At 54.3% G+C, this 56786-nt stretch carries 53 protein-coding genes, 1 tRNA gene and 1 pseudogene (1 of these 55 running past the window's edge); 40 read left to right on the top strand and 15 right to left on the bottom strand.

Annotated elements, in window-relative coordinates:
- The 3 genes in view from ACCC84_RS20700 to ACCC84_RS20690 are tightly spaced (at most 40 nt apart) and all read right to left on the bottom strand, a layout consistent with a single transcriptional unit that may run on beyond the window.
- Positions 1-1048: the 5' portion of an AtzE family amidohydrolase gene (locus tag ACCC84_RS20700; RefSeq protein ID WP_004955009.1), read on the bottom strand. Its footprint begins 353 nt before the window's first position; only the first 1048 of its 1401 coding nucleotides appear in the window; it begins with the start codon at positions 1046-1048; its stop codon lies off the left edge, out of view.
- A complete protein-coding gene (gene hpxX / locus ACCC84_RS20695) occupies positions 1045-1248 on the bottom strand; it encodes an oxalurate catabolism protein HpxX (RefSeq protein ID WP_198773415.1) in 204 nt (67 codons plus the stop codon). The genes ACCC84_RS20700 and hpxX overlap by 4 nt, the downstream gene beginning before the upstream one ends.
- 40 nt (positions 1249-1288) lie before the next feature.
- Positions 1289-2875, bottom strand: coding sequence for a gamma-glutamyltransferase family protein (locus tag ACCC84_RS20690; RefSeq protein WP_004955005.1), 1587 nt, complete (start codon positions 2873-2875; stop codon positions 1289-1291).
- A 153-nt stretch (positions 2876-3028) separates the two neighbouring features.
- Here ACCC84_RS20690 and ACCC84_RS20685 point away from each other — a divergent pair, with 153 nt between their 5' ends.
- From ACCC84_RS20685 to ACCC84_RS20640, 10 genes are all read left to right on the top strand, one after another.
- Positions 3029-3868, top strand: a complete 840-nt coding sequence (locus ACCC84_RS20685; RefSeq protein ID WP_004955001.1) for a MurR/RpiR family transcriptional regulator — start codon at positions 3029-3031, stop codon at positions 3866-3868.
- A gap of 216 nt (positions 3869-4084) precedes the next feature.
- On the top strand, positions 4085-4876 hold the full coding sequence (locus tag ACCC84_RS20680) for a transporter substrate-binding domain-containing protein (protein WP_371902222.1): 792 nt from the start codon (positions 4085-4087) through the stop codon (positions 4874-4876).
- 12 nt (positions 4877-4888) lie between these two features.
- On the top strand, positions 4889-5554 hold the full coding sequence (locus ACCC84_RS20675) for an amino acid ABC transporter permease (protein ID WP_004954994.1): 666 nt from the start codon (positions 4889-4891) through the stop codon (positions 5552-5554).
- Complete coding sequence (locus ACCC84_RS20670) at positions 5554-6210, top strand: amino acid ABC transporter permease (RefSeq protein ID WP_004954989.1); 657 nt, start codon at positions 5554-5556, stop codon at positions 6208-6210. The genes ACCC84_RS20675 and ACCC84_RS20670 overlap by 1 nt, the downstream gene beginning before the upstream one ends.
- Complete coding sequence (locus tag ACCC84_RS20665; protein WP_198773412.1) at positions 6191-6934, top strand: amino acid ABC transporter ATP-binding protein; 744 nt, start codon at positions 6191-6193, stop codon at positions 6932-6934. Before ACCC84_RS20670 ends, ACCC84_RS20665 begins: the two co-directional genes overlap by 20 nt.
- Positions 6935-6980: 46 nt before the next feature.
- Positions 6981-8222, top strand: coding sequence for a pyridoxal-phosphate-dependent aminotransferase family protein (locus tag ACCC84_RS20660; RefSeq protein ID WP_004954984.1), 1242 nt, complete (start codon positions 6981-6983; stop codon positions 8220-8222).
- Complete coding sequence (gene hpxK, locus ACCC84_RS20655; protein WP_004954982.1) at positions 8222-9481, top strand: allantoate amidohydrolase; 1260 nt, start codon at positions 8222-8224, stop codon at positions 9479-9481. The genes ACCC84_RS20660 and hpxK overlap by 1 nt, the downstream gene beginning before the upstream one ends.
- Positions 9478-9978, top strand: a complete 501-nt coding sequence (gene uraD / locus ACCC84_RS20650) for a 2-oxo-4-hydroxy-4-carboxy-5-ureidoimidazoline decarboxylase (protein WP_273872251.1) — start codon at positions 9478-9480, stop codon at positions 9976-9978. The genes hpxK and uraD overlap by 4 nt, the downstream gene beginning before the upstream one ends.
- Positions 9971-10306, top strand: a complete 336-nt coding sequence (uraH, locus tag ACCC84_RS20645; RefSeq protein ID WP_198773409.1) for a hydroxyisourate hydrolase — start codon at positions 9971-9973, stop codon at positions 10304-10306. The genes uraD and uraH overlap by 8 nt, the downstream gene beginning before the upstream one ends.
- A gap of 61 nt (positions 10307-10367) precedes the next feature.
- Complete coding sequence (locus ACCC84_RS20640) at positions 10368-11720, top strand: nucleobase:cation symporter-2 family protein (RefSeq protein ID WP_004954978.1); 1353 nt, start codon at positions 10368-10370, stop codon at positions 11718-11720.
- A 20-nt stretch (positions 11721-11740) separates the two neighbouring features.
- On the opposite strand, the gene ACCC84_RS20635 is transcribed toward ACCC84_RS20640, so the two are convergent.
- On the bottom strand, positions 11741-12514 hold the full coding sequence (locus tag ACCC84_RS20635; protein ID WP_273872252.1) for an amidohydrolase: 774 nt from the start codon (positions 12512-12514) through the stop codon (positions 11741-11743).
- Positions 12502-13662 carry a pyridoxal phosphate-dependent aminotransferase gene (locus ACCC84_RS20630; RefSeq protein ID WP_371902221.1) on the bottom strand — a complete coding sequence of 387 codons (1161 nt, stop codon included), beginning with the start codon at positions 13660-13662 and terminating at the stop codon, positions 12502-12504. The genes ACCC84_RS20635 and ACCC84_RS20630 overlap by 13 nt, the downstream gene beginning before the upstream one ends.
- 125 nt (positions 13663-13787) lie before the next feature.
- Here ACCC84_RS20630 and ACCC84_RS20625 point away from each other — a divergent pair, with 125 nt between their 5' ends.
- From ACCC84_RS20625 to ACCC84_RS20615, 3 genes are read left to right on the top strand one after another with little or no spacing between them, the layout of a single operon-like run.
- Positions 13788-14402 carry a methylthioribulose 1-phosphate dehydratase gene (locus ACCC84_RS20625; protein ID WP_198773406.1) on the top strand — a complete coding sequence of 205 codons (615 nt, stop codon included), beginning with the start codon at positions 13788-13790 and terminating at the stop codon, positions 14400-14402.
- The gene (gene mtnC / locus ACCC84_RS20620; RefSeq protein WP_273872254.1) at positions 14399-15088 is read left to right on the top strand and encodes an acireductone synthase; all 690 of its coding nucleotides are present in this window, start codon (positions 14399-14401) and stop codon (positions 15086-15088) included. Before ACCC84_RS20625 ends, mtnC begins: the two co-directional genes overlap by 4 nt.
- Positions 15085-15627, top strand: coding sequence for a 1,2-dihydroxy-3-keto-5-methylthiopentene dioxygenase (locus tag ACCC84_RS20615; protein ID WP_004954965.1), 543 nt, complete (start codon positions 15085-15087; stop codon positions 15625-15627). The genes mtnC and ACCC84_RS20615 overlap by 4 nt, the downstream gene beginning before the upstream one ends.
- Positions 15628-15716: 89 nt before the next feature.
- Here ACCC84_RS20615 and mtnA read toward each other — a convergent pair whose 3' ends face one another.
- A complete protein-coding gene (gene mtnA, locus ACCC84_RS20610) occupies positions 15717-16745 on the bottom strand; it encodes an S-methyl-5-thioribose-1-phosphate isomerase (protein WP_004954962.1) in 1029 nt (342 codons plus the stop codon).
- Between the two features lie 270 nt (positions 16746-17015).
- Between mtnA and mtnK the strand changes: the two genes are divergently transcribed.
- Positions 17016-18215 carry an S-methyl-5-thioribose kinase gene (gene mtnK / locus ACCC84_RS20605; RefSeq protein ID WP_039991092.1) on the top strand — a complete coding sequence of 400 codons (1200 nt, stop codon included), beginning with the start codon at positions 17016-17018 and terminating at the stop codon, positions 18213-18215.
- Between the two features lie 62 nt (positions 18216-18277).
- Here mtnK and fadE read toward each other — a convergent pair whose 3' ends face one another.
- Positions 18278-20734, bottom strand: coding sequence for an acyl-CoA dehydrogenase FadE (gene fadE / locus ACCC84_RS20600; protein WP_273872256.1), 2457 nt, complete (start codon positions 20732-20734; stop codon positions 18278-18280).
- Between the two features lie 246 nt (positions 20735-20980).
- On the opposite strand from fadE, the gene lpcA reads away from it, so the two are divergent.
- Both lpcA and ACCC84_RS20590 read left to right on the top strand, forming a co-directional pair.
- Positions 20981-21562, top strand: a complete 582-nt coding sequence (gene lpcA, locus ACCC84_RS20595) for a D-sedoheptulose 7-phosphate isomerase (RefSeq protein ID WP_004954955.1) — start codon at positions 20981-20983, stop codon at positions 21560-21562.
- Positions 21563-21660: 98 nt separating this feature from the next.
- Positions 21661-22431: a class II glutamine amidotransferase gene (locus tag ACCC84_RS20590; RefSeq protein WP_004954953.1), complete on the top strand. Its 771-nt coding sequence runs from the start codon at positions 21661-21663 to the stop codon at positions 22429-22431.
- Here ACCC84_RS20590 and dpaA read toward each other — a convergent pair.
- Positions 22399-23175, bottom strand: coding sequence for a peptidoglycan meso-diaminopimelic acid protein amidase (gene dpaA, locus ACCC84_RS20585; protein ID WP_004954951.1), 777 nt, complete (start codon positions 23173-23175; stop codon positions 22399-22401). The genes ACCC84_RS20590 and dpaA overlap by 33 nt on opposite strands.
- Before the next feature lie 559 nt (positions 23176-23734).
- Here dpaA and ACCC84_RS20580 point away from each other — a divergent pair.
- The 8 genes from ACCC84_RS20580 to nqrM are packed head-to-tail and all read left to right on the top strand — an operon-like array spanning position 23735 to position 30856.
- Complete coding sequence (locus ACCC84_RS20580) at positions 23735-25084, top strand: Na(+)-translocating NADH-quinone reductase subunit A (RefSeq protein WP_004954949.1); 1350 nt, start codon at positions 23735-23737, stop codon at positions 25082-25084.
- Positions 25085-25087: 3 nt separating this feature from the next.
- The gene (locus ACCC84_RS20575; RefSeq protein ID WP_004954947.1) at positions 25088-26329 is read left to right on the top strand and encodes an NADH:ubiquinone reductase (Na(+)-transporting) subunit B; all 1242 of its coding nucleotides are present in this window, start codon (positions 25088-25090) and stop codon (positions 26327-26329) included.
- Entirely contained in the window at positions 26319-27113 is a 795-nt protein-coding gene (locus tag ACCC84_RS20570; protein WP_004954945.1) for a Na(+)-translocating NADH-quinone reductase subunit C, read from the top strand. Before ACCC84_RS20575 ends, ACCC84_RS20570 begins: the two co-directional genes overlap by 11 nt.
- A complete protein-coding gene (locus tag ACCC84_RS20565; protein ID WP_004954944.1) occupies positions 27106-27735 on the top strand; it encodes an NADH:ubiquinone reductase (Na(+)-transporting) subunit D in 630 nt (209 codons plus the stop codon). Before ACCC84_RS20570 ends, ACCC84_RS20565 begins: the two co-directional genes overlap by 8 nt.
- 6 nt (positions 27736-27741) lie before the next feature.
- Entirely contained in the window at positions 27742-28338 is a 597-nt protein-coding gene (gene nqrE, locus ACCC84_RS20560; RefSeq protein ID WP_004954940.1) for an NADH:ubiquinone reductase (Na(+)-transporting) subunit E, read from the top strand.
- 27 nt (positions 28339-28365) lie between these two features.
- Positions 28366-29589: an NADH:ubiquinone reductase (Na(+)-transporting) subunit F gene (gene nqrF, locus ACCC84_RS20555; RefSeq protein ID WP_004954937.1), complete on the top strand. Its 1224-nt coding sequence runs from the start codon at positions 28366-28368 to the stop codon at positions 29587-29589.
- Entirely contained in the window at positions 29590-30621 is a 1032-nt protein-coding gene (locus ACCC84_RS20550) for an FAD:protein FMN transferase (RefSeq protein WP_198773403.1), read from the top strand.
- Between the two features lie 7 nt (positions 30622-30628).
- Positions 30629-30856, top strand: a complete 228-nt coding sequence (gene nqrM, locus ACCC84_RS20545; RefSeq protein ID WP_004954934.1) for a (Na+)-NQR maturation NqrM — start codon at positions 30629-30631, stop codon at positions 30854-30856.
- A 35-nt stretch (positions 30857-30891) separates the two neighbouring features.
- On the opposite strand, the gene ACCC84_RS20540 is transcribed toward nqrM, so the two are convergent.
- Positions 30892-31788, bottom strand: a complete 897-nt coding sequence (locus ACCC84_RS20540; RefSeq protein WP_004954930.1) for a glycerophosphodiester phosphodiesterase family protein — start codon at positions 31786-31788, stop codon at positions 30892-30894.
- A gap of 194 nt (positions 31789-31982) precedes the next feature.
- Between ACCC84_RS20540 and dinB the strand changes: the two genes are divergently transcribed.
- Positions 31983-33047, top strand: coding sequence for a DNA polymerase IV (gene dinB / locus ACCC84_RS20535; protein ID WP_004954926.1), 1065 nt, complete (start codon positions 31983-31985; stop codon positions 33045-33047).
- Between the two features lie 83 nt (positions 33048-33130).
- Here dinB and pepD read toward each other — a convergent pair whose 3' ends face one another.
- Entirely contained in the window at positions 33131-34591 is a 1461-nt protein-coding gene (gene pepD, locus ACCC84_RS20530) for a beta-Ala-His dipeptidase (RefSeq protein ID WP_088499876.1), read from the bottom strand.
- 336 nt (positions 34592-34927) lie between these two features.
- On the opposite strand from pepD, the gene gpt reads away from it, so the two are divergent.
- The 9 genes from gpt (at position 34928) to ACCC84_RS20485 (ending at position 43045) form a co-directional block, all read left to right on the top strand.
- Entirely contained in the window at positions 34928-35386 is a 459-nt protein-coding gene (gene gpt, locus ACCC84_RS20525; protein WP_004954923.1) for a xanthine phosphoribosyltransferase, read from the top strand.
- A gap of 250 nt (positions 35387-35636) precedes the next feature.
- Positions 35637-36884: an esterase FrsA gene (gene frsA, locus ACCC84_RS20520; RefSeq protein ID WP_004954919.1), complete on the top strand. Its 1248-nt coding sequence runs from the start codon at positions 35637-35639 to the stop codon at positions 36882-36884.
- 60 nt (positions 36885-36944) lie between these two features.
- Positions 36945-37346 carry a sigma factor-binding protein Crl gene (gene crl / locus ACCC84_RS20515; protein ID WP_039991088.1) on the top strand — a complete coding sequence of 134 codons (402 nt, stop codon included), beginning with the start codon at positions 36945-36947 and terminating at the stop codon, positions 37344-37346.
- Between the two features lie 110 nt (positions 37347-37456).
- Positions 37457-38560, top strand: a complete 1104-nt coding sequence (proB, locus tag ACCC84_RS20510; protein ID WP_198773402.1) for a glutamate 5-kinase — start codon at positions 37457-37459, stop codon at positions 38558-38560.
- A gap of 9 nt (positions 38561-38569) precedes the next feature.
- Positions 38570-39823, top strand: a complete 1254-nt coding sequence (gene proA / locus ACCC84_RS20505; protein ID WP_371902219.1) for a glutamate-5-semialdehyde dehydrogenase — start codon at positions 38570-38572, stop codon at positions 39821-39823.
- 191 nt (positions 39824-40014) lie between these two features.
- Positions 40015-40090: transfer RNA gene (locus tag ACCC84_RS20500), tRNA-Thr, on the top strand.
- A gap of 163 nt (positions 40091-40253) precedes the next feature.
- Positions 40254-41492 (top strand): tyrosine-type recombinase/integrase, encoded by a 1239-nt coding sequence (locus tag ACCC84_RS20495; RefSeq protein WP_371902218.1) that lies wholly within the window; start codon positions 40254-40256, stop codon positions 41490-41492.
- Between the two features lie 442 nt (positions 41493-41934).
- Entirely contained in the window at positions 41935-42633 is a 699-nt protein-coding gene (locus ACCC84_RS20490) for an HNH endonuclease signature motif containing protein (protein WP_060571112.1), read from the top strand.
- 1 nt (position 42634) lies between these two features.
- Entirely contained in the window at positions 42635-43045 is a 411-nt protein-coding gene (locus tag ACCC84_RS20485) for a hypothetical protein (protein WP_004129411.1), read from the top strand.
- Positions 43046-43530: 485 nt separating this feature from the next.
- On the opposite strand, the gene ACCC84_RS20480 is transcribed toward ACCC84_RS20485, so the two are convergent.
- The 3 genes from ACCC84_RS20480 to ACCC84_RS20470 all read right to left on the bottom strand — a co-directional run bounded on the left by ACCC84_RS20480 (position 43531) and on the right by ACCC84_RS20470 (position 47408).
- Positions 43531-44448: a restriction endonuclease gene (locus ACCC84_RS20480; protein ID WP_060571148.1), complete on the bottom strand. Its 918-nt coding sequence runs from the start codon at positions 44446-44448 to the stop codon at positions 43531-43533.
- Between the two features lie 585 nt (positions 44449-45033).
- The gene (locus ACCC84_RS20475) at positions 45034-46320 is read right to left on the bottom strand and encodes a hypothetical protein (RefSeq protein ID WP_273868772.1); all 1287 of its coding nucleotides are present in this window, start codon (positions 46318-46320) and stop codon (positions 45034-45036) included.
- A gap of 2 nt (positions 46321-46322) precedes the next feature.
- Positions 46323-47408, bottom strand: a complete 1086-nt coding sequence (locus ACCC84_RS20470) for a nucleoid-associated protein (protein WP_273868773.1) — start codon at positions 47406-47408, stop codon at positions 46323-46325.
- Positions 47409-47754: 346 nt separating this feature from the next.
- On the opposite strand from ACCC84_RS20470, the gene arsR reads away from it, so the two are divergent.
- From arsR to ACCC84_RS20440, 6 genes and pseudogenes are all read left to right on the top strand, one after another.
- Entirely contained in the window at positions 47755-48102 is a 348-nt protein-coding gene (gene arsR, locus ACCC84_RS20465) for an As(III)-sensing metalloregulatory transcriptional repressor ArsR (RefSeq protein ID WP_273868775.1), read from the top strand.
- 47 nt (positions 48103-48149) lie between these two features.
- Positions 48150-48512, top strand: coding sequence for an arsenite efflux transporter metallochaperone ArsD (gene arsD, locus ACCC84_RS20460; protein ID WP_273868776.1), 363 nt, complete (start codon positions 48150-48152; stop codon positions 48510-48512).
- A 17-nt stretch (positions 48513-48529) separates the two neighbouring features.
- Complete coding sequence (gene arsA, locus ACCC84_RS20455) at positions 48530-50281, top strand: arsenite efflux transporter ATPase subunit ArsA (protein ID WP_273868778.1); 1752 nt, start codon at positions 48530-48532, stop codon at positions 50279-50281.
- 48 nt (positions 50282-50329) lie between these two features.
- Positions 50330-51618 (top strand): annotated as a pseudogene (arsB, locus tag ACCC84_RS20450) (arsenite efflux transporter membrane subunit ArsB).
- A 12-nt stretch (positions 51619-51630) separates the two neighbouring features.
- Positions 51631-52056: a glutaredoxin-dependent arsenate reductase gene (gene arsC / locus ACCC84_RS20445; RefSeq protein ID WP_273868780.1), complete on the top strand. Its 426-nt coding sequence runs from the start codon at positions 51631-51633 to the stop codon at positions 52054-52056.
- Between the two features lie 218 nt (positions 52057-52274).
- Positions 52275-53312, top strand: a complete 1038-nt coding sequence (locus tag ACCC84_RS20440) for a S66 family peptidase (RefSeq protein WP_371902217.1) — start codon at positions 52275-52277, stop codon at positions 53310-53312.
- Positions 53313-53715: 403 nt separating this feature from the next.
- Here the strand turns inward: ACCC84_RS20440 and ACCC84_RS20435 are convergent, their stop codons facing one another.
- On the bottom strand, positions 53716-54768 hold the full coding sequence (locus ACCC84_RS20435; RefSeq protein WP_259118642.1) for a hypothetical protein: 1053 nt from the start codon (positions 54766-54768) through the stop codon (positions 53716-53718).
- Between the two features lie 141 nt (positions 54769-54909).
- Entirely contained in the window at positions 54910-56280 is a 1371-nt protein-coding gene (locus tag ACCC84_RS20430) for an FRG domain-containing protein (protein WP_273868792.1), read from the bottom strand.
- Positions 56281-56786 lie beyond the last annotated feature (506 nt).

The following is a 56786-nucleotide window of genomic DNA, read 5'->3' as shown; positions in this document are numbered from 1 at the left end:
CATACCAGGCGGACGGCAGCATGGCACCGGCCAACAGGCGTTCGCGCGAGTTGGGTTCGAAGCGTGTCGGTTCACTGCGCAGATACGGTAAATAGTGGTTGCCACCTTCAGCCGCACTGATGATAAAGGCCGCCGAACGCGCCAGCTCCGCCTGTGGCAGGGTGATTTCCTCCGTGGCTTCCAGCGCTTGCGCCACGTGGCGCACCGCCGTTTTGGCGTCCTCATCGCACCACTGCTGGAAGTAACCGCCGAGCACCGCGCAGCGTAACCCCTGCTGGCCGCGCGGCAGCAGAGACTCGGTCAGCGTCAGTGGTTTTTCGGCCTGAAAACGATCGTTGACATCGGTGCCTTGCATCGCGTCGTAAACCGCCGCCAGATCGCGCACCCGGCGGGCGAACGGACCAATATGGTCCAGGCTGGCGACGAACGGTTGGCTACCGCTGCGCGACAGACGGCCAAAGGTCGGTTTCAGCCCATAAATGCCGCACAGCGACGCCGGAACGCGGATCGATCCGTTAGTGTCGCTGCCCAGAGAAAAACTCACCAGTCCGGCGGCGACCGCCGCTGCCGAACCGCCGGAAGAACCACCGGCGATGCGCGATCTGTCATGCGGGTTGCGGGTGGCGCCGTAGTGGCTGTTTTCGGTGGTGAAACCGTAGGCGTAAGCGTCCATGTTCAGCATGCCGGACAGCAGTGCGCCGCGATCGGCCAGGCGGCTGATGGCCCAGGCGTCGTGCCGGGCTGGGGCGCGATCGCTAAACAGGCTGGCGCCGGCCAGCGTGGTTTCACCGGCGACGTCGAACAGGTTTTTTACCGCGTAGGGGATAGCCGCCAGGCTCGGCAACGGCTGGCGGTTGGCGCGAGCGCGATCGAGCCTTTCGGCCTCGCTCAGCATGCGTTCAGCGGTCACCTGGGTGTAGGCGTTTAGCGCCGGGTTGTGAGCCTCGATGCCTTCCAGCGTCTGCTGGGCAATTTCTCGTGCGGAAATCGCACCTTGCTGTAGTGCGGTGCGGATCTCGGCGATCGACCATTGGCTTAACGAATTCATGCGCGATACACCCCGGCGATTTCTACACGTTGATCGAGCGGCAACGCCATCAGCGGTTGCGCCATGGCGGCAATGCGCTGGAACTGGGTCAGCAGTTCCTGACGGCGCGCCTCGTCCAGTTCCAGCGCCAGCACCGCTTCCATCTGGCGGATATAGGCTGCCCAGTCGGCAGCAGGCAGTATATTGTTTGGGCTACTCATTAAAAACGCCTCATTGTGGTTCAGCCATGATGGCCAGGGATTAAAAGCCGGCGGCGCTGCCGTTACTGCGCGGATCGAACGCGCCTTCCAGCATGCCATTGGTATGGCGCACGATGGCGCCAGCGTGGCCAACCGCCTCGCTGAAGTCCGGTAACAGTTCCACCTGATGCCCGCGTTGGCGCAGGTAGTCGATGGTCTCTGCGCCAAACCGGCTTTCCAGCTTCAATGAGTCGGAACTGTCGCCCCAGGTGCGACCAAGCAGCCAGCGCGGCGCGCTGATCGCCTGCTGTAAGGGAAGTCCCTGAACCACATGGCGAATAAACACCGCCGCCTGTGTTTGCGGCTGGCCGTCGCCGCCCATGGCGCCGTAGACCAGCGTACGGCCGTCGTAAAGACGTGCGGCGGCCGGGTTAAGAGTATGGAACGGCTGCTTGCCCGGCGCCAGCGCCAGCAAATGTCCGGCGTCGAGGCTGAAGGACGCGCCGCGGTTTTGCCACAGTACACCGCTGTTGGGCAGTACCACGCCACTGCCGAATTCATGATAAATACTCTGGATAAAGGAAACCGCCAGCCCACTGCTGTCCATGACTCCCATCCACACGGTATCGCCAGGCCCTTTGCCGTTGCCCCAGTCGGCGGCACGCTCGCCATCGATCTGCCGTGCCAGAAGATCGAGACGATCGGCTTCCAGCAGCGCCTGCGGATCCTGCGTCATATGAGCCGGATCGGTGATGTGACGATCCCGCAAGCCGAACGCCAGCTTGGTGGCCTCAACAATGGCGTGTACCGTTGCACCCTCGCTCTGCCTGGCCAGCGGCAGGCGGTCGGCCAGGCCAAGGATCGCCAGTGATACCAGACCCTGGGTCGGCGGCGTCAGGTTGAACACCTCTCCCTGTTGATGCGCCAGGCGCAACGGCGTACGGCGGCGTGGCCGGTAAGTGGCCAGATCCTGTGCGGTGAGCGGCATGCCCAACAGCGCCATGTCGGCGGCCATGCGCTGGGCCAGCTCGCCGCGATAAAAACTGTCCAGACCCTGTTCGGCAAGGGTGATCAAGGTTTCCGCCAGCTTCGGTTGGCAGAAGCGCTGCCCACAACGCGGGATCTCGCCGCGCGGCAGGAAAATCTGCGCGAAATGCTCAAGGTCGGCCAATTCATGGCGCTTGCTGCGGGTGGCGGCTTCCTGCGAGGCGGTAACCGGGATGCCGTCTGCCGCATAGCGGATGGCATCGGCCAACAGACTGGATAGCGGCAGCGGTTTGCCACCCAACTCGGCGGCATACGCCAGCGCTTCCTGCCAGCCGCCGACCGTGCCGGCGACGGTCAATGCCGCCTTTGGCCCGCGATGCGGGATCCGTTGTTCTCCGGCATACAGCGCCAGCGTGGCCAGCGAGCCGGCGGCACCGCTGGCGTCGATGGCCAGTGGATCGCCCTGTGGCGGCACGATTAGCCAGAAGCCATCGCCCCCCAGACCGTTCATATGCGGATACACCACCGCAATGGCGGCGGCCGCAGCCACCATCGCCTCGATGGCATTGCCGCCTTTACGCAGGATCGCCAAGGCGCTTTCGCTGGCGAGGTGATGCGGCGTGACGGCCATCCCCAGTGGTGCGCTGTTACTGTTAATCATCTTATGGCCCTTTTTATGCTTTCCCTGACTGGGTTAAGCAAGAGCCGTTCCAGATTTACGCGGTTGGCGGTGGGCGCAATGATTTTGCGATGCAGCAGGGGAAATATGCTAGGCTCCGCTGAAACAAAGGTTACAGCGTGGGGCTAGGCAGAAATGAAGCAGATTGATGAGCGCTTGCGTAGCGAATATCCGCAGTTGACGCCGCAGGAGCAGCGGGTGGCGGATTTTATCATCGACCATTTTGATGACCTGATCAGTTATAACAGTGCTGAACTTGCCAGGTTGAGCGGCGTGTCCAAGGCTACCGTCAGCCGGTTGTTCAAGCGGCTGGGATACGCCAGCTACCGGGCGATGCGCGACGAATTGCGCACCCTGCGGCAAAGCGGGTTGCCGCTCACCGATAATCGCGATGCGGTGCAGGGCAATACGCTATTGGCGCGCCATTACAAACAGGAAATGGCCAATCTGACCGCCTGGGTCAATCAGCTCGACGCGTCACAGTTCGGCGCGGTGATCGCCGCGTTGGCGCAGGCAAAACGCGTGGTGTTGATGGGGTGGCGCAACGGCTACCCGGTGGCGATGCACCTGCGTCAGCAACTGTTGCAGGTGCGGCGCGATGTGCTGTTGCTGCCGCAGCCGGGGCAAACGCTGGCGGAGGAGCTGGTGGACGTCAGCCCGCAGGATGTGGCGATCGTGGTGGCGTTTCGCCGTCGTCCGCGCCAGTTACGGGCAGTGCTGACGCAATTGCAGCGTCGCCAGGTGCCGACGCTGCTGATATGCGAACCGCAGGCGCAGGCGCTGCTGCCGTTGGCCAGTTGGCATTTGGCCGCGCCGTTGGACAGCGTATCGGCGTTTGACAACTACGCCAGCGCCATGAGTCTGGCCAATCTGCTGAGCAATGCCCTGCTGCATGAAATGCTGGCGCAAGGGCGCCAGCGCATCCATCAGATTGCCGATCTGTACGACGATCTTGACGAACTGGAACAGCGCTGAGTCAGCGCTGTTTTGGTGCTAACGCACTTTTTTGGTGCGCATCTTGCCATGGAAGGCGTTTTTCCCTTCGCTGATTAACGGCAAAATAACGCCTGATTTACCGTAAATTACTCCCTCTTTCATCCCGACGCTGGCGAGCGTTCTCATTGGCACATTAGTTGCAATGTTTGAATCAAAGAATCTTTTGTTTCATCATTTCACCATCGGGGATAATCTATGAGCATCAAGAGAATTTGGGTCACCGCATTGGGCGCCATCGTACTGATGGCTCAGGCCGGCGTGGTACAGGCCGATCAACTGCAAGACATCCAGCAGCGCGGCGTGTTGCGGGTTGCCGTGCCGCAGGATTTTCCACCGTTTGGTTCGGTTGGCACCGATTTGCAGCCGCAGGGTTATGACATCGATATGGCGCAGTATCTGGCCGACAAGATGAAACTAAAGTTGCAGCTGGTGCCGGTAACCAGCGCCAATCGGGTGCCGTATCTGCAAACCAACAAAGTGGATCTGGTGATCTCTAGCCTGGGCAAAAATCCGCAGCGTGAAAAGGCCATCGCTTTCAGCCGAGCTTATGCGCCGTTCTTCCTTGGCGTATTCGGCCCGCAAGCCGAGGCGCTGAAAGATCCCGCCGCGCTGGACGGCAAAACCATCGGCGTCACCCGTGGCGCGGTAGAAGATATGGTGCTGAGCGACAGCGCACCGAAAGGCGCGCAAATCAAACGCTATGAAGACAACAACACCACGCTGTCGGCCTATTTGTCTGGGCAGGTGCAGTTTGTGGCCACCGGTAATCTGGTGGTGAGCGCCATCGCTCGGCAAAATCCGGCCAAGGCGCCGGTGGCCAAATTCATGCTGAAGGATTCACCGTGTTATGTCGGACTGCGGCTGGGGGAACCGGCGCTGAAGGCGAAGGTGGATGCGCTGATCGAACAGGCGTTGCAGGATCAGACGCTGAACGGCCTGTCGGAAAAATGGCTGAAAGCGCCACTGCCGGCCAACCTTGGCGCGTGACGGGAGTCTCCCATGACCTATCAGCTGAACTTTCCCGCCCTGTGGCCGTTTATGCCCGAGCTGTTGGCCGGGTTGCTGACCACCATTGAGCTGACGGCGTTGGCAACGCTGATGGGCGTGTCGCTGGGCATTGTCGGTGCGGCGATCCGCAGCGGCCGGCCAAGCCTGACAAGCCGGATATGGGGGCTGTATGTCGAGCTGGTGCGCAATACGCCATTTGTGGTGCAGCTGTTCTTTATCGTCTTCGGTTTGCCGAGTCTCGGCTGGAAACTGACCGCAGGCCAGGCGGCGTTGCTGGCGATGGTGATCAATCTGGGCGCCTACAGCACCGAAATCATTCGTGCCGGCATCCAGGTGACGCCGAAAGGCCAGTGGGAAGCCGGACGGGTGCTGGGCTTCAGCCGCAGCCAGACCTTCTTGCGTATCGTGTTGCCACCGTCGCTGCAACGCATTTATCCGGCGCTGGTCAGCCAGTGCATTATCGTGATGTTGGGCTCATCGGTGGTGTCGCAGGTGTCGTTTGAAGAACTGACCTTTGCCGCCAACCTGATTCAGTCGCGCACCTTTCTCAGTTTTGAGGTGTATTTGGTGACCACGCTATTTTATCTGCTGTTGTCGGTGCTGATGCGCCAGTTGCTGCTGGCCGCCGGGCGACGCTTGTTAGGGAGTCAGGGCTGATGCTGACGTTTACCGATTGGGATATCGTACGCAACCTGTTGTTGGCGGCGCGCTGGACGCTGCTGCTGTCGCTGACGGCATTTTTTGGCGGCACGCTGGTGACGCTGCCGTTGTTGCTGCTGCGGTTGAGTAAACGCCGTTGGGCGCTGCGCCTGGTACGCGCCTATGCCGAGCTGTTTCAGGGAACGCCGCTGCTGATGCAATTGTTCCTGGCGTTCTTCGGACTGGCGCTGTTTGGCATTGACGTCAGTCCATGGGCCGCCGCCGCGCTGGCGCTGACCCTGTTTACCAGCGCCTTTCTGGTGGATATCTGGTCCGGCAGCATTGCGGCGTTGCCAAAAGGGCAGTGGGAGGCCGCACGCTGTCTCGGGTTGGGCTTTGGCCAGACGCTGCTGCGGGTGATCGTACCGCAGGCGGTGCGCATCGCCATTGCGCCGACCGTCGGGTTTTCGGTACAGGTGATCAAGGGCACCGCGCTGGCATCAATCATCGGCTTCGTCGAACTGACCAAGGCCGGCACCATGCTCAATAACGTCACCTATCAACCGTTCAAGGTGTTTGGCCTGGTTGCGTTGGGCTATTTCCTGATGTGTTACCCGCTGTCGCGCTACAGTCATTATCTGGAGAAGAAATTCCATGCCGCTCATCACCATTAATCAGGTTCAAAAATATTACGGCCAAAACCATGTGCTGAAGGGCGTGGATCTGGATATCGATATGGGCGAGGTGATTTCGATCATTGGTCGTAGCGGTTCCGGTAAAAGTACGCTGCTGCGCTGTATCAACGGGCTGGAAGGCTATCAGGACGGCAGCATCAAGCTCGGCGGCATGACCATCACCGATCGCGATTCACAGGCGCGAGAGATCAGCCGTTCCATCGGTATGGTATTCCAGAACTTCAATCTGTTCCCGCACATGACCGCGCTGGAAAACGTGATGCTGGCACCGCGCCGGGTGCTGAAGCAAAGCCCGGCGGCCTGTCGCCAACTGGCGGAAGAAATGCTGCACAAGGTCGGGCTGGGGGAGCGGATGCATTACTCACCGGCCAGCCTGTCCGGTGGCCAGCAACAGCGGGTAGCGATCGCCCGCGCACTGGCGATGAAGCCCAAGGTGCTGCTGTGCGATGAGATTACCTCGGCGCTCGATCCGGAACTGGTGGGCGAAGTGCTGAAAGTGTTGGAACAACTGGCAAAAGAGGGCATGACGCTGATTCTGGTCACCCATGAAATGAACTTCGCGCGCGAGGTTGGCGATCGCGTGGTGTTTATGCATCAAGGCAAAGTCTGGGAGCAGGGTGACAGCCGCACGCTGTTCGCCAATCCGCAAACGCAGGAACTGAAACAGTTTATTGCTTCCGTGCGCGGCCTGTCAGATGTGTGAACGGACATCATAAGATAATAACTTATTAAGTTGGTAAGGAATTAACATGGTAGATATCACCCAATTCGATCAAATCAATCCGCCGCATCGCCTGCTGATGGGACCGGGGCCGATCAACGCCGACCCACGCGTGCTGCGCGCCATGTCGAGCCAGCTGATTGGCCAGTACGATCCGGCGATGACCGGTTACATGAACCAGGTGATGGCGCTGTACCGCGCCCTGTTCCGCACCGAAAACCGCTGGACCTTGCTGGTGGACGGTACCTCCCGTTCCGGCATCGAGGCGGTGCTGGTTTCCGCCATTCGTCCCGGTGACAAAGTGCTGGTGCCGGTATTTGGCCGTTTCGGCCATTTGCTGTGTGAAATTGCTCGCCGCTGCCGTGCTGAAGTGCACACCATCGAGGCGCCGTGGGGTGAGGTCTTCAGCGCCGATCGGATCGAAGACGCCATCAAGAAGGTGCGCCCGCGTCTGCTGTTGACGGTACAGGGCGATACCTCCACTACCATGCTGCAACCGCTGGCGCAGTTGGGGGATATTTGCCGTCGCCACGGCGTGCTGTTTTATACCGACGCCACTGCGTCGTTTGCCGGTAACCCGTTGGAGAGCGATGCCTGGGGGCTGGATGCGGTCTCCGCCGGGCTGCAAAAATGCCTCGGCGGCCCTTCGGGCAGTTCGCCGGTTACCCTCAGTCCGCAGTTCGCAGAAATGGTGCGTCGGCGCAAGTGCGTCGAACAAGGCATCCGCACCGCCGAACATGCTGATGGCGACGACGAAATGATCTACTCCAACTATTTCGATCTGGGCATGATCATGGATTACTGGGGGCCGGAGCGGCTGAATCACCATACCGAAGCGACCAGCATGCTGTTCGCCGCCCGCGAATGCGCCCGGGTGATCCTGGAAGAAGGCCTGGATAACACCATTGCGCGTCATCGTCTGCACGGCGCGGCAATGCTGGCAGGGATCCAGGGAATGGGGCTACAGGTGTTCGGCGATCTTGCCAACCGCATGAATAACGTATTGGGGGTGGTGATCCCGTCCGGCATACACGGTGAACAGGTACGTCAGATGATGCTCAACGATTTCGCCATTGAAATCGGCACCTCGTTTGGGCCGTTACAGGGCAAGATCTGGCGTATCGGCACCATGGGCTACAACGCGCGCAAAGACTGCGTGCTGCAAACGCTGGCGGCGCTGGAAGCGGTGCTCAATCGTCTGGGCTTTGCCAGCCGGCAGGGGGAGGCGCTGCAAGCCGCCTGGAACGTTTACGCGAGCGAGGACTGCTGATGGCGGCGGGGATCGGCGCCGCAGCGGCCGAACTGGCGGCAGCACGGGTAATGGCACGCAGCGATGCGCTAGCGGAAATCAGCGCCACCCCCGGCCAACTGACGCGGGTGTATCTGTCCGCCGAACATGTGCGCGCCAATCAGCGGGTGGGCGACTGGATGCGCAGCCTGGGGATGACGGTTTGGCAAGACAGCGTCGGCAATATCTGCGGTCGCTATGAAGGGCTGACTCCCGATGCACCGGCGCTGTTGCTGGGGTCGCATCTGGATACGGTGCGCAACGCCGGCCGTTACGACGGCATGCTCGGCGTGCTGACCGCGTTGGAAGTGGTGGCGCATCTGCATGTCCAGCAGCGCCGTCTGCCGGTGGCGATTGAAGTGATCGGCTTTGCCGACGAAGAAGGTACGCGCTTTGGCATCACCCTGCTGGGCAGCAAAGGCGTTACCGGTCAGTGGCCTGCCGACTGGCTGACGCGCACCGATGCCGACGGCATCAGCGTTGCGCAGGCGCTGCGGCATGTCGGGTTGGATCCGGACAGAATTGGCGAAGCCAGGCGCGCCCACCATGAGATTTGCGCCTACCTGGAACTGCATATCGAACAAGGCCCGTGTCTGGAAGCGGCCGGTCTGGCGCTCGGCGTGGTGACGGCGATCAACGGTGCACGACGCCTGAACTGCACCTTCAGTGGCGAGGCCGGTCATGCCGGCACCGTGCCGATGTCGCAGCGCAAGGATGCGCTGGCCGCCGCCGCCGAGTGGATGGTCGCAGTGGAGCGACTCACCTGCGAGAGCGATCCGCATTTGGTGGCGACGGTTGGGCGTATCGACAGCCTGCCGGGGGCGGTCAACGTGATCCCGGGACAGGTGCAGCTTTCACTCGACGTGCGTGGTCCACAGGACGGCCCGCTGGCGGCGCTGTTGGCTACCCTGTTGCAGCAGGCGCAGGCCATATGCGCTCGCCGTGGCCTGCAGTTTGCCAGCGAAGAGTTTTACCGGATTAACGCGACCGCCTGCGACGATGAAATACAGCAGCGCTGGCATAGTGCGGTGATGCAGGTGCAGGGCAGCAGTATCGCCTTGCCCAGCGGCGCAGGGCATGACGCCATCGCCATTGCCCAGCACTGGCCGGTTGGCATGCTGTTCGTTCGCTGCGATCGCGGCATTAGCCATCATCCTGATGAGTCCGTCACGCTATCGGACGTGGCGTCGGCGATTCGGGCCTATTGCCAGATGGTGGAAAGCTGGGGGACGTCGGCATGAAACTGCAACAATTTAACGCCTTGCCGGTGGCGGAGGCGGCCGCATTGCTACGCCCATGCGTGGCCATCGACAGCTGGATTGACGCGGTGCTGGCCGCGCGACCTTTCGCCGATCGCGACAGCGCCCTGGCCTGCGGCGCCCAGGCCGCGCAGCGGTGGCAGCCAGAGGAGATCGCGCGGGCGCTGGCACAGCATCCACGTATCGGTGAGCGCGCGCAGGGCCAGGGGCGCGAAGCACAGTTGTCGGCGCGTGAACAGTCGGCGGTCGACGCGCAGGATCGGACGTTGGCGCAGGCGTTGCTGGACGGCAACCGCCGTTACGAGGCGAAGTTTGGCCAGGTGTTTCTGATCCGCGCCGCCGGCCGCGACGGACAGGCCATTTTGCAGGCGTTGGAACGGCGGTTGCAGAACACCCCACGGCAGGAGCAGCAGGAAACGGCAGAGCAACTGCGCGAAATCGTTCAACTGCGTTTAAAGGAGTTATTCAGCGATGAGTAATATCAGCACCCATATTCTTGATACCGCGCTCGGTAAGCCTGCCGCGCAGGTACGCGTCTGGCTGGAACTGAGCCACAACCAGCAATGGCAGACGCTGGTGGAAAGCCGCACCGATGCCGACGGCCGGGTGGGAGATCTTACGCCCTCGGGCCTGACGGCCGGACATTATCGCCTGTGCGCCGATCTAGGCAGTTACTTTGCCGCCGCCGGGCGCGACACGCTGTACGCGACGGCGATTATCGATTTTGTCATCAGCGATGCCACGCAGCATTACCACCTGCCGCTGCTGGTCGCGCCGTATGCGTATTCAACCTATCGCGGAAGTTGATCCGCGCCAGGCGCCGGCACACTCGCCGCGTTAGCCGTTCACTGACATTGACGAGGACACCATGGCTCTATCGCAACAACGGGGCGCGGCGTCGTGCCGCCCGGAAGACCAGCGGCTGCCGCTGGGGAAAACCTTTGCCTACGGTTTGCAGCATATTCTGACCATGTACGGCGGGATTATTGCACCGCCGTTGATTATCGGTTCTGCCGCCGGGCTTGATGCGCCGCAGATTGGCATGCTGATCGCCGCTGCCCTGTTCGTCAGCGGCCTGGCGACGCTGTTGCAGACGCTGGGACTGCCGCTGTTCGGTTCGCGCCTGCCGTTGGTACAGGGGGTGTCGTTCGCCGGCGTGGCGACCATGGTGACCATCGTTACCGGCGACGGCGGTTTACCGGCGGTATTTGGCGCGGTGATTGCCGCGTCGGCGATCGGGTTGCTGATAGTGCCGTTCTTTGCGCAGATCATCCGCTATTTTCCGCCGGTGGTGACCGGTACGGTGGTTACGGTCATTGGGCTGTCGCTAATGCCGGTGGCGGTGCGCTGGGCGATGGGGGGCAATGAGCGGGCGGCGGATTGGGGATCGACCGGCAATATCGGTCTGGCTGCCTTTACGCTGGCGGTGATCCTGTTGCTGAATAAAGTGGGTACGCCAGCGTTGAAACGTCTGGCGGTGCTGCTGGCGATGGTGGCGGGCTGCGTTGCGGCGATGCTGCTGGGCAAGGTTGATTTTTCAGCGCTGGGCGGCGGAACCTGGTTGGCGATCCCGCAGCCGCTGGCGTTTGGCCTGCCGACGTTTGAACCGGCGGCGATCTTTTCCATGCTGCTGATTGTACTGGTGTTGCTGACCGAAACCACCGCCGGGCTGATCGCCGTCGGCGAGATCGTTGGCTCGCCGGTGGGGCCGCGGCGCATCGCCAATGGGCTGCGCGCCGACATGCTGGCCAGCGCACTGTCGCCGCTGTTTAATTCGTTTCCACAGAGCTCGTTTGCACAGAATATCGGTCTGGTGGCGCTCAGCGGCGTGAAAAGCCGTTTCGTGGTCAGTGCCGGTGGTGCGCTGCTGGTACTGCTTGGCGTGTTGCCGATGGTGGGTACCGTGGTGGCCTGCATTCCGCTGCCGGTGTTGGGCGGCGCCGGCGTGGTACTGTTTGGGTCGGTGGCGGCCAGCGGCATCCGCACGCTGTCGCGAGTCGAGTATAAGGACAATATGAATCTGGTGGTGGTGGCGACGGCGATCGCCTTCGGCATGATCCCGATCGTCATGCCGAGCTTTTACGATCGTTTCCCGGACTGGGTGAGAACCCTGCTGCATTCGGGCATCAGCGCATCGTGCCTGGTGGCGTTGGCATTAAACCTGTTGTTCAACCGTATCGATGTCGGCGACACGGCCACCGCTGGCGAAGAGGTTTCCTGAGCGGCAGCCGGGCCGGCGGCTTAATCGAGACGCAGGAAGCTGTCGGCGTCACGCCAGGCCGGGAAGGCGCTACGGTAGCCTTGCAGATTTTCCAGCGACAGCTCGGCGTCCAGCCGGGCTGCGGTATGCGCTGCGGCTTCGGCCAGCCGTTCCCCCTGCGGACTGAGGATCAGGCTGTCGCCGCTGTAGTTAAGGCCGTTGCCGTCCTCGCCAACCCGGTTGCAGCCGGCAACGTACACCTGATTTTCAATCGCTCGCGCCGCCAAAAGCGTTTGCCAGTGCTGGCTGCGTGCCGCTGGCCAGTTGGCGACGTACAGCGCCAGATCGTAATCCTGTTCATAGCGCGACCATACCGGAAAGCGCAGGTCGTAACAGATTTGCGGCAGAATACGCCAGCCGCGCCATTCGACGATTTCGCGCCGCTTGCCGGCCTGATAATGCAGATGCTCGCCGGCCATGCGAAACAGATGGCGCTTGTCATAGGCGTGTACCCGACCGCCTGGCTCCACCAGCAGGAAACGGTTCACCGCGCCGTCGCCGGTCTTCAGCGCCACGCTGCCACCGACCAGCGCATTGGTTTTGCGTGCCCAGCCGTGCAGCCAGTCGATCACCTGTTGCTCCGGCAAGGCGCTGTCACCGGCGTCCATGGCGAAGCCAGTGGTGAACATTTCCGGCAGCACGATGAGATCGCGGCCGACCAATGACGACAGCAGGTGATCAAAATGGCGCAGATTGGCTGGGCCATCGCGCCAGACCAGCGGCTGTTGCAACAGACTGATTTTCAAAGTCGACATAACCGCTCCGCAGCTGCATCCAGCGTGGCATCTTGCTTGGCGAAGCACAGCCGGATCAATTTATGAGGAAAAGGATCGGCGCAGAACACCGACAGCGGGATTGCCGCTACGCCAGCGTGTTCGGTCAGCCAGCGACAGAACGCCACGTCATCCAGATCGGAAATCGCGCTGTAATCTGCCAATAAGAAGTATGTGCCTTCACAGGGCAGAATTTCCAGTCGGCTGTGACTCAATGCCTGCACGAAGCGGTCGCGTTTGGCACGATAGAAGGCCGACAGCTGTTGCCAATGCTGCGGATCGGCGCGCAGCATATCCGCCAGCGCCAGCTGAGCCGGGGTATTGACCGAGAAGGTCAGATACTGATGCACCTTACGCACTTCGGCGCTGAGCGCCGGCGGCGCCACGCAGTAGCCGACTTTCCAGCCGGTCATATGAAAGGTTTTGCCAAATGACGAAACGGCAATTGCCCGCTGACGCAGTTGCGGGTGCGCCAATACGCTGGCATGGCCGCCGCGGGCAAAGCAGATATGCTCGTAGACTTCATCGCTCAAGACGTAGATTTCCCGCTCGGCGATGGCCTGCCACAGTCGTTGCATGTCATCAGCCCGCCAGGCGCTGGCGGACGGGTTGTGCGGCGTGTTGACGATCACCAGACGGGTGCGTGCGGAAAGCAGTTCGTCGAACCGTTGCCAGTCGACGTTGAATGCCGGTGGTTGTAGTGGCAGGCGCTTGAGTACGCCGCCGGACAGCTCTACTGCAGGTGCGTAGCTGTCATAGCTTGGATCGAAACAGATCACTTCATCGCCCGGCCGTACCAGCGCGCTGATGGCGGCGAACAGCGCCTCGGTTGCCCCGGCGGTGATGGTGACTTCGTCGTTGGCATCCGGCTGCCAACCGTAAATCTGCGCGGTTTTATCGGCGATTGCAGCGCGCAACGGCGCGACGCCGGTCATTGGCGCATATTGGTTGGCCCCCTGGGCGACGTGCCACGCCAGCCGCTGTTGCAAATAGTCCGGGCCGTCGAAGTCCGGGAAGCCCTGCGACAGGTTGATGGCCTGATGCTGCTGCGCCAACGCGCTCATCTGGCTGAAAATGGTGGTGCCGAGCGCGGGCAGTTTACTGTCGGGAATCGGTGCGGAAATAGTCATGATTGGTCTGGTGCCCCGTTATGCTGCATCGAAGTATTTAGGGTTATGCATATGTTGCTGACAATACACCACGATGTTAGTATCTGGCAATCAAGACGTTTAGATGGCTATCTTCAGGGAGTCGCATGACGGAAAATTCACAACTGCAGGCGCTGTTGGCGGCCTGTCACTGGATTGGCGACAAGGGCTGGTGTCCGGCGACCGGTGGCAATATGTCGCTGCGCCTGGATGCCGAAGGCTGTCTGGTGACCGAATCGGGCAAGGACAAGGGTAGCCTGAGCGAGCACGACCTGTTGCAGGTGAATATCGCCGACAATCATGTACCAAGTGGCCGTACGCCGTCGGCTGAAACCGGGCTGCATACGCTGATTTACCGTCTCTACCCGCAGGTCGGCGCCATTTTGCATACCCATTCGGTCAATGCCACGGTGTTGTCGCGGGTGGAAAAAAGCCACGCATTGCTGCTACAGGGTTATGAAATGCAAAAGTCGCTCAGCGGGCAGCGTAGCCATCTCGACGGCGTGATTATCCCGATCTTCGATAACGATCAGGATATTCCCCGTCTGGCCGAACGGGTGGCCGCCGCCGCGGCCACCTCGCCGATCCCGTATGGTTTTCTGGTGCGCGGCCACGGCCTGTATTGCTGGGGGCGTCAGGTTGCGGAGGCGCGCCGTCATCTTGAAGGGCTGGAATTCCTGTTCCAGTGTGAACTGCAACGACGTTTGCTGGAGGCGAAATGATCCGCGCCATTGTTACCGATATTGAAGGCACCACCAGTGATATCCGCTTTGTCCATCAGGTGCTGTTCCCGTATGCCCGCGAGCGTATGGCGGACTATGTTCGCCAACATGCCGATGAGGCCGAAGTGGCCGCCGCGCTGGCGGCATTGCGTAGCGAGCTCGAGCAGCCGGATGCCGATAGCGCGCTGTTGATTGCCGCGCTGTATCGTTTTATGGATGAAGATCGCAAATCCACCGCGCTCAAGGCGTTGCAGGGCATCATCTGGCGCAGTGGCTATCACGACGGCGATTTTCGCGGTCATCTGTACCCCGAGGTCGCCGCGCAGTTGGCAGCCTGGCAGCAACAGGGCATTCAGCTGTACGTCTATTCCTCCGGTTCGGTGCAAGCGCAGCAACTGCTGTTTGGCTACAGTGAGGCGGGCGATTTGCAGCCGCTGTTTTGCGGTTACTTTGATACCCGGGTTGGCGCCAAGCGCGAAGAGGTTTCATACCGCAATATTGCCCAACAGATTGGCATGGCGCCGGCGGAACTGCTGTTTTTATCTGACCTACGCCAGGAACTGGACGCTGCACGCGCTGCCGGTTGGCACACTTGCCAACTGATCCGCGATGACGCTGACGAACAGAGCCGGCATCCGCAAGTTAACCGTTTCGATCAGATCGTGATAGAGGAGTTTGCCGGATGAGTGGATTAACCATTTTCAGTGACAGTGAGCCGCAACAGCCGCTATGGCATAGCCGTGACGCCGAGGCGATCCAGCGGCAACTGGCAGAGATTGAAGTGCGTTTTGAACGCTGGCAGGCGGATCGCGATTTGGGCGCCAACCCGCAGCCGGAGGCGGTGATTGCCGCCTATCAGCATGAGATCGATCGACTGGTGGCGGAAAAAGGCTATCAAAGTTGGGACGTGATCAGCATGCGGCCGGATAATCTCCAGCGAGAGACGCTGCGGCAGAAATTCCTGTCGGAACATACGCATGGCGAAGACGAAGTGCGATTCTTCGTCGAAGGGGCAGGGCTGTTTTGTTTGCACCTGAACGGCAGGATTTATCAGATCCTGTGCGAAAAGAACGATCTGATTTCGGTACCGGCTCATACCCGCCACTGGTTTGACATGGGATCCGCGCCGAACTTCACCGCCATTCGTCTGTTTGATAATCCGGAAGGCTGGATCGCGCATTTCACCGGCGACAGCATCGCCGACGCCTACCCGCGTCTGGACTGACGTCATGCCGCACTCCGGCCAACCGCAGCTCGCTGGCCGGAGATGACCTGCCGCCAACCCGCCTGCCGGGTGTAGCGATAGCAACCTGCCTAGACCAGCGCCCGCTGGAAAATCCCGTCGCTAACCTGTTCGGGGCGGATCACGCCGCAGTCCAGTACCCAAGCGCTGATTAACGCCGCCGGCGTGACGTCGAAGGCCGGATTGTCGACCTGCGCATCGGCAGGCGCCCATTGGCAACTGCCAAAACTGCCGGCGACGCCGGTCACTTCTGCGGCGCTGCGCTGTTCTATCGGAATCGCCGCACCGTTGGGGCAATGCGCATCGTGAGTGGTGTGGGGGGCGGCAACGTAAAACGGAATGCCATGATAATGCGCCAGCACCGCCAGGCTGTAAGTGCCTATTTTGTTGGCAACGTCACCGTTGGCTGCGATGCGATCGGCGCCGACCCACACCGCATCCACTTTACCCTGCGCCATCAGGCCGGCCGCCATCGAGTCGCAGATCAGCCGATAGGGGATGCCCAGTTCGCCCAGTTCCCAGGCGGTTAGACGGCCACCCTGCAACAGCGGGCGTGTTTCATCGACCCACACCTGCGCGACATTACCCTGTTGATGGGCACGCAACAGCACGCCGATGGCGGTGCCGATGCCGGCGGTTGCCAGCCCACCGGTATTGCAGTGGGTCAGCAGACGGCTGCCGGGGGTAACCAGCGCCGCCCCGCGATCGGCAATGCTGTCGCACAGCGCACGGTCTTCATCCACCAGCCGCAAGGCCTCTGTCGCCATGGCCGCCACCCAGTCGGGTTGTGCCAGCGCCAGCTTGATGCGATCGAGATTATTCATCAGATTGACCGCGGTCGGTCGCGCCGCGCGTAGCGTGGCCAATGCTTCCGCCAGCGCGTCGCGCGGCAGGCCACGTTCGGCCAGCAGGGCCAACAGCAGGCTGGCGGACAGACCGATCAGCGGCGCGCCGCGTACCCGCAGGGCATGAATATGACCAACCAGCTCCTCCACGCTATTGCTGGAGCACCAGCGCTTTTCTTGCGGCAATGCCTGTTGATCGAGGATCCAGAGTTGGTTGTCTCGCAGAGTCAAACTGGTGGTGTTAAGCGTGCGCATAATCAGTTAAATCCTTGTTGCGATCATATTGCATCTATGGCGCTATTCTGCCAACATGACATCCGGATGTATAGACGTCCGAATGCTTAAATGTCTAAATAATGAAGTTAACACATCTACACCCTCCCTGATTCGCGTTGCATCGCGGCGGCAGGTGGCCAGTGCCAAGGCAATGGCACCGTGCTGGCGGCGGCCTGGCCACTTGCTGGTGCTGGGCTGGCGGCAACGATGCGGCATGACACAGGGTGGGTATCTGCCAGAGGGGTTGTGATGTCGCTTTATCGTACCTTTACCGCTGCCGATGCCGTTGAATATGCCCGTCAGTACGGGCAGGTAGCCGATCCACAGGCGTTGGTCAGCGCCGAAGAAATTGGCGACGGCAATTTGAATCTGGTGTTCAAGATCCTTGATGACGCAGGCGTCAGCCGGGTGATCGTCAAACAGGCGTTGCCGTATGTACGCTGTGTAGGAGAATCCTGGCCGCTGACGCTCGATCGCGCACGTATCGAAGCGGAAACGCTGCTGGTGCACGGTGGCTTCTGCCCGCGACATACGGTTAATGTGCTGCATCACGATGCCGAACTGGCGGTGATGGTGCAGGAAGACCTGTCCGACCACCGCATCTGGCGTCATGAACTGATTAACGGCCACTATTATCCGTTGGCCGCCGGACAGTTGGCGGAGTATTTGGCGCAAACGCTATTCCATACTTCTGATTTCTATCAGAACGCCCAACAGAAGAAGGCGCAGGTGAGCCGCTTCACCAACCCGGAGCTGTGCCAGATCACCGAAGATCTGTTCTTCACCGATCCTTACATTGAGCATGAGCGAAATAGTTTCGACGAGGCGTTGTTGCCACAGGTAGGCGAACTGCGACAAGACGCGGCGTTGAAACTGGCTGTCGCCGGCCTCAAACAGCGTTTTCTCAGCAAGGCCGAAGCGCTGTTGCACGGCGACATTCACAGCGGCTCGGTGTTCGTTGCCGAAGGCAAGCTGAAGGCGATCGACGCCGAGTTCGGTTTTTATGGTCCGATCGGGTTTGACGTGGGCACCGCGCTGGGCAATCTGCTGCTGAATTACTGCGGTCTGCCGGGGCTGTTTGGCCCACGAGACGCCGCCGCCGGGCGCGAACAGCGCCTGCAGGATATTCGCGAACTGTGGCTGATTTTCGCCGATCGTTTCCTGGCACTGTGCCAGCAGAAAACCCGCGATATCACGCTGGCGACGCCGGGCTATGCCGAGCAGTTTCTGCGTCAGGTCTGGCGTGACGCGGTGGGGTATTGCGGTAGCGAACTGGTCCGTCGCACCATCGGGCTGGCGCACGTGGCCGATCTGGATAGCATCGAAGATGCCGAGATGCGCCTTGAGTGTCAGCGCAACGCGCTGAGTCTTGGTCGTGCGCTGATGGTCAATGCACCGCAAATCGAGCACATCGACGCATTGCTGGCGCGTATTCGCCAGCATGGTTAACTAAAATCGAGCGATAAAAAAGGGGCGATAGCTATCGCCCCATTGATTTACGCCGTGAGAGTTCAGGCGGCTTCAGTGTGGTGCTGGCGTTTCTCCTGCGGCTGCGGCTTTTCCGGCCGTTGCGCCGCCAGCGCGTCAGGGGCAAAGTCATCGACATTGATTGAACGCAGACGGCTTTCTTCCGCTTTGGTCAGGATCTTGGCCTCGTCGGCATTGATCTTGCCTTCTTCCAGCGCACGCTGCGCTAAACGATCGAGGCGGGTGAACGGCAGGTTTTTGCCGGCTTCCTTGCTCAGGCGAGCGTGGATCGGCTCGGCGGCAATCACGTCAAGCAATGCGGCTTCCAGCAGGCCGATCGGATTGTGCTCGCTGGCCGTCAGGTACTGGCCACGGCCCAAACGGCTACGGGTGGCAGAAGGCACCTGCAGGATTTTTGCCAACTGATGATCCAGACGATCGGACGGCGCGGTATGCACGCGGCCAAACGGGAAGATAACCAGACGCATCGCACCGGCGATCAAGCGGTTCGGGAAGTTGCGCAGCAGATCGTCCAGCGCCTGCTCGGCCTGATGCAGACTGTCCTGCACACCCCAATGAACCAGCGGCAGATCCTCTTTCTGACGGCCTTCGTCCTGATAGCGTTTCAGCGTGGCGGAGGCCAGGTACATCTGGCTGAGGATATCGCCGAGGCGGGCCGAAATCCGCTCGCGGCGCTTCAGACTGCCACCCAGCACCCCCATCGACACGTCGGACAGCAGCGCCAGGTTGGCGCTCAGGCGGTTCAACTGCTGGTAATAGCGGCGGGTAGCGTCTTTGGTCGGTGTGCTACTGGTGCGGCCGTTGGTCAGGCCAAGCCAGAAACTGCGCACCTTGCTGCTACCGACGTGACCCAGATGGCCGAACAGCGCCTTGTCGAAGGCCGCCAGATCGTTGCTCTGCGCCGCCGCCATTTCATCCAGAACGTAAGGATGGCAGCGAATGGCACCCTGACCAAAGATCATCATGGTACGGGTCAGGATATTGGCGCCTTCAACCGTGATGGCGATCGGTGCGCCCTGATAGGCGCGCGCCAGGAAGTTGGATTCGCCCAGCATAATGCCTTTACCGCCGGCGATATCCATCGCGTCAATAATTGCCTGCTGGCCACGGTGGGTACAGTGGTATTTAACTATTGCCGACAGCACCGCCGGCTTCTCACCCTGCATCAGGCCATAGGTAATCAGTGACGCAGCGGCGTCCATCACATAGGTATTGCCTGCGATACGCGCCAACGGCTCTTCGATCCCTTCCATTTTGCCGATCGACATCTTGAACTGACGACGAATGTGCGCGTAGGCGCCAATCCCCAACGCCAGCGACTTGACGCTGCCGGTCGAGTTGGAGGGCAGGGTGATGCCACGGCCGACGGAGAGACATTCAACCAGCATACGCCAGCCCTGGCCGGCCATTTTTGGCCCGCCGATGATGTAGTCGATAGGCACGAACACGTCGCTGCCGCGGGTTGGGCCGTTCTGGAACGGTACGTTCAGCGGGAAGTGGCGGTTGCCGATTTCCACGCCGGGCGTGCTGGTCGGGATCAGCGCACAGGTGATGCCCGGCGATTCGTTGTCGCTCAACAGGCGGTTCGGATCGTACAGCTTGAAGGCCAGGCCCAGCACGGTGGCCACCGGCGCCAGCGTAATGTAACGCTTGTTCCAGGTCAGGCGCATGCCCAGCACCTGTTTGCCTTGCCATTCGCCCATGCAGACGGTGCCGACATCCGGGATTGCGCCGGCATCGGAACCGGCTTCCGGGCTGGTCAGGGCAAAGCAGGGGATTTCTTCGCCGCGCGCCAGACCCGGCAGATAATGGTCTTTTTGTTCATCGGTGCCGTAATGTTGCAGCAGTTCGCCTGGACCGAGCGAGTTGGGCACGCCGACGGTGATGGCCAGAATACCGGATACGCCTGCCAGCTTTTGCAGCACGCGTGCCTGCGCATAAGGCGAGAACTCCAGGCCGCCGTATTCTTTTTTGATGATCATCGCAAAGAAGCGATGCTCCTTCAGATAGGCCCACAGTTCTGGCGGCAGATCGGCCAGTTCATGGGTGATCTGGAAGTCGTTTGCCATGCGACAGGCTTCTTCTACCGGCCCATCGATAAACGCCTGCTCTTCTTCGCTCAACGTTGGTTGCGGGTAGTTATGCAGCTTGTCCCAGTCCGGCGTGCCACGGAACAGATCGCCTTCCCACCAGGTGGTGCCGGCTTCGATGGCTTCTTTCTCGGTGGTCGACATCGGTGGCATCACCTTGCGGAATGCGCGCAGCGCCGGTGCAGACAGCATCGAGCGGCGCAGCGACGTGACGTTCAGCGGCAGCAGGATAATCGCCAACGGCAACAGCATCCAGAAGCTCCACAGGCCGATAGCACCCATGGCGGCGGTGTAGGCCAGCAATATCAGACTGCTGAGGGTGAGACTCACCCGGTGATAAAACAGCACGCTGATGAGTGCCAGCAGGATAACAATACTGAGAACCATCATAGTTGAAGCTCCGAAGTAGTAAGAGGTCTGACCTGTTGTTGTATCTATTGGTTTTAGTTCATGCCACTATTTTTATCAATGCATTTACACTTTAATTACAACTTAGGTCACAAACTGACAGCACTGACGGTCAAAAACCTCTCTGCTTTTTCAACCAACGCGGAGTTTGCTTCACAGCGCTTCTCGGTGTTTCCACGATCCGTTACACTGCCCAGCGGAAGATTGACGATAAAAAGAGGCTCCCTCATGTACCACGATCTGATTCGTAATGAACTGAACGAAGCGGCGGATACGCTGGCTAAATTTATCAATGACGATGCCAATATCGATGCGATTCAACGCGCTGCGGTATTACTGGCTGATGCTTTCAAAGCGGGCGGTAAAGTGATTTCCTGCGGCAACGGCGGTTCCCACTGTGACGCGATGCACTTCGCCGAAGAGCTGACCGGCCGCTATCGCGAAAACCGCCCCGGCTACCCGGCGATTGCCATTTCCGACGTCAGCCATCTGTCTTGCGTCAGCAACGATTTTGGCTATGACTTTGTGTTTTCCCGTTACGTGGAAGCGGTCGGGCGTGAAGGCGACGTGCTGTTGGGCATTTCGACTTCCGGTAACTCCGGCAATATCATCAAGGCGATTGAGGCGGCGCGCGCCAAAGGCATGAAGGTGATTACGCTGACCGGCAAAGACGGCGGTAAAATGGCCGGTTCCGCCGATGTGGAAATCCGCGTGCCGCATTTTGGTTACGCTGACCGCATTCAGGAAATTCATATCAAGGCGATTCACATCTTGATTCAGCTGATCGAAAAAGAGATGGTTAAGGCGTAATACCGGCCGGGGGCGCAAGGCCCCCGTGTCGATGATGTCGGGCGCGCTACGCCGGCCCGCATGTTTCAGTGACCCGTGTGGTTGAGGAGTGGCTTTCGATGTGTGAACTGCTCGGGATGAGCGCTAACGTACCTACCGATATTTGCTTCAGTTTTACCGGGCTGGTTCAGCGCGGTGGCCGCACCGGGCCACATAAGGATGGTTGGGGCATTACCTTTTATGAAGGCAACGGCTGTCGCACATTCAAGGATCCGCAGCCCAGCTTCAACTCGCCGATTGCGCGCCTGGTGCAGGAGTACCCGATCAAATCCTGCGCGGTGGTGTCGCACATTCGTCAGGCTAATCGCGGTGAAGTGGCGTTGGAAAATACCCATCCGTTTACCCGCGAACTGTGGGGGCGCAACTGGACCTACGCGCACAATGGGCAACTGAAAGGTTATCGTCGTCTGGAAACCGGCAACTTCCGTCCGGTAGGGCAGACCGACAGTGAATACGCCTTCTGCTGGCTGTTGCATCAGCTGTCGCTGAAATATCCGCGCACGCCGAGCAGTTGGCCGGCGGTGTTTCGCTATATCGCCTTGCTGGCCGATCAGCTGCGGCGGAAGGGGGTATTCAATATGTTGTTGTCGGACGGCAAGTACGTGATGGCATTTTGCTCGACCAATCTGTACTGGATCACCCGTCGCGCACCGTTTGGCAAGGCAACGCTGCTCGATCAGGACGTGGAGATTGATTTTCAGCGGCAGACCACGCCGAACGACGTGGTGACGGTGATTGCCACCCAACCGCTGACCGGCAACGAAACCTGGCACAAGATTGCGCCAGGCGAGTATGCGTTATTTCACTACGGTGAGCGGCTGGGAGGCTGAGAACGGATTGGTTTTTACCGCTGCCGGCTCGGTGGTCGAGGCAAACAGCGTGGTAGCCTGCCCGCTGGCCATCAGCGGTTTACCCAGCACGTACTGGCCGTTGGCGACGCCCATCATCGGCGGCTGGTGGTTTTTGACAAAATAGTCATAACCTGGTTTCAACTGGCGCCAGAAGCTGGCGTAGGTCGACGAACGGTGACGCTGCAGGTTTTGCTCGGTCATGCGGAACGGATAGATGCTGATGTTCACCCGGCTCTGACCGTAGGCAAACGCCGCTTCGACGTAACGATAAATCTCATCCATATAATCATTGGTCATTGCGTAGCAACCAATCGATTTGCATTCGCCATGGATCATTAAATAGGCACCGGAATAGCCTTGCGACCGATCGTAATCGTTCGGGAAACCAATATTGATGGCGCGATAATATTTGCTGTCCGGCTTCAGATGGCGAGCGTCAACGCTATAAAAGCCTTCGGGGCTTTTAAAGTCGCCTTCTCGACGTTTGGGGCCGAGGCCGCCGGAGTAGTTACAGATCGGGAAGGTGTTCACCAGCCGGAATTCATTACCCATCTTGGCGTACAGCTCCAGCTTACGTTCTTCTTTGAATATCTGTATATAGACCGGCGAACCCAACAATTGCTGTTTTACCACCGGCGTTTCCGGCACCTGCTCGCTCGCGCTGCAGGCCGTGATCATCGGCATAGAAAAAAGCATCGCAAACAACAGCGCGATTCTGCTCATTAATTATTCCTGCTTATTATTTATCTGCCGACGAAATCAAGTTCGCCCGCATGCCACTGACGTGTTTTGTTGCATTAATGCCTCGCCAGATTACCAGCGTGTTTATTTTTATCAATACGGTAGATGTATAAAAAAACTACAAAGCTCGATAAAAGTGAATTAAGCCCCAGTTTTTTACGATTAATGAGGGGATTACAGCGAAATTTAATTGTGTTTGCTTGACTCAGGTCACTGCTGAATGAAGAAAAATGTTGCGAAAAATGTTAACATCCCTGGCTGCCGCACCCGGTATTGCTATGGCCAGGGCTGCGGTTTTGGCGCGCGAATGGTGCGCAAGCAATGGACGTTAATGTGCAGCAATACGTTGGTCGTAGCGCGGTATGGCGAACACAAGAGTTAACACATGAAAATAAACGTTATCTCACCCGAGAATTCACGTTGGGCGCAATGCCGTTGAACCCAACCCGGAGGCGATATTTAGCGTCTCATAATCCTGGCATTGTCGGTACTGGCCCTGGCCACGACGGCATGTGTAACCATAAAACATCGTATAAATCCTATGATTAAAATCAGACAAGGGTTAGATCTGCCGATAGCTGGCTTGCCGGCTCAGGCGATTCAGGACGGCCCGCAACTCAAGCATGTGGCACTGCTGGGGGAAGAGTATGTTGGCATGCGCCCCTCCATGCTGGTGCAGGAAGGCGACAGCGTCAAGAAAGGCCAGGCGCTGTTTGAAGACAAAAAGAACCCCGGCGTCATGTTCACCGCGCCAGCCAGTGGCAAGGTGGTGGCGATCAATCGCGGCGAGCGTCGCGTGTTGCAGTCGGTGGTGATTGAAATCGCCAACGGCGGCGACGAGCAGGTCGAGTTTGCCAGCTATCAGCCGGCCGATTTGCCGCTGCTGGACCGCGCTGCGGTGGAAGGCGAACTGATCGCCAGCGGTCTGTGGACCGCGCTGCGCACCCGGCCATTCAGCAAAACCCCGCCTCCAGGCAGCTCACCGCGGGCGATCTTTGTTTCCGCCATGGACACCCAGCCGCTGGCGGCCGATCCGCAGGTGATCATCGCCGAACAGCTGGCGGCCTTTAACGCGGGTCTGACGGTGTTGAGCCGTCTGACCGACGGCAAAGTCCACGTCAGCCAGGCCACAGGCGGAACGCTGAGCGGCAACGGCAACCCGCAAATCAACTATAACGAATTCGCCGGTCCGCATCCTGCCGGACTGGTAGGGACGCATATCCACTTCCTGGAGCCGGTCAGCCTGAAGAAAACCGTCTGGCATATCGGTTACCAGGACGTGATTGCCATTGGCACCCTGTTTACTACCGGCCGCCTCGACACCCAGCGCGTTGTCGCGCTGGCCGGGCCGCAGGTTGAACAGCCAATGCTGCTGCGTACCCGTCTGGGCGCCAGCCTTGACCAACTGACGGCTGACCGGCTAAAAGCCGGCGAAAACCGCGTCATTTCCGGTTCGGTGCTGAGTGGCGTGCATGCCGTTGGGCCACGTGCCTATCTCGGTCGCTTTCACACCCAGGTTTCGGTACTGCTGGAGGGGCGCGAGAAAGAGCTGCTCGGTTGGGTACTGCCGTCGCCGAACAAATTCACTATTACTCGCACCACCCTGGGCCACTTCCTGAAGAGCAAGCTGTTTGCCTTTTCGACCACCACCAACGGTGGCGAGCGCTCGATGGTGCCGATTGGCAACTACGAACGGGTAATGCCGCTGGACATTTTGCCGACGCTGCTGCTGCGTGACCTGCTGGCGGGCGACACCGACAGCGCGCAGGCGCTGGGCTGTCTGGAGCTGGATGAAGAAGATCTGGCGTTGTGCACCTTCGTTTGCCCCGGCAAGTATGAATACGGTCCGGTGCTGCGCGACGTGCTGACCAAGATTGAGCTGGAAGGATAACCCATGGGCCTGAAGAACTTTTTTGACAAGATCGAGCATCACTTCACGCCGGGCGGCAAGCTGGAAAAGTGGTATCCGCTATTTGAAGCCACCACCACGGTGTTCTACACGCCGGGCACGGTGACGCATGGCGCGTCGCACGTACGCGATGCCATCGATTTGAAACGCATGATGATCCTGGTATGGATGGCGGTATTCCCGGCGATGTTCTGGGGGATGTACAACGTCGGCCAGCAGGCGATACCGGCGCTGCACCATTTGTACAGCGGTGACCAACTGCAACAGGTATTGACCGGCGACTGGCATTATCAGCTGGCGCAATGGCTGGGGGCATCGCTGACGCCGGATGCCGGCTGGGTCAGCAAGATGGTGCTGGGGGCGACCTACTTTGTGCCAATCTACGCCGTGGTGTTTATCGTCGGCGGCTTCTGGGAAGTGCTGTTTGCCATTATCCGCAAGCATGAGGTCAACGAAGGTTTCTTTGTCACCTCGATACTGTTTGCGTTGATTGTGCCACCCACTCTGCCACTGTGGCAGGCGGCGCTGGGCATTACCTTTGGTGTGGTGATCGCCAAGGAAATCTTCGGCGGTACCGGGCGCAACTTCCTCAACCCGGCGCTGGCCGGTCGCGCCTTCCTGTTCTTTGCCTACCCGGCGCAGATTTCCGGCGATCTGGTGTGGACCTCGGCAGACGGTTTCTCGGGCGCAACGCCCCTGGCTCAGTGGAGCGCGGGTGGGGCGCACAGCCTGACCAACGTCGCTACTGGCCAATCCATTAGTTGGATGGATGCGTTTCTTGGCAACATTCCCGGTTCGATCGGGGAAGTGTCGACGCTGATGATTCTGATCGGCGGTGCCATCATCCTGTTCGGTCGCGTGGCCTCATGGCGCATCGTTGCCGGCGTGATGGTCGGCATGATTGCTTCGGCCTATCTGTTCAACGCTATCGGTTCGACCACCAACCCGATGTTCGCCATGCCATGGTATTGGCATCTGGTGTTGGGCGGTTTTGCCTTCGGTATGATTTTCATGGCTACCGATCCGGTTTCCGCTGCCTTTACCAACAAGGGAAAATGGTGGTACGGCATCCTGATTGGCGTGATGTGCGTGTTGATCCGCGTGGTCAACCCGGCCTATCCGGAAGGCATGATGCTGGCGATTCTGTTCGCCAACCTGTTCGCACCGCTGTTCGATTATCTGGTGGTGCAGGCTAACATCAAGCGGAGAAAAGCCCGTGGCGAATGAAGCAAAAAATGACAGCATCGGTAAAACGCTGCTGGTAGTGCTGTTGCTGTGTCTGGTGTGTTCAGTGGTGGTGGCGGGAGCCGCCGTCGGTCTGAAGTCCAAACAGCAGGAACAAAAGCTGCTGGACAAGCAGCGTAACATCCTTGACGTGGCGGGCCTGTTGACGCCTGGCATGCCGCAAGAGCAGGTGAAGCAGACCTTTGGCAAACGTATTGAACCACGCCTGCTGGATCTGAACAGCGGCGAGTTCGTGGCGGGCAACGCCACGGCGTTCGATCTGCCTGCCGCGCTGCGTGACGACAGCAAGAGCGTCGCCCTGCCGGCCAGTCAGGACTATGCCGGTATCAAGCGCCGCAGCAACCACGCCGAAATCTACCTGGTGCGTGATGATGCTGGCGCGGTCAACAAGATCGTGCTGCCGGTATACGGCACCGGTCTATGGTCGATGATGTACGCGTTTGTGGCGCTGGACAGCGACGGTAATACGGTGAAGGGCATCACTTACTACGACCAGGGGGAAACGCCGGGTCTGGGTGGTGAAGTGGAAAATCCGAGTTGGCGCCAGCAATGGATCGGCAAGAAGCTGTTTGACGATAACGGCGAGCCGGCTATCCGCGTGGTGAAAGGCGGAGCGCGTGCCGGCGATGTGCACGGCGTGGACGGGTTATCCGGCGCGACGCTGACCTCCAACGGCGTGCAGCACACTTTTGATTTCTGGCTGGGCGAACAGGGGTTCGGCCCGTTCCTGAAAAAAGTTCGTGAAGGAGCGCTGAAAAATGGCTGATTCCAAAGAGATTAAACGGGTTCTGCTGGGGCCGTTATTTGATAACAACCCGATTGCCCTGCAGGTGTTGGGCGTGTGTTCCGCGCTGGCGGTAACCACCAAATTGGAAACGGCGGTGGTGATGACCATTGCCGTGACGCTGGTGACGGCGTTTTCCAGCTTCTTCATTTCCCTGATCCGCCACCACATTCCGAACAGCGTGCGCATTATCGTACAGATGGCGATTATCGCGTCGCTGGTTATCGTGGTCGATCAGGTGCTGCGTGCCTATGCGTTTGAAATTTCCAAACAGCTGTCGGTGTTCGTTGGTCTGATCATCACCAACTGCATCGTGATGGGGCGCGCTGAAGCCTATGCCATGAAATCGCCGCCGATCGAAAGCTTTATGGACGGTATCGGCAACGGGTTGGGCTATGGCGTGATCCTGATTCTGGTCGGCTTCCTGCGTGAACTGATCGGCTCCGGCAAACTGTTCGGCATGCCGGTGTTGGAAACCCTGCAAAACGGCGGCTGGTACCAGCCAAACGGCCTGTTTTTGCTGGCGCCAAGCGCGTTCTTTATCATCGGCCTGCTGATTTGGGTGCTGCGCACCTTGAAACCGGCACAGATCGAAAAGGAGTAATCGCCGATGGAACATTATATCAGCCTGTTTGTCCGCGCCGTTTTCGTTGAAAACATGGCGTTGGCGTTCTTCCTCGGGATGTGTACTTTCCTGGCGGTGTCCAAGAAAGTCTCCACTGCCTTTGGCCTCGGCATTGCCGTTACCATCGTGCTCGGCATCGCGGTGCCGGTGAACAACCTGGTTTACAACCTGATCCTGCGTGACGGCGCGTTGGTGGAAGGCATCGATCTGAGCTTCCTCAACTTCATTACCTTTATTGGCGTGATTGCCGCGCTGGTGCAGATTCTGGAGATGATCCTCGATCGCTTCTTCCCGTCGCTGTATAACGCGCTCGGCATCTTCCTGCCGTTGATTACCGTGAACTGCGCCATCTTCGGCGGCGTTTCCTTCATGGTACAGCGCGACTACAACTTTGCTGAATCGGTGGTGTATGGCTTCGGCTCAGGCACCGGCTGGATGCTGGCGATTGTTGCGATGGCGGGGATCCGCGAAAAACTGAAGTATGCCAATGTGCCGTCGGGTTTGCGCGGTCTGGGCATTACCTTTATTACCACCGGGCTGATGGCGTTGGGCTTTATGTCTTTCTCCGGGGTTCAGTTATAAGAACCCAGATATAAAGGCGGGAAATTTATGGAAATTATTTTAGGCGTAGCGATGTTCACCTGCATCGTGATGGTGCTGGCGCTACTGATTCTGTTCGCCAAATCCAAACTGGTGAACACCGGCGACGTTGCCGTGGAAGTGAACGGCGATCAAGAGAAAAGCTTCCACGCTCCGGCGGGGGACAAACTGCTGAACATGCTGTCGGGCCAGGGCATTTTCGTGTCCTCGGCCTGTGGCGGCGGCGGTTCGTGCGGCCAGTGCCGCGTGGTGATCAAAGAGGGCGGCGGCGATATCCTGCCCACCGAACTTTCTCACATCACCAAACGCGAGGCGAAAGAGGGGTGCCGCCTGGCGTGCCAGGTCAATGTGAAGCAGAACCTGAAGATTGAGCTGCCAGAAGAAATCTTCGGCGTGAAAAAATGGGACTGCGAAGTTATCTCCAATGATAACAAGGCCACCTTTATCAAAGAGCTGAAGCTGAAAATTCCTGACGGCGAAGACGTCCCGTTCCGCGCCGGCGGGTTTATCCAGATCGAAGCCCCGGCGCACGACATCAGTTATGCCGATTTCGACGTGCCGCAGGAGTACCGCGGCGATTGGGACCGCTTCAACCTGTTCCGCTACCGCTCGGTGGTTGATGACACCACGGTACGTGCCTATTCAATGGCCAACTACCCGGACGAGAAAGGCATCATCATGCTGAACGTGCGTATCGCTACGCCGCCGCCGAACAATCCGGACGTACCGCCAGGCATTATGTCCTCGTATATCTGGTCGTTGAAACCGGGCGACAAGGTGACGATTTCCGGGCCGTTTGGCGAGTTCTTTGCCAAGGATACCGATGCCGAAATGATCTTTATCGGCGGCGGTGCCGGTATGGCGCCGATGCGTTCGCATATCTTTGACCAGTTGAAGCGCCTGAAGTCAAAACGCAAAATCACCTTCTGGTATGGCGCGCGCTCGCTGCGTGAAATGTTCTATGAAGATGACTTCAACCATCTGCAGGATGAGAACGAGAACTTCACCTGGCACGTGGCATTGTCCGATCCGCAACCCGAAGATAACTGGACCGGCTATACCGGCTTTATCCACAATGTACTGCTGGAAAACTACCTGAAAAACCATCCGGCGCCGGAAGATTGCGAGTTCTACATGTGTGGGCCGCCGATGATGAACGCCGCGGTGATCAAGATGCTGAAAGATCTGGGCGTGGAAGACGAAAACATCATGCTCGACGACTTTGGTGGCTAAATGCGCGCGCTAGCACTGAAAGGCTGGATGACGATGGTGGCGCTTGGCGCCACCCTGTTGCTGACCGGTTGCGGACCGGAACAGGTCAATCTCGATGGCAAAACCATGGGGACGTACTATTCGATCCGTTATCTCACCGGTGACAACACGCCTTCCGCCGAGACGTTGCAAAAGGAAATCGATCGGCGTCTGGAGCAGGTGAATGACCAGATGTCGACCTACCGGCCCGACTCGGAGCTGAGCCGCTTTAACGCCAGCCGCGAGGTCGATACGCCGTTCCCGGTATCGGCCGCGACGGCGAAGGTGGTGGCCGAAGCGCTGAGGATTAACCGCGTTACCGACGGTGCGTTGGACGTGACCGTTGGGCCGCTGGTCAATCTCTGGGGCTTTGGGCCGGAAGGGCGACCGGACAAGGTGCCGAGCGATGTCGAACTGGCGCAGCGCCGTGCCTGGACCGGTATCGATAAACTGGCGGTGCAGGGCAACGCGCTGGTGAAGCATATCCCCGAGCTGTACGTTGATCTGTCGTCTATCGCCAAGGGTTATGGCGTGGACGTGGTGGCGGAATACTTGCAATCACAGCAGATTAACAACTATATGGTAGATATCGGCGGCGAAGTACGTACCCGTGGCCATAACGGCAAGGAGCTGCCATGGCGCATTGCCATCGAGCGGCCGAACGCCGGAGTGGAGCAACGCGCGCAACTGGTGATCCAACCGGGGAATATGGCGATCGCCACCTCGGGGGATTATCGTAACTATTTCGAACAGAACGGCGTACGTTATTCACATACCATCGATCCGACTACCGGCAGGCCGATCGCGCACCATCTGGTGTCGATCACGGTCATTGGGCCTAACTGCATGACCGCCGACGGCCTGTCTACCGGGCTGGATGTTATGGGGCCGGATCGTGCCCTGGCTCTGGCGAATCTGCTGGGCATTCCGGTGTTTATGATAGTGAAGAACGGTGACGTTTTTGAAGAGCGCTATTCCAATGCGTTTAAACCTTATCTAAAGAAAAATCAGTGAGGCCGCCATGCTGACGGTATTTGTCGCAAGCTTTATTTTGTTTTTGCTGATTATCGGCGGCATGTCGCTCGGTTACGTGTTCAAACGCAAGAGCCTGCAAGGCAGTTGCGGCGGTATTACCGCGTTGGGCATGGACAAAGTGTGCGATTGCCCGGAGCCGTGCGATGCGCGTAAAAAACGCCTGGCGAAAGAAGCGCTGCGCCGCGAGCAACTGGAAAAACACCGCATCCTGTAAACCGTGCGCTGCACGCAGCGCACGACAACCGCGCTTTATTTCGCCTTGCGAAAACGCAGGGCATCCTTTGGCGAATTGACCATCACGCCATCAACGCCCAATGCCAGCGCCTGCTGATAATCCTGCGCGGAATTGATGCCAAACAGAATGATGTGCGCCGGCCCTTTGGAGCGGAAGCAATCGATCGATTCCTTGTCCCAGGTCAGCAGCGCTTTGGAGCGGCCCTCGCCCAGAGTGTACTTTTCTACCACTTCGACTTCACGCTTCAATTCCAGCCCATACCAACGGGGCTGATTGCCGTCCGGTTTTATGTCGCACTGATGCGCCATGGTGATGTTGGCCAATAATGTGCGGGTTTCATCGCGGGTTTCAAAACGTTTAATCGCCGCTGGCAGGGCCGCCAGGTAACGGGCATCGGTAGAATAGACCCGCGTGCGGTCAAGCGCCTCGGCCTTTTCCAGCGTTGCCAGCAGTGCTTTGGCAAATTGCGCCGGATCGGCATCGGGAGATTTGATGTCCAGGTAGAAGGTCACTTTCGGGAATTCCTGTAGCACCGTGTCCAGTCGCGGGATGCCGATCCCCTGGCCACGGAACGGGTGGTGACCGTCTTTGCCAAACGACCAGCCGGCATCGACCTTGGCCAGTTCATCTGCGCTATAGGCGGAAACCGCGCCGGTTTTATCCGTGAGCGAACTCAGGTCGGAAGGGCGGTACAGCACGATCGCGCCGTCTTTGGATTGTTGCAGCGTGATCCACACCGCGTCGACGCCGTTTTTCAGCGCGCTGCGAATGGCGACCAGGGTATTTTCCGGCGCATCGGCGGTGCCGCCGCGATGGGCAACGATGGCTGGCGCATGACCACTGGCTGCGCTGGCGAGGGTGGAGATCAGGGATAATGCCGAAACCAATACATAACGGGAAAAAGTAGTCATTGAGCACCTTCTTGTGCGTAGGGTAAGCGTCATTTATGAGGCGTAACGATTATTTCCTGAAATGATACGCTTGAAAAATTAAGCTTTTTTAACAAATAGAAAATAACGATGCTTTTTCGATAAAACATACGTTAAAACCAGACTTGAGCTTTCCCATTGCTACTGTATACTTATACAGTGTTATTGGAGGGCGCATGCGTAAAATCATTCATGTCGATATGGACTGCTTCTTTGCCGCGGTAGAAATGCGCGACAATCCCAGTCTGCGCGATATACCGCTGGCGATCGGCGGCAGTGCCGATCGGCGCGGGGTGATCAGCACCGCCAACTACCCGGCACGCCGTTTTGGCGTGCACAGCGCCATGTCCAGCGCCATGGCCTTGAAACTCTGCCCGCATTTAACCTTGTTGCCCGGCCGCATGGCGGCTTATAAAGAAGCCTCACAGCATATTCGCGAAATTTTTGCGCGTTATACGTCATTAATCGAACCGCTGTCGCTGGATGAGGCCTACCTCGACGTGACGGATAGCCCACGCTGCAACGGCTCGGCAACCTTGATAGCCGAGCATATTCGTCAGGCCATTTTTGACGAATTGCAGCTCACCGCTTCCGCCGGCATTGCGCCAATCAAATTCCTTGCCAAGATCGCGTCGGAACTGAACAAACCCAATGGCCAATACGTGATTACGCCAGCGCAGGTGCCGGCTTTTTTGCAACAGCTGCCGCTGAGCAAGATCCCCGGCGTCGGGAAAGTAACGGCTAAGCGCCTGGAGGAAGTCGGGTTACTCACCTGCGCCGACGTGCAGCGCTACGACCTTGCGGCGCTGTTAAAGCGTTTCGGCAAATTTGGCCGCGTATTATGGGAACGCTGCCAGGGGATCGACGAACGCAGCGTTTCACCGGAGCGCCTGCGTAAATCGGTTGGCGTAGAACGAACCTTGGCGGCAGATATTCATGATTGGCAAGATTGTGAGCAGTTGATTGTCGATAAGCTGTATCCAGAACTGGAAATGCGCCTACGCAAGGTGAAACCCGATTTGCATATCGCGCGTCAAGGGGTAAAGCTGAAGTTTCAGGATTTCCAGCTCACTACCCAGGAACACCTGTGGCCGGTATTAAATCAGGCAGATTTGCTGGCGGTGGCAAAGCAGGTATGGTGTGAGCGGCGCGAGGGGCGTGGCGTGCGCCTGGTGGGGCTGCATGTGACGCTGCTCGATCCGCAGCTGGAGCGGCAGCTACTGCTGCCGTGGGACGCGTAGCGGCCGGGCGAACCCGGCGATGGTTGCCGCCTAAGCCCATGGCCGACGCCTGCTGTCTGCGTCGGCCATGGCCGTCGTTGGCATTAACCGCGTTCGGGGATCGCTTTCAGCAACTGGGTCAGCAACTGCCAGTACAGGCCGACGCTGCCGATGTGCACTTGCTCATCCGGCGAGTGCGGCCCGGTGATGGTTGGTCCGATGGAAACCATATCCATCTGCGGATAAGGCTTCTTGAACAGACCGCATTCCAGACCGGCGTGGATCACCATAATGTTCGGCGTCTTGTTGAACAGCTGCTGATACAGTTCGCGCACCAGATGCATTACCGGTGAGTCCGCATCCGGCTGCCAGCCCGGGTAACCGCCCTTTGGTGCCACGTTGGCACCTGCCAGTTGGCCCAGCGCGGTCAGCATACCGACCACATAATCCTTGCCGCTGTCGATCAGTGAACGAATCAGGCAGATGATTTCCGCTTCCTGTTCTCCGGTGGTGACTACGCCGAGGTTGAGTGAGGTTTCAACCACGCCTTTCACCGCGTCGCTCATGCGGATCACGCCGTTTGGCGTACCGTTGAGCAGCGCCAGGAAACGGTGCTGGCTGTCAGCGTTCAACGCTTGCAATGCGCTGGTGGTTGGCTCCAGCAACACGGTAATGTTCTTTTCCTTGGCGGACAGCTCGTTTTGCAGCGTTGCCAGGAACGCCTGGCTCAGCGCTTTCAGTTGGTCAACCCGATCGGCCGGTACTGCCACGCAGGCAAAGGCTTCACGTGGAATGGCGTTGCGCAGCGTGCCGCCGTTCAGTTCCAGCAGGCGCAGGTTCAACTGCGGTGCATGATCAAACAGGAAGCGTGCCAGCAGTTTGTTGGCGTTACCCAGCCCCAGATGGATATCGGCACCGGAATGGCCGCCTTTCAACCCTTTGAGGGTCAGCTTCAGCGTTTGGTAACCGGCTGGCAGCGCTTCGCGTTGCAGGGGCAGGGTAGTGATGAAGTCAATACCACCGGCGCAACCCATATAGATTTCGCCTTCTTCCTCGGAGTCGGTGTTGATCAGGATCTCCGCCTGCAGCCAGTTGGGTTGCAGACCAAAGGCGCCGTCCATGCCGGCTTCTTCGGTCATGGTCAGCAACACTTCCAGCGGGCCGTGCTCAACGCTGTCATCTGCCAGCACCGCCAGTGCCGAGGCCATGCCGATGCCGTTGTCGGCGCCCAGCGTGGTGCCGCGAGCCTTGATCCATTCGCCGTCAATGTACGGTTGAATCGGATCTTTGGTGAAGTCGTGCTGCGTATCGTTGTTTTTCTGCGGCACCATGTCCAGGTGCGCCTGCAAGGCGACCGGCTTGCGATTTTCCATGCCTTTGGTGGCCGGCTTGCGTAGCAGAATGTTGCCAACGGCATCGCGTTCGGCGTGCAGGTTTTTTTCTTTTGCCCATGAGAGGATGTGCTGTGCCAGCTGTTCTTCATGGTAGGACGGGTGAGGAATAGAGCAGATTTTGGCAAAAATATCCCACAGCGGCTGTGGTGAAAGTTGAGACAGTTCAGACACGTTAAGTCTCCTGTTACGGCATACGTCAGGTGGCGGCAATGCCGTGCGGTTAGGTTAATGGGTATCTGTGCGTCTTCGGCACGATAGGCAGAGAATATCACTTTCTTTTACCGGGTGCGCGTACCGCATTGCGCTGTTTATTTGCGGTAACGCTGGTGTTTGGCCGGTGAGGCAGGCGCTTGGCAGCATCATTCACCTGCGTTTGTCCGCAAGGAAATCCGCATCAATTCCTCGGTTCAACTGGTATTCATCGCAACCAGTCTCTATAATCTCGCGCAACCTTTTTTCCCCTGATCACTGAGTAAGCCACTTCAATGTTGGCTGGGACACCATTCTATGAGCGAAAAATACGTTGTTACCTGGGATATGTTGCAAATGCAAGCGCGCAAACTGGCGCATCGCCTGCTGCCTGCCGATAAATGGACCGGCATCATCGCGGTAAGCCGCGGCGGCCTGGTGCCAGCGGCACTGTTGGCGCGCGAATTGGGTATTCGCCACGTCGATACCGTCTGCATTTCCAGCTATGACCATGACAACCAGCGCGAAATGAAGGTGCTCAAACGTGCCGAAGGCGACGGTGAAGGCTTTATCGTGGTAGACGATCTGGTGGATACCGGCGGCACGGCCAAAGCCATCCGCGAAATGTACCCGAAAGCCCACTTTGTCACCATCTTCGCCAAACCTGCCGGTCGCCCGCTGGTGGACGACTATGTGGTCGATATCCCGCAGGATACCTGGATCGAGCAGCCGTGGGACATGGCGGTGAGCTTCGTGCCACCGATCGGCGGCCGTTAATCCCCTCGACAAGACGCGCCGCGTTGACCCGCCTGTAGCGATTGACGGCAACGATAGCGCAGAGGCGTATTTCGCCTGTTACAACGCCCGGTTATGCCGGGCGTTGTTATATTCACTATCGGTCATCTTCTGTAAATTCCCCGCTATCGTCCGGGATATTTTGGTTTCTCGCCGCAGAGTTAGGTACACTACCTTCCGTTAAGTAGGCTTTTTGCAGCCTACGACCAGCTTTACGGAGGCTGTTGTTACCATGGCACAAGCCAACCTTTCTGAAATTCTATTCAAACCTTCATTCAAGCACCGCGAGACATCGACGCTGATCCAGCGCGCGCATCACGCCAAAGCGGCCAGCCTGCATACCCCGCTGGAGGGTGACACCGCCAACAACTGGTATCGGATGCTCAACCAACTGTTATGGACCTGGCGCGGAGTTGATGCGCTGGAGATCGTTGAAGTGCTGTCGCGCATTGCGGCGTCCGACGCCGAGCATAGCGACTCACAGCTGCTGGATACCGTGGTCGGTTACCGTAACGGCAACTGGATTTATGAATGGGTGCACCAGGGGATGCAGTGGCAGCAACGGGCCGTTGAACAGCAGGACCCGCTGTTGGGTGGCCAGTATTGGCTGAACGCCGCTAATTTTTACAGCATCGCCGGCTATCCGCACCTGAAGGGAGATGAACTGGCCGAGCAGGCGGAGGTGCTGTCCAATCGCGCCTACGAAGAAGCCGCGCTGCTGCTGCCGTATCAACTGAAGGAGCTGTCGTTCAATATTGAAGGTGGCAGCCCGATTACCGGCTTTCTGCATATGCCGGACAACGGCAAGGCGCCGTTCCCAACGGTACTGATGTGCGGCAGCCTCGACACCTTGCAAACCGATTATCACCGCCTGTTCAGCGATTATCTGGCGCCGCGCGGCATTGCCATGTTAACGATTGATATGCCGTCGATAGGTGCCTCGTCCAAGTGGAAGTTGACGCAGGATTCCAGTTTTTTGCATCAACAGGTGCTCAGGCAACTGCCTTCGGTGGCGTGGATCGATCATCAACGCGTTAGCGCCTTTGGCTTCCGGTTTGGTGCCAATGTCGCGGTGCGGTTGGCGTATCTGGAGCCGCATCGGCTGCGCGGCGTTGCCTGCCTCGGCCCGGTGGTGCACAGTATTTTGTATGAAGCGCGTAACCAGCAGCGGGTGCCGGATATGTATATGGATGTGTTGGCCAGCCGTATGGGGATGGCTGCGGCCTCCGATCAGGCGCTGAAAATGGAACTGAACCGTTATTCGCTGAAAATGCAAGGCTTGCTTGGCCGCCGCTGCCCAACGCCGATGCTGGCCGGATATTGGCAACAGGATGCGCTCAGTCCGAAGGAAGAGTCGCAGCTGATCGTCTCCTCCTCACTGGATGGCAAACTTTTGGCTATTCCGCGCAGCCCGGTGTACCGGAGTTTCCACCAGGCGCTATTGCAGATTAGCGGGTGGCTGAGCGATAAAATGCGTTAATTAGTTGCTAAATTTTAACAGTTTGTTAAAAAGAGTGGTCTACATTGAGGAGGTTGAAGCATGACATTACCGAGTGGTCACCCTAAAAGCCGACTAATGAAAAAGTTTGCCAGCTTAGGGCCGTACCTGCGTGAAGGGCAATGTGAGAACGACCGGTTTTTCTTTGATTGTCTTGCGGTCTGCGTCAACGTGAAGCCTGCGCCAGAGAAGCGTGAGTTCTGGGGCTGGTGGATGGAGCTGCGGGCAGAAGCGTCGCGTTTTACCTACGCTTATCAGTTCGGACTGTTCGACAAAGAAGGCGTATGGAAAGCCGAAAAGATTAAAGACGCTGAAGTAAATGACAAGCTGGAAACCACGCTGCGTGATTTCCATCAGCGTCTCGGCGAACTGTTGGCCACCATGAATCTGACGCTGGAACCGGCGGATGATTTCAAAGAGCACCCCATCAAACTCTCTGCTTGAGTCAATTTCTGCGGACATTTGAGTTGAATTCGCGTTGTGCCTGTTGGCATAACGCGTCTCTCCTGTTACAACGTCCTTTGCATTTCTTCTTCTTTCAACGGCGAATAATTATGAACGGCAGCCAGACATTGGTTGTGAAATTGGGCACCAGCGTGTTGACCGGCGGATCGCTGCGTCTGAATCGTGCCCACATTGTCGAGCTGGTGCGCCAGTGCGCACAGCAACATGCGGCGGGACACCGCATTGTCATCGTGACCTCCGGCGCGATTGCCGCCGGCCGTGAACATCTCGGTTACCCCGAACTGCCCGCCACCATTGCCTCCAAGCAGTTATTGGCGGCGGTAGGGCAGAGTCGCCTGATTCAACTGTGGGAACAGCTGTTTTCCATTTATGGCATTCACGTTGGGCAAATGTTGCTGACGCGTGCCGATCTGGAAGATCGTGAGCGCTTTCTCAATGCGCGCGACACCATGGGGGCGTTGCTGGATAACCGCATCGTGCCGATTATCAATGAAAACGACGCGGTTGCCACCGCTGAAATCAAGGTTGGCGACAACGATAACCTGTCGGCGCTGGCGGCTATTCTGGCCGGCGCGGATAAACTGCTGCTGCTGACCGACCAGCAAGGGCTGTATACCGCCGACCCGCGTAATAACCCCCAGGCCGAGCTGATCCGTGAAGTACACGGCATTGACGATGCGCTGCGCGCCATTGCCGGCGACAGCGTTTCCGGCCTTGGCACCGGCGGTATGGGTACCAAATTACAGGCTGCCGACGTAGCGTGCCGTGCCGGTATTGACGTGATCATCGCCGCCGGCAGCAAGCCCGGTGTGGTTAGCGACGTGATTGACGGCAAACCGGTCGGCACCCGTTTCCACGCGTTGGAAACGCCGCTGGAAAATCGCAAGCGCTGGATCTTCGGCGCGCCGCCAGCAGGTGAAATCACCGTAGACGACGGCGCGGTCGACGCCATTATGGCCCGCGGCAGCTCGCTGTTGCCCAAGGGCATTCGCGACGTGAAGGGCGACTTCTCCCGTGGCGAAGTGATCCGCATCCGCAATCTGGCTGGGCGCGATCTGGCACACGGCGTCAGCCGTTATAACAGCGATGCGATGCGCATGATTGCCGGCCACCATTCGCAGGAAATCAGCCAGATTCTCGGTTACGAATACGGCCCGGTGGCCGTACACCGCGACGACATGATCGTAAGTTAAGGAGTGAGCATGCTAGAGCAGATGGGGAAGGCCGCCAAGCGGGCTTCCTGGCAGCTGGCGGTGTTGAGCACGGCGAAAAAGAATCAGGTGTTGGCGGTGATGGCCGACATGCTGGAAGCCAACGGCGAAGCGATTTTAAAGGCCAATCAACAGGATATGGCGCAAGCACGCGCCAGCGGCATGAGCGAAGCGCTGCTTGACCGCCTGCTGTTGACCCCGGCGCGCCTGACGGCGATTGCCAACGACGTGCGTCAGGTCTGTCGCCTGAGTGACCCGGTCGGCCACGTGCTGGACGGTAGCCTGCTGGACAGTGGCCTGAAGCTGGAACGCCGCCGTGTGCCGTTGGGCGTGATTGGCGTGATTTATGAAGCGCGGCCGAACGTCACCATCGACGTCGCCAGCCTGTGCCTGAAAACCGGTAATGCAGCGATCCTGCGCGGCGGCAAAGAGACGCACCACACCAATCAGGCGACGGTGAGGGTGATTCAGCAGGCGTTGGAACAGTGCGGCCTGCCGGCAGCTGCGGTACAGGCGATTGATAGCCCTGACCGGGCGCTGGTGAACGAACTGCTGCGGCTTGACCGCTACGTCGATATGCTGATCCCGCGTGGCGGCGCCGGCCTGCACAAACTGTGCCGTGAACAGTCCACCATCCCGGTCATTACCGGTGGTATCGGCGTATGCCATATCTATGTTGACGACAACGTGGATTATGACAAGGCGTTGACGGTGATCGAAAACGCCAAAATCCAGCGGCCGAGCGCCTGTAACTCGGTGGAGACGTTGCTGGTTAATCGCGCCATTGCCGACAGTTTCCTGCCGGCGCTGAGCGCGCGGATGGCCGAGTGCGGCGTGACCCTGCATGCCAGTGATAACGCCATGCCGTTGTTGCAGGCCGGGCCAGCCAAGGTGGTGGCCGTCGCGGCGGAGAATTACGACGATGAATGGCTGTCGCTGGATCTGAACGTGACGCTGGTGGACGATGTCGATCAGGCCATCGATCATATTCGTACCCACGGCACCAGCCACTCTGACGCTATCCTGACGCGTTCATTGAGCAACGCCGAGTACTTCGTTCGTGCGGTGGATTCCTCGGCAGTGTACGTCAACGCCAGCACGCGCTTCACCGACGGTGGCCAGTTTGGCCTGGGCGCAGAAGTGGCGGTGAGTACGCAGAAACTGCACGCACGCGGCCCGATGGGCCTGGATGCGCTGACCACCTATAAATGGATTGGTTATGGCGACGATCTGGTGCGTAGCTAACGCCTGACAGTTACCATAAGGCACACCTCAGGGGCGCAGTTTTGTGCCCTTGAGCCATCAATATGTGACCCTGCAAAGTATACGGTTGATGAGAAAATCGACGTCCGGTTAGCAGACTATTGACTCACCGGGCGCTTTTGCATAAGTTGTTCGACGCACTCTGGCCGGCACTCGCTGGTCAGGCTCCCAAAGCCGATATAGCTCAGTTGGTAGAGCAGCGCATTCGTAATGCGAAGGTCGTAGGTTCGACTCCTATTATCGGCACCATTTCAAACTCTTCCCAAGTCTACCGAAATCAACTAAAAGCCCGTATACTGCGGTTTCTGGCCAGTATCTTATCTCCTGTTATCAACTGGACTCAACCGAAATCAAGTCGCAGTTGGGGGCATAAGTGGGGGCATTCTGTGTTCGGTCCAGGGAGATGCCCCCAATGAAGCTTAACGCACGACAGGTAGATGCTGCTAAACCCAGAGAGAAAGCCTACAAGCTAGCTGATGGTGCAGGCTTGTATCTCGAAGTTGTTCCTTCTGGTTCTCGATACTGGCGGATGAAATATCGCTTCAATGGAAAAGAGAAGCGTATGGCTTTTGGTGTCTATCCGGCAGTGTCCCTTGCACAAGCGAGGGCACTACGTGATGAAGCCAAAAAAAAGCTGGCCGAAGGTATCGATCCATCGTTTGCCAAGAAAGAAGAAAAGCTGGTTCGGGATGTGCAGCTCAATAATACGTTTCAGGCTGTGGCGCTTGAATGGCACGGAACGAAGGTGAGCCGGTGGTCAGAAGGCTATGCCTCTGACATTATCGAAGCCTTCAATAAAGATATTTTCCCCTATATTGGCCAACAGCCGGTGAATGAAATTAAACCGTTGATTCTGCTTAATGTGCTGCGTCGAATGGAAAGCCGTGGCGCGACAGAGAAGGCCAAGAAGGTTCGCCAGCGCTGCAGTGAAGTCTTTCGTTACGCCATAGTTACCGGTCGTGCGGAATACAATCCTGCAGCGGATCTTACCAGCGCGATGTCAGGGCATGAATCGAAGCATTATCCCTTCCTTACCGTTGAGGAGTTACCAGACTTCTTTAAAGCTCTATCTGGCTATACAGGCAGCCCGCTGGTTGTTCTTGCCGCACGTTTGCTGATCCTTACGGGAGTTCGCACCGGTGAGCTTCGAGGTGCTTTCTGGAGCGAGTTTGATCTTGAGAAAGCGGTGTGGGAAATCCCTGCTGAGCGTATGAAGATGAAACGGCCCCACCTTGTGCCCCTGTCTACCCAAGCGCTGGAAATCGTACAGCAACTTAAAGTGATGTCAGGGCAATATCCTCTGGTGTTTCCTGGCAGGAATGATCCCCGCAAAACGATGAGCGAAGCGAGTATTAATCAGGTATTTAAGCGGATTGGTTATACGGGGAAGGTAACAGGGCATGGCTTCCGCCACACAATGAGTACGATTTTGCATGAAGAAGGGTTCAATACGGCGTGGATTGAAACCCAGTTGGCTCACGTTGATAAGAATGCGATTCGTGGGACGTACAACCATGCGTTGTATCTGGATGGGCGGAGGGAGATGATGCAGTGGTATGCAAACTATATGGCTGAGTTGCAAAAAGGGGAGACACTAAAAAGGAATATTCTCGAAACATATAAAATAGCTAAAAGACATCTAGATCTCTAGGAGGCTATTTTCATTCGGAGTATCTTAGATACCTCTTTTCTTGATAGTTAGTTTTGCACCAAAAACAGACATTCTGATTGCAAAGTAATTTAGCAATTTTAATAGAATTAGATTCGTAATTTTTTTATAGGGGAATATTGGTACATTATAAATAAAAAGAATGTTATTGTCACTTTTTACTGAGTGTTGTTTTTTTTGATCCATCTCAAAGATTTTAGATTTGATGTTTTTCTCCATGCTTAGGCACTAGCTACTTTACTGATTTATTGCTATTTTAAAATAACTAAATCAGTTTGGCGTCATTGGGGTTTAGTATGTGTTGTTTTTAGTTCCACATCATTTTATGTAATTCAATAGTATGTTATTGTCGTTGGAATTACATATTATTTATTACAAAAAATAAAAAAAAATTGCGCAAAATTTTTGACAAGTAGGCATACGCATGGCAATTTCAGAAAAAGCGATAAAGATTTTATGGTCTAATGCTGCTGGTATATGTTCTTTTAGCGGTTGCAATGAAAAACTTTCAGTAGCGGAGGCTGCTGAAGGTGCCCCATATACTATTGGGGAGATGGCACATATAAAAGGGAATAGACCAGGTTCCAATCGCTATGACATTGAACAGCCTGCTTCTGAACGAGATAGTTACGAGAATCTTATTTTACTCTGTCCAACCCATCATACATTAATTGATAAAGTTGAAAACGTTGATAGATTTAGCGTTGAAATTCTCCATGAAATGAAAAGAGAACATGAGGTGTCGATTTCTAACCGATTAGCTATTATTAAATTTGAGTCTGCTGATAAACTGAAAGACCAAATTTCTACATACTTAGCTGAAAATCATCAAAGTTGGGAACAATATGGGCCTTTATCGGATAATGCTAAAAAGAATCCTAACAGTGAGCAAATTTATGCCGTATGGACATCTGAACGCCTCTCAATAATCGTTCCTAATAATAGAGAAATTGTTAAAATTCTCCAGGGGAATAGAGAGTTGTTTTCTCGGAACGAGCAAAGATTAGTAAGTAAATTTATTCAACATGCTGAAAGCTATGAAAGATGGGTTAATGATGAAATACCTTATAACGCCATACAAAGATTTCCATTAGACTTTGAAACCTTAATTTTAGGAGAGTAATATGTCAGCTCATAATGATAAATTCCCATGGCTAAGTTACTATGGAAACTACAATTTCTTTGAGCAGAGAATGCATGAACATAGTAAAGTTACATCTTGTCATGAGATAAAAAAAGGGCTTTACAACATCCAATTAACTAATGGTAAGATGTTAAAAGTTTTTATCTGCGAGTGTTATTCATTTAGCACTGCAGAGTACGTAGAGTCTTGTCAGAATTATGGGGAGTTAGATGCAGTTATAATAAGTTCTAACTGGTGCGGATATAGTCTGGATTTAAAATATGAGTGCATGAAGAAAAATGTGGGGATTTTTGACATTAGAGGATTTATGGCTGCGATCAATAAAATGCAGTTCTGGGAATATATGACTGATTATGAAAAAGAGAAATTCAAAGAATATGGTTGGTTGTAACCCTTGAATGTGATTATTTATGGTTTTGGTTCTTTTTTTAAAAGCTCCGGAGATTTTAATGATGTGGATTTGTTAATAATTCATGATTCGAATAGTTACAAATCCTGTCTTGAAGCAATTTCATTGAAATCAGAAATGTTACTCAGAATATCTAACGCACATGTCACTATGCTATCAAAATCTGAGGAAGATAAATTTAACTTTATCGAGAAGTCTTTTGCAGTTCAATTGGGTGAGTACTCAGGAATAGAGAAAGAAATCATCGTAAGTGAGTTAATAGAAATAATGCAATCAATAAGAAATTATTAACTATAAAAAATATTTTTACAACTTCAACCCACCATATTTAAACTAAGTTTAAATGCCGAGTGGGAGTTTATTATTATAGATATCAATACACATTAAATTCGCGACATGAAATAACTATATATCTTAAAGTATTGTCCGTAATTGGTCATCAATATATCAAATACTCTTACTTTTTATCACCATACTTTTTTTCGAAGCCAACGGGTCAACCCGCTTTCCAAAATAATCTCTGATAGTTTTTCAGGCCCAATTAATGTAACACCGTCAATTTGTTGATCTTCATTCAGCGGACCACTATGCCAGACAAAAAACATTCTGTCGTAGGCATCACATTCATGGAATCTTTTTACATATTCATCCAACGTAGCATTGTCTGCTATGGACTTAACTTGAACCAATGCATTTTCGCGAGTTGTCGGTAGTTCCAATACAAGGTCAATCGTTTTTTGCGTTTTGCCCAGACTACCGACTCGTCGCCATCCACTTTGAGAAAATATAAGGTCTACTAGCAACTCGAAGTCTTGCCATGTCAATAGCTTACAAAGTTGACGAATTGAATTCAGATAGCTAGTTTCGGCGAGATCAAACTCAATAATTTCAGGCGAATATTCATCATTAATTTTTCGGATAACATATTCGGCTTTTTTAACATTACAGATAGTGCCTCTGAATCCATGGGTTGCATTCAACTCACCATTTATTGAACTAATAGTGAAAATTGTCCCGTTGATGCTACGATTGTGCCATCCATCAATAGTCTGACGAATTCTGCTGCCATCCTGAAGAACAGTGACGTCGCCTGTTGGTCTGCACCAATAAAGAAAACCACCGTAGAAGGTGATAAAGACAGTATCTTCCTGAGCAGTATAAAACACTTTTATCTGGTTAAGGTCACTAGTAGCTGTACCCGTTTTACTTCCCCTGATGATTTTCCATATTTCATGAACCTCAGCCCATTTACCATCTATACAGAGTTGATTTGGTGTCTCGTGGTAGCCAAATTTTATGATACCAGTATCAATACATTCGGCTTCCCATTTTCCACCGGGACCTAGTTTTATATATTTCACATCGGAAGGACTGATTTTTTTCACAACTAGCCTTAAATCCCAAAGGTTATATGACTTTTTTATCACTAAAACCCTCCTGAATCAATGAATCAATGAATCAATGAATCAAACGGATACCATTTTGTGTGTCAAGGCATTGAGTTAATCACAGGAAACTATATATCACGTTTGTGATAAACACCCATAAATCGGTATTTGTGCCATACTTAATCCACTTCTCGCTCAAAGCAGACTAAGCAAGCAATGACCGCCATATTCAAGTTCCGGTTGAGATGATATTTTACATAGGGGAGTTTCTACTTCAGTGCATTCTCCTAATAACCTGATTGGAATATCGGACTGGCTATGTTTGTAAGATGCATTTGCGTTGCGAAACTAGTTATGGGGTATGGGCAATTCTGTATTCAATTGCATGTAGGTTTTTGTTAAATATTCTTTATAATCATAGTGTTAAGTTAATGATGTCATGCTGTCATATTCATTGCTATTGCTATTGCTATTGCTATTGCTATTGCTATTGCTATTGCTATTGCTATTGCTATTGCTATTGCTATTGCTATTGCCATTGTTAGCTAGCTAAATTTTATTTTTAAGTGGGCTTTTTTAAAATTAAGATAGTAATTGCTTCATGAATATTGATATATACTCATCGAATTTAATAACAATGGCTGGTTCAAATTTCGATAAATAAACTAATAATGAGAGGATGAATGGTGTGATTGATAAAATTAAAAAGATAACCATAACTGAGTTAAGTTTATCAGCCTGAGAAAAAAGATCTCTTTTATGGGAGGCTATAAGTTCTGACAGTTCACCAGATTTAGCCGATTTTGTATGGCTAAACAAAGCATCTATGGACGCCCTTATAGAATAAAGGACCTTCCTCTGATCTTGAATGGTAAATAATATTAACAGTGATGTGATTGCGACACCAATTAATGTGAGAATACTTTCAAATTTTTCTGATGATTTTAATATAGCAAGAGCAACACCTATGGAAATGGGAAGGCCGAAAAGTTTCCCTGAAATAGAGGATAGAGTATTTGATATTTTACTTGATACTGACATGTAATTTTCGGCAGCTTCTTTTTTTTGTTTCAGAAATGAAAAGTTCGTCAAATAGCATTCAAAATTACCGTAATATGTCTCTTTCAGGAGTTCCCAATGTTTAATTAATTTATTAAAATTGTCTTCCTTCCCATCTACTTCTCGTAGCACTTCGATTACTGAAACTCTAAACATTGATTGTTTTTCTTGAACATGAGCATTATCATTCTCATGATTATTGATATTATTAAAGACTGATAAATCTACGGCAGGGTAAGAAGCATTATCTATCGATATCTTTGGCTCAAGTACAATTGGAGGTGTTTTTTTAGAACTTCCGGTATCAATAAATACAATCTTAAGGCGGCCATTGTCATCAATTCGATCAATATAGTTTGCTAATTTGCTGAGTTCATTTATAAAATGAGAAAGTATTAATGTGTTTTTAATTTTTAGGTTGTCAGTTTTTTCTCCAAAAATATAATCTTCTTGAACAAGATATACATTCTCGACATCTAACCCCATGTTTAATTTGTTATCAAATGATAAAAAGACATCAAGTGAATCTACAAATTGAAAATCACCACCCGGTAAAGAAACCTTCAGTGTTACATCTGTATCATGATCAATATTGATGGGGAAGATATCACTGAAATAAGTCCCGGCATTTGAATCACTAAATAATATTTCAAAATCTGAGAGCATTGGATTATGTTCATCCCATAGCTCTTTTAGCTGCGTAAGGTTATCTCTAAGTTTTCCCTTGAAAACAAATTGAGAATCAGTCATGGCAGGTCTACCGAGCCCACGATATAAATTGACTAATTTTTCAAATTGTTGAGCGGACATAATTACCCTCTCTCTTTAAGAACAGCTTCTAATTTTTGTATGATATTTTCGTCTAGCTTCGATATTGTCAGTTTTTTATCTGCACGATTATACTGGATTACTGATCCTGGAGCTGTACCAAAAAATCGTCTTTCAAAGTTTAACTCCCACCCATTTGACTTAGCTTTTACTTTCGCACGTCTACCGAGCACAGCTCTGTTAATAGAAAACTCTAACGGTAGTCCAATTTCCTCACTATTAAGATAGGTTATAAAGTTATCCATATGTTCATACTTATCTGCAGGAACTGTACTTCTAACTGCATGGTCGATTTCGGTAAGAGATGCTAATTTACCATCTTCTTTTAATGTTAAATAATTGAGTACAGCATCATATGCTTTATTTTTATACGCAGTTAATTCTTTATTCGCTTCGAAGTATTGTTTAACCCCATTAAGTGCGCCATCAGTGGCTTTAGCAGAGGGAACACTATCTGAACATCCTAATGCTGCTACAAAATACCCCGAAGCATCTTGATTTATTTTAGGACTGACGAAAGCGAGATACGTAGGTTTTTCTTCTTCCGGTAATGTTTCATATTGATAATATCTATCAAAATTTACCCTTGCAGCCTGGTGTATCTTGGCCATGTCTATTTGAACGATCCCGACGGGCTTTAAATTTTCATCTAGCCGTAAAGCTTCTTTTTGCTTAACCATTGTAATAAGCATGAAGTTTGAGGTGCCACTTGTGTAATGAGCAAATACTATTGCTCCACCGGATGCGGCAACTCTCGAAGGGTCTTTTGCTTGCCGAGTAAGCTCGTTCATACACACAGTTGAAAATGTATGAAATGAATCAGGCTCTGCCTTACCGTTGTAATAGTCTTGGAAAGCATTAGGTACCCTGTAAGTAGGATCCTCAATGTCAAAAGTACCTCTTGCTGCTTGGTTTTCTTTTTTTCCAATTAAGTCATTCAGAGATTTTACTAATTCCTGCACATATTTGTCATCTGTAGGCAGAATCTGCTTAATAATAGCCTCAACGCGCTGTTTTCCACTTTCTTTTACTAGTTCGTGTATAACACAATGCCTTAACTGAAATGCCATTTTTATACCTATCATCAATATATCACTATAGTGATCAACCTAACTTCATAAAAAAGCTGAAAAAATCTCTTTCAGCTCCGAAGGTTGCCTGTTTCAGATAGTGTAATGTTTACGATTAAGCGTAAAAAGGTTTTTTTCTTGCATATATGAACAAAACGACAGTTTTTAGGGGAGAAGTTTGATTTTTTATACATGGTTTCAAAAGCTTCGTTAAGTAACGTAACTAAATCTGTACAGTTGCATGAAACTAGGCACTTAGATATCATGCATATGATAAAAAGCATGTGTTAATTTATATAATCCTAATTTGGAGTATGCTCACGGCAGGCATGATGGAGCGAATAAGATGTTTACTTCCCTACAACTCTTCAAAAACCTCTCCGATGTAACCCGTCTAGGGATCGTACTGCTGCTCAGAGAGATGGGAGAGCTGTGCGTCTGCGATCTCTGCACGGCGCTGGATCAGTCGCAGCCCAAGATCTCCCGCCACCTAGCAATGCTCCGGGAAAGTGGTCTATTGCTGGATCGCAAACAGGGCAAGTGGGTTCACTACCGCTTATCCCCGCATATTCCTTCCTGGGCCGCTCAGGTGATTGAGCAGGCCTGGTTAAGCCAACAGGACGACGTACAGGCCATCGCCCGTAAGCTGACATCGGCAAACTGCTCATGTAGCGGTAAGGCTGTTTGCATCTAAAAAATTTGCCTTAACATATATGTTTTTTCAAATGTTAGGTATTCAGAATGAAGACGTTAACGGTGTTTGACCCGGCAATGTGCTGCAGTACCGGTGTATGTGGCTCAGATGTCGATCAGGTTCTGGTCGATTTTTCTGCGGATGTTCAATGGCTGAAAGGGCGTGGGGTCCAGATCGAACGTTACAACCTGGCGCAACAGCCGATGAGCTTCGTTGAGAACGAAAAAGCGAAAGCATTCCTTGAAGCTTCTGGAGCTGAAGGGCTTCCGCTGCTGTTACTGGATGGTGAAACGGTGATGGCCGGGCGATACCCGAAACACGCTGAACTGGCTCGCTGGTTTGGTATACCGCTGGAAAAGGTGGGTTTAGCTTCCACCAGTTGCTGTGGTGGTAAAACTTCCTGTTGTTGAGTATGTCAGGAGGACATATGAAATTCTTACAGAATATCCCGTCTTACCTGTTTTTCACCGGTAAGGGAGGTGTAGGCAAAACTTCGATTTCCTGCGCAACGGCTATACGTCTGGCTGAACTGGGAAAGCGTGTTCTGCTTGTCAGTACCGACCCGGCTTCTAACGTCGGTCAGGTATTCGATCAGACTATCGGTAACACTATCCAGCCCGTGGCTGCTGTGCCTGGTCTTTCGGCTCTGGAGATTGACCCGCAGGACGCCGCCCAGCAATACCGCGCCAGAATCGTTGACCCAATTAAAGGTCTTTTGCCTGATGACGTTGTTAACAGCATCAGTGAACAGCTTTCAGGAGCTTGTACGACAGAGATTGCTGCGTTCGACGAGTTTACTGGCTTACTGACCGACGCTTCTCTGCTGATCCGCTTCGATCACATCATTTTTGATACTGCCCCAACGGGCCACACTATTCGCCTTCTTCAGCTTCCCGGAGCCTGGAGCAGCTTCATCGAAAGTAATCCGGATGGTGCTTCCTGTCTTGGGCCGATGGCGGGGCTGGAAAAGCAACGCGAGCAATATGCTCATGCGGTTGAGGCATTATCCGATCCTGAACGAACTCGCCTTGTGTTGGTCGCGCGATTGCAAAAATCCACATTGCAGGAAGTTGCCCGCACTCATGACGAACTGTCAGCCATTGGCCTTAAAAATCAGTATCTCGTCATTAATGGTGTCTTGCCTGCAGGCGAAGCAGAACGTGATGCACTGGCCGCTGCGATATGGCAACGAGAGCAAGAGGCGCTGGCAAATCTTCCTTCCGGGTTATCTGCATTGCCGACAGACAGCTTATACCTACAGCCGCTGAACATGGTTGGTGTCTCCGCGCTGAAAGGCCTGCTAAACGAATATACCGAATCAGTATCGCTTCCTGTACAGAGTATGCAGCACAAGCCAGAAAATATGTCTCTGTCTGCCATGGTTGATGATATCGCCCGTAGTGAACACGGTTTGATTATGCTGATGGGCAAAGGTGGCGTAGGTAAAACCACAATGGCTGCGGCTATCGCCGTCAGTCTGGCGGATAAGGGTTTTGATGTGCATCTCACCACCTCTGATCCCGCAGCACATCTCAGTACAACGCTCAATGGCGGCCTCAAGAATCTGCAGGTCAGCCGCATAAACCCTCACGATGAAACTGAACGCTATCGTCAGCATGTTCTTGAGACGAAAGGCAGGGATCTGGATGAGGCAGGGAAACGGCTGCTCGAAGAGGATTTACGTTCTCCTTGCACAGAAGAGATTGCGGTGTTCCAGGCGTTTTCACGCGTAATTCGTGAAGCGGGCAAACGGTTTGTGGTCATGGATACGGCACCTACCGGGCATACGCTATTACTGCTTGATGCTACCGGGGCTTATCACCGTGAGATTGCCAGGAAGATGGGGGATAAAGGTTATTTTACCACTCCGATGATGCAGCTTCAGGACCCGGAACGTACCAAAGTCCTGCTGGTCACTCTGCCTGAAACCACGCCTGTACTGGAAGCGGCAAACCTGCAGTCCGATCTGGAACGCGCGGGGATTCATCCTTGGGGCTGGATTATCAATAACAGCCTTTCGATTGCACAGACGCAATCGCCGCTGCTTTGCCAGCGCGCCCTACAAGAGCTTCCTCAAATCGAGGTTGTGAAAAACCAGCATGCAAGCCGCATAGCGTTAGTACCGGTAATGGCTGCAGAGCCCACTGGCATCGAGAAACTCAGAGAGCTGGCCGTTTAATTTTTTTTGTATATACAGGGCGGCAAAGCCGTCCTGTCTGGAGGATTTATGTTACTGGCAGGCGCTATTTTTGTCCTGACCATCGTTTTGGTTATCTGGCAACCGAAGGGATTAGGGATCGGCTGGAGTGCGACGCTGGGCGCGGTACTGGCGTTGATTTCTGGCGTTGTACATATAGGTGATATTCCTGTGGTAGGAATATAGTCTGGAATGCGACGGCGACCTTTATTGCCGTGATAATTATTAGCCTGTTGCTCGATGAATCCGGCTTTTTCGAATGGGCGGCGCTGCACGTTTCCCGTTGGGGCAATGGTCGTGGTCGTTTGCTTTTTACCTGGATTGTCCTGCTCGGGGCTGCGGTGGCGGCACTGTTTGCCAACGATGGTGCGGCATTGATTCTGACTCCAATTGTCATCGCCATGCTGCTTGCATTAGGTTTCAGTAAAGGTACTACGCTGGCATTTGTCATGGCCGCCGGGTTTATTGCCGATACGGCCAGTCTGCCGCTTATCGTGTCCAACCTGGTTAACATCGTTTCTGCAGACTTCTTTGGGCTGGGTTTCACTGAGTATGCGTCGGTAATGGTGCCGGTGGATATCGCAGCCATTATCGCCACGCTGGTGATGCTGCATCTGTTCTTCCGCAAAGATATTCCGCCGACTTACGACCTGGCACTCCTGAAAGCACCGGCAAAAGCGATTAAAGATCTGGCAACCTTCAGAACCGGCTGGATAGTGTTGATCCTTCTTCTGGTTGGCTTTTTCGTTCTTGAGCCGTTGGGTATCCCGGTCAGCGCGATTGCTGCTGTAGGGGCTGTCATTCTGTTTGCGGTGGCGAAGCGAGGCCATGCCATTAACACTGGCAAAGTGCTTCGCGGTGCGCCATGGCAGATCGTCATCTTCTCTCTGGGAATGTATCTGGTGGTCTATGGTCTGCGTAATACCGGACTAACAGAATACCTCTCCGGTGTGCTGAACGTGCTGGCAGATAAAGGACTTTGGGCCGCGACGTTTGGTACCGGCTTCCTGACGGCTTTCCTGTCTTCCATCATGAACAATATGCCTACCGTGCTGGTTGGTGCTCTCTCTATTGATGGCAGCACCGCAACAGGTGTTATCAAAGAGGCGATGATTTATGCCAACGTGATTGGCTGCGATCTGGGACCGAAAATTACACCGATTGGTAGCCTGGCAACGCTGCTCTGGCTGCATGTCCTTTCACAGAAGAACATGACCATCACCTGGGGATACTATTTCCGCACTGGGATCGTCATGACTCTGCCTGTGCTGTTTGTAACGCTGGCCGCGCTGGCGCTACGTCTCTCTTTCACTTTGTAATGAGATACTGATATGAGCAACATCACCATTTATCACAACCCAGCCTGCGGCACGTCTCGTAATACGCTGGGGATGATCCGCAACAGCGGTAATGAGCCGACCGTTATTCTTTACCTTGAGACGCCACCCTCACGAGATGAGCTGGTCAAACTCATTGCAGATATGGGCATTTCCGTCCGTGCTTTGTTGCGTAAGAACGTCGAACCGTTTGAGGCACTGGGTCTTGCAGAAGATAAATTTACTGACGACCAGTTAATCGATTTTATGCTGCAACATCCGATTCTGATTAACCGTCCGATTGTAGTGACGCCACTGGGAACTAAACTTTGCCGTCCTTCGGAGTTGGTTCTGGATATCATTCCGGAACGTCAGAAAGGAGCATTTAACAAAGAGGATGGTGAGAAAGTCATTGGCGAAACGGGGAAGCGTGTTAAGTAATCTGCCCACTTTAAAATATCGGACGCCTGTTAACGCTACGCGGGCGTCCACCTTTCGCTCATAGCAGACTTCGCAACGCTTCAGGCGGTCCGCTTTGTGCCAGAAGCGGACGTTGCTAAGGTTCATGGAAGAATAAGCGGTGTCTTCGCCTGCTGATTTTACATCCAGGCTTAATTTATGGATTATGGATTTCCACATGTTCTGAAAAGGATTTATACATGCGCGTCCTCTTCCCACCCAGGCTAGTTCCGGGAGATGTTATTGGTGTAACAGCTCCATCTTCTGGCGTACCTGAACACCTGCATCCCAGGTTGGAACTCGCCATCAAAAACCTAAAGAAAAAAGGTTTCCAAGTACGCGAAGGAAGCTGCTTACGCTCGCAGCACAAGAATAAAAGTTCCACTAAAATTTCTCGCGCTAAAGAATTAATGACTTATCTTACTGACCCAGAAATAAAAGCTGTTATGCCCCCTTGGGGAGGTGATCTGGCGATGGAATTGCTTGATTTGATTGATTTTGAACTATTAGCTCGGTCTAAACCAAAATGGTTTGTGGGTTTTTCAGATCTGAGTACACTTCATTTTCCACTGGCAACGATTTCGGGCTGGGCTACTCTGCATGGGCCAAACCTGATGGATCTTGGCGCTCAAAGGTTAGATGCCACCACTCAGGCTGTATGGGAGATTCTGGAATCGAATCGGGGAACAGTAATAAAACAGCACTCTTCAACAGCATTCCAGGCTGATGAAAATCAATGGGGAACAGCGTCAGATGAAGGTTTCAATCTGACCCAAAAAACACAGTGGAAACGCCTTGATGGTGTTACATCGTCTCTCACCTTTAGTGGAAAACTGATTGGCGGTTGCCTCGAAATAATATCGAGATTAGCAGGTACACCTTTCGGGAATTTACCTTTATTCAAGGCGAGCAATAGCGCTCAAGGAGTAATTCTCTATTTTGAAAATGTGGAAATGGCTCCCTGTGAATTAACTCGCGCATTAATTAGCTTACGATTACAGGGTTGGTTTGATAACTTAAAAGGTGTTCTTATAGGTAGAAGTGCTGCACCCGACATAAGCGACCCGACTAAACATAATTATCTGGATGCCCTTAAAGCCGTTTTTGAAAATGTTGCCGTGCCCGTACTGTATGATGTTGATATTGGTCATATACCTCCTCAAATCTCCCTGGTAAATGGAGCCGATGCGACGGTATTTTTTGCAGAAAATGGTAGTTCGGTAACTCAGCAGTTGTAGATAAGGTAGTTTTAATAACAAAGGCGGTCCTTGCTGTTCTTTTGCTCTTAAGGTCCGCTTTTCGCTCAAAGCTGTCCTTGGGCCTAACCTACGATAGCTTCGTGCCAGAAGCGGACATTACTAAGATAGTAACGTATCAAACGGTGGGACAAGTCATGCCAAGTGCGGAAGTGGCTAACAACCATCTGTGTTGTTCAACGGGGAACAGGTCATTCCATTGACCCGATCATTTATGTTGCGCTGACGCTTAGGTGATAAAAAGCCGCCTATGCCCGTCTATCTTTGGGGATCCGCAATGAAGTTGATTGTGAGGTTATTAGGCTAGGTCTTCTCATTTATAAGTTGGTGAAGTCGCAACGAATTAGCGAGCGACTTATCCCGATTAAATGTCTCACTATTACTCTTAATCGGTAAATTCATAGTTTGGCTGCATTGAGAAACGCCACAGAGGCAGGCCTCCCCCTTTGTAATCATCAGGGATGGTTACCGTGAAAAGTCTGACATTCTGCCGGGTGTCAACTGACCTGACCTGGCTGTCGTGCACAGTCTGCTCGTTAAAGGCCGACGTGACCAGCGAACTCAGCGTGCCTATAAAATCGAAACCCTGTCTTTTGTAATTTTCGTCGTCTTCCGGGGAAAATGTGTATCGGATGCTCTCAAGCTGACCATCAGTGAATATTGCCTCCGAACCGGGGCAGAGCCACTCTCCGTAGCGCATCAGATGAAACGCCGTGTTCATTTCAAATTTATCCGTTACTTCTCTGTCATTGCAGTAAATTTTAATCCCGCCAATTGTAAAATGGGCGATGCCTTCGGGACTAACTGAAACTTCTTTGGTCCGGTCGGGGATAAGCTCAAAAACCAGATCGGGCTCTGTTGCTATCGATAGGTCGCCCAGCAGGTACATCTCACTTTTTGCGAGCGCCGAGGCCGGCGTCAAGGTATGTTCACGCTCTAGCTCCTTCATTGAGGAGCGTGCAACCAGCGCCCACCGGCGCAGCATCCTGATGTAGATGGCGTAATAAACTGGAATACCATGGAGCTCACCGTAATTTTCAACCTTATCACTGTACGATTTCTTCAGGCGATAATCGTCAGTCACGTCATCCGCGTTAAAGTTTTTTACTTCCACAAAGATCTGACGGCGATCCTTCAGTATAATGCGGTAGTCAGGTGCCACCAGATCGGGATCGGCTGACATCATGTCTCCGGCGTCTTCCTGTTTAAGAAACTGGCAGTGGTTCAGTGCGGCGCAAACGTGTTTAAATAGGTTTTCTATTCTTTTCCCGTTCAGCAGAATTGGATTCTGATGGGAAGCGATTAATGACGTGGTGACCTTTTGTATAAAGTCATCCTGGTGCTCGGGGTTTTTAATATCGTAATTATAGATCTGGCCCAACGAGGAAAAAAGCTCAAAGGGTTCAAATCGTTCGGGATTCCTCTTGATTCTTTCCATTAATGACTCCGCAGCTAATAAATACAACGAAATGAGATCACTTGTTTCTCTGAAGTTACCTGAAAACTGCATTCTGCACGGCGATTAAAGCGGCTATGGGCCCATGCTGGCACACAGCCGTGCCGTGCGACTAGAGCGCTATCAGATTCGTCCATCGTATAGTTTTGCAATTTCCGTAGCCGCCTTTTCAATACCGGGGTACACCGTGCTTTCGTTAATGCCAAGGCGGCTCAGTTGCTGCATCAGATGCTCTTTGTTTCTAATAACAAGCTTTTTGATGTTCAGCGTACTGAGTCCCGTTTCCGGTAGGTCTACGTTTTCACCAAAGAGCAGGAAAGCGCCTGATTGGGACGAAATACGTGCGTTACTGAGCCGACCTTTGACCACAACAATTTTACTTAGATGGGCCGGATCGATGATGCTTTTGAAATAGGACTTTTCATCGCGGATCAGGTGTAGTAGTTGTCCGCACTCTTCAGATTCGTTAAACGCCGGAATGGTGAGATTAGTTTTCAGGCTGCTTTTGAAGCGAGAGGGAAGACGGGAAAGATTGGCTATGCAACTTACGGTATCCGAGTCGAAAAACTTAATTTCACTTTTGGGCGTCGTCAGAATAATGACGTTCCCGTCAATTTCATGATTATTTTCATCGTGCTTGATTTTAGAACCGGCAAAATATAGTGCGATCAAGGGGTTTGTTGATACATCAAGCAGGCGTGTGGGTAGGCCATAGTGTTGCATGCGCACGAGTTTATCTAGCATATACCGATCGTCTTTGAACTCGGCGGGCTGCACGGTCAGCAGCTCTGTTATCATGTCCGATTCGTGATGGCGGTAGCGATAGTTACCCTGAGTATCCTTGCGGAACAGTGAGGGTTCCAGTTGGTAGCTGATGTCCGAGTGACCGCGGTAAAATACCTCTTCATCGTTTTCCTGTGTATGATCGAGTATCACCTGCAAGTACTGATTGATATCCGCAATGATCTCTAGTTCTTCATTATTCTCCGGTGCTTCCGCACTCGCTGCTGCGGGCTCAACATTAGAATAACCTTCAAGGCCTAAAACACGCAGAATCTCATTTACGGCAATCTCTTTGACCGCCCAGAACGTTCTGTTTAGTCCGAAACTGCCCAACTCCAGCTCACTTACGTACTCTTTATCGCTGGTTAAGGGCTTGTAGCCGATATCACTGGTAATTTCATAATCAAACGCTAAAACTTTTTCTCTGTTATACACGGACGTACTTATCTTGCTGATTTTTCCTAAGCGGATGTGGCTGAAATAACCTATTTTTTCATTATCTTCATCGAATTCAATTTCTGGCTCGGACATAAATACAACGGGCAGTTCCTGAAGAAAATGATAGGTTTTTTCAGTCAGGGGAAGCAATCTGCTTCTGAGGGACTCTGGCGTGGATTCGAAGAGTCGCGACACTGGGAAAGAGTCATGGCCGCTGGGTTCAGAAAAAAAAGTGTAGTAGTTGGGGTTTCCGACAACGATAAGATTCAGCATACTTGCGATCCTCGCATAAGTTAAGTTTCGCTCTCATCATGCCAGACTTGATAATTATTTAAACATCAGCACTGCTGTTTATATTTCACACCTTTTTGATCCGAAACAACACTGCCATCGGTAAGCCTGGATGATACATTCTGAAAATTCATCAGAAAAAGTTACATCACGCTTTACTCCTGACGTATATCAGCACTAGCGTGCCATTGCGCACGCGCTAGCTATTTAGTAGCGCGTTTCGCCGGAAAGAGATTCGGTAGTCAATGACTATATTTCGCTCAAAGCGGACGAGCTAACCGAGCTTTAGGTCCACTGTGAACGAGGATCTGACTCCTCATGATCCCTTCCCAATATCGGTGCCAGGATAAATTAGAGATCCTGGCCTGTTGATCCCTTCCCAATATCGGTGCCAGGATAAATCAGAGATCCGGGCCTGTTTGCAGGCTTCGGATAAATTCTGCCGGAGTCTGGTTATTTAACGAGGAATGTGGCCGGCATTGGTTATA

This window comes from Serratia odorifera (assembly GCF_041448735.1).
Classification (GTDB): Bacteria; Pseudomonadota; Gammaproteobacteria; order Enterobacterales; family Enterobacteriaceae; genus Serratia_F; species Serratia_F odorifera.
Note: the sequence above shows the minus strand (reverse complement) of the source record. Positions and strands in the feature narration are given on the sequence as shown.

What these genes read in the sequence shown, in the direction of transcription:
- hpxX (WP_198773415.1), bottom strand. Translation starts at nt 1,248, where the DNA reads ATGAGTAGCCCAAACAATATACTGCCTGCTGCCGACTGGGCAGCCTAT.
- ACCC84_RS20690 (WP_004955005.1), bottom strand. Translation starts at nt 2,875, where the DNA reads ATGATTAACAGTAACAGCGCACCACTGGGGATGGCCGTCACGCCGCAT.
- ACCC84_RS20685 (WP_004955001.1), top strand. Translation starts at nt 3,029, where the DNA reads ATGAAGCAGATTGATGAGCGCTTGCGTAGCGAATATCCGCAGTTGACG.
- ACCC84_RS20680 (WP_371902222.1), top strand. Translation starts at nt 4,085, where the DNA reads ATGAGCATCAAGAGAATTTGGGTCACCGCATTGGGCGCCATCGTACTG.
- ACCC84_RS20675 (WP_004954994.1), top strand. Translation starts at nt 4,889, where the DNA reads ATGACCTATCAGCTGAACTTTCCCGCCCTGTGGCCGTTTATGCCCGAG.
- ACCC84_RS20670 (WP_004954989.1), top strand. Translation starts at nt 5,554, where the DNA reads ATGCTGACGTTTACCGATTGGGATATCGTACGCAACCTGTTGTTGGCG.
- ACCC84_RS20665 (WP_198773412.1), top strand. Translation starts at nt 6,191, where the DNA reads ATGCCGCTCATCACCATTAATCAGGTTCAAAAATATTACGGCCAAAAC.
- ACCC84_RS20660 (WP_004954984.1), top strand. Translation starts at nt 6,981, where the DNA reads ATGGTAGATATCACCCAATTCGATCAAATCAATCCGCCGCATCGCCTG.
- hpxK (WP_004954982.1), top strand. Translation starts at nt 8,222, where the DNA reads ATGGCGGCGGGGATCGGCGCCGCAGCGGCCGAACTGGCGGCAGCACGG.
- uraD (WP_273872251.1), top strand. Translation starts at nt 9,478, where the DNA reads ATGAAACTGCAACAATTTAACGCCTTGCCGGTGGCGGAGGCGGCCGCA.
- uraH (WP_198773409.1), top strand. Translation starts at nt 9,971, where the DNA reads ATGAGTAATATCAGCACCCATATTCTTGATACCGCGCTCGGTAAGCCT.
- ACCC84_RS20640 (WP_004954978.1), top strand. Translation starts at nt 10,368, where the DNA reads ATGGCTCTATCGCAACAACGGGGCGCGGCGTCGTGCCGCCCGGAAGAC.
- ACCC84_RS20635 (WP_273872252.1), bottom strand. Translation starts at nt 12,514, where the DNA reads ATGTCGACTTTGAAAATCAGTCTGTTGCAACAGCCGCTGGTCTGGCGC.
- ACCC84_RS20630 (WP_371902221.1), bottom strand. Translation starts at nt 13,662, where the DNA reads ATGACTATTTCCGCACCGATTCCCGACAGTAAACTGCCCGCGCTCGGC.
- ACCC84_RS20625 (WP_198773406.1), top strand. Translation starts at nt 13,788, where the DNA reads ATGACGGAAAATTCACAACTGCAGGCGCTGTTGGCGGCCTGTCACTGG.
- mtnC (WP_273872254.1), top strand. Translation starts at nt 14,399, where the DNA reads ATGATCCGCGCCATTGTTACCGATATTGAAGGCACCACCAGTGATATC.
- ACCC84_RS20615 (WP_004954965.1), top strand. Translation starts at nt 15,085, where the DNA reads ATGAGTGGATTAACCATTTTCAGTGACAGTGAGCCGCAACAGCCGCTA.
- mtnA (WP_004954962.1), bottom strand. Translation starts at nt 16,745, where the DNA reads ATGCGCACGCTTAACACCACCAGTTTGACTCTGCGAGACAACCAACTC.
- mtnK (WP_039991092.1), top strand. Translation starts at nt 17,016, where the DNA reads ATGTCGCTTTATCGTACCTTTACCGCTGCCGATGCCGTTGAATATGCC.
- fadE (WP_273872256.1), bottom strand. Translation starts at nt 20,734, where the DNA reads ATGATGGTTCTCAGTATTGTTATCCTGCTGGCACTCATCAGCGTGCTG.
- lpcA (WP_004954955.1), top strand. Translation starts at nt 20,981, where the DNA reads ATGTACCACGATCTGATTCGTAATGAACTGAACGAAGCGGCGGATACG.
- ACCC84_RS20590 (WP_004954953.1), top strand. Translation starts at nt 21,661, where the DNA reads ATGTGTGAACTGCTCGGGATGAGCGCTAACGTACCTACCGATATTTGC.
- dpaA (WP_004954951.1), bottom strand. Translation starts at nt 23,175, where the DNA reads ATGAGCAGAATCGCGCTGTTGTTTGCGATGCTTTTTTCTATGCCGATG.
- ACCC84_RS20580 (WP_004954949.1), top strand. Translation starts at nt 23,735, where the DNA reads ATGATTAAAATCAGACAAGGGTTAGATCTGCCGATAGCTGGCTTGCCG.
- ACCC84_RS20575 (WP_004954947.1), top strand. Translation starts at nt 25,088, where the DNA reads ATGGGCCTGAAGAACTTTTTTGACAAGATCGAGCATCACTTCACGCCG.
- ACCC84_RS20565 (WP_004954944.1), top strand. Translation starts at nt 27,106, where the DNA reads ATGGCTGATTCCAAAGAGATTAAACGGGTTCTGCTGGGGCCGTTATTT.
- nqrE (WP_004954940.1), top strand. Translation starts at nt 27,742, where the DNA reads ATGGAACATTATATCAGCCTGTTTGTCCGCGCCGTTTTCGTTGAAAAC.
- nqrF (WP_004954937.1), top strand. Translation starts at nt 28,366, where the DNA reads ATGGAAATTATTTTAGGCGTAGCGATGTTCACCTGCATCGTGATGGTG.
- ACCC84_RS20550 (WP_198773403.1), top strand. Translation starts at nt 29,590, where the DNA reads ATGCGCGCGCTAGCACTGAAAGGCTGGATGACGATGGTGGCGCTTGGC.
- nqrM (WP_004954934.1), top strand. Translation starts at nt 30,629, where the DNA reads ATGCTGACGGTATTTGTCGCAAGCTTTATTTTGTTTTTGCTGATTATC.
- ACCC84_RS20540 (WP_004954930.1), bottom strand. Translation starts at nt 31,788, where the DNA reads ATGACTACTTTTTCCCGTTATGTATTGGTTTCGGCATTATCCCTGATC.
- dinB (WP_004954926.1), top strand. Translation starts at nt 31,983, where the DNA reads ATGCGTAAAATCATTCATGTCGATATGGACTGCTTCTTTGCCGCGGTA.
- gpt (WP_004954923.1), top strand. Translation starts at nt 34,928, where the DNA reads ATGAGCGAAAAATACGTTGTTACCTGGGATATGTTGCAAATGCAAGCG.
- frsA (WP_004954919.1), top strand. Translation starts at nt 35,637, where the DNA reads ATGGCACAAGCCAACCTTTCTGAAATTCTATTCAAACCTTCATTCAAG.
- crl (WP_039991088.1), top strand. Translation starts at nt 36,945, where the DNA reads ATGACATTACCGAGTGGTCACCCTAAAAGCCGACTAATGAAAAAGTTT.
- proB (WP_198773402.1), top strand. Translation starts at nt 37,457, where the DNA reads ATGAACGGCAGCCAGACATTGGTTGTGAAATTGGGCACCAGCGTGTTG.
- proA (WP_371902219.1), top strand. Translation starts at nt 38,570, where the DNA reads ATGCTAGAGCAGATGGGGAAGGCCGCCAAGCGGGCTTCCTGGCAGCTG.
- ACCC84_RS20495 (WP_371902218.1), top strand. Translation starts at nt 40,254, where the DNA reads ATGAAGCTTAACGCACGACAGGTAGATGCTGCTAAACCCAGAGAGAAA.
- ACCC84_RS20490 (WP_060571112.1), top strand. Translation starts at nt 41,935, where the DNA reads ATGGCAATTTCAGAAAAAGCGATAAAGATTTTATGGTCTAATGCTGCT.
- ACCC84_RS20485 (WP_004129411.1), top strand. Translation starts at nt 42,635, where the DNA reads ATGTCAGCTCATAATGATAAATTCCCATGGCTAAGTTACTATGGAAAC.
- ACCC84_RS20475 (WP_273868772.1), bottom strand. Translation starts at nt 46,320, where the DNA reads ATGTCCGCTCAACAATTTGAAAAATTAGTCAATTTATATCGTGGGCTC.
- ACCC84_RS20470 (WP_273868773.1), bottom strand. Translation starts at nt 47,408, where the DNA reads ATGGCATTTCAGTTAAGGCATTGTGTTATACACGAACTAGTAAAAGAA.
- arsR (WP_273868775.1), top strand. Translation starts at nt 47,755, where the DNA reads ATGTTTACTTCCCTACAACTCTTCAAAAACCTCTCCGATGTAACCCGT.
- arsD (WP_273868776.1), top strand. Translation starts at nt 48,150, where the DNA reads ATGAAGACGTTAACGGTGTTTGACCCGGCAATGTGCTGCAGTACCGGT.
- arsA (WP_273868778.1), top strand. Translation starts at nt 48,530, where the DNA reads ATGAAATTCTTACAGAATATCCCGTCTTACCTGTTTTTCACCGGTAAG.
- arsC (WP_273868780.1), top strand. Translation starts at nt 51,631, where the DNA reads ATGAGCAACATCACCATTTATCACAACCCAGCCTGCGGCACGTCTCGT.
- ACCC84_RS20440 (WP_371902217.1), top strand. Translation starts at nt 52,275, where the DNA reads ATGCGCGTCCTCTTCCCACCCAGGCTAGTTCCGGGAGATGTTATTGGT.
- ACCC84_RS20435 (WP_259118642.1), bottom strand. Translation starts at nt 54,768, where the DNA reads ATGGAAAGAATCAAGAGGAATCCCGAACGATTTGAACCCTTTGAGCTT.
- ACCC84_RS20430 (WP_273868792.1), bottom strand. Translation starts at nt 56,280, where the DNA reads ATGCTGAATCTTATCGTTGTCGGAAACCCCAACTACTACACTTTTTTT.